Raw genomic sequence first — 56174 nt, forward strand, 5'->3', positions numbered from 1 at the left:
TGACCCTTGCCCGGCAAGAACTCCCACGGAAACCGACCCATCCACGTATTGGCCATCCGCCGCCCCCGCGGGGCGAACTCCGCACCCCACGGGAAGGTCGCCGCGTCCAATCCGCCACGAGCGGCGAACTCCCACTGGACCTCGCTCGGCAGCGTCTTGCCCGCCCACTCGGCATAGGCGACAGCGTCGGCGTAGGCGACATGAGTCACGGGGTGGTGCGTGCGCCCATCCAGAGTCGTGCCCGGCCCGCCCGGATGCCGCCAGTTCGCGCCCGGAACGTAGGACCACCACAGGTGCCAATCATCCAGTGGCACCGGTTTGCCCGGCGAACGGAACACCAATGCGCCCGGCACGAGGTCTGCGGCATCGGCACCGGGGAAGTCCGCGGGGTCGATTTCCCGCTCGGCCATCGTCACATATCCCGTCTCACGCACGAACCGGTGGAATGCCGCGTTCGTCACCGGGTGGATGTCGATCCAGAACGGCTCCACCACAACCTCACGCACCGGCTGTTCCTCAGGGAAGAAATCCAGCGAACCCATTGCGAACCTGCCGCCCGGGACCCACGTCATACCTTTAGGCGCACCCGCTGCCGCATTACCTGACATCGCTCGAGCCTCCCGCTGAGCCACAACACGGCCCGACAGGTCGGTTCTGAACGAGGAAGCGCGTGTGGGCATAGCCACGAAGCTAGGTGCGCCACGATGCGGAGCGCTCGTCGTCGAGAGCCAAGTTTGGCGCCACTCCATGTTGCGCCACCACAAACATAGGGGCAATCGCTAGGGTCGACGGCGGCAGCTCGAGCCGTTTGCTCACGGCCTACAGCGCAACCACATTCGTGGTCCTCGGCCTGTCTGAGGCGCTACGCATGGAATTTGGTCCGCACAGCATCGGCGTCACCGCGATCTGCCCGGGCATTATCACCACGGCCATTACCCAGACCAGCCCAATCCGCCGGCAGAACGCCGATCAACGGCGCGAAAACCTCGCCACCACCTACAAGAAGCGCGATTACACGCGACTAGGCCTGATCCGGACGCCTGCCGTGATTGCCCCAGGTCCGTTCCACCGTGACCCATTCGGCCTCCCAGAGCCGGGCTCGACGACGATCGAGGCCACGGCGCAGCAGAGCGTAGCCGCCGCCGAAGCAGATTCCGATCGCGAAGACCAGCCCCGAGGTGATCAGCAGCGCCTTGCTCAATGCCCGTGTGCTCGATGGCGGCTCGGTGACCTTCCCCGAGCTGTCGAGCCAGATCTTCACGGTGGCACCGGTTTTCACCACTCCGGTGGCCTGGTAGTCGCTGGTGTGCGCGACCCCGAGTGCATCCTTCCACTGCACCCGGGCCGGGGTGATCGGCGCGTACAGCGGCGCCTTGCCGACCTCGACCACGGTCGCCTCGACCGGGTGCAACTGCGCCGCCTGCGCCTTCGCGAGACGGTCTTCGGTCTGGTAGATCCGTCCGCCGACCGCCATCGACAGCACCGGAGCGATGATCAGGAACAACACCGTCAGAGCTGCCGCGACCGCCAACTGCACGCGGTCCTCGCGGCGGCGCATCGGATTTCGGTCCAACCCGACGCGGCGGCAGGTGCGGCGGACAACACTCGGCGATCCGGCTGCTGCGGTCATGACGATGACACCTCGCTCTGGAAGTCGGCTGTCAGCCCGTGAAGGGTGTCGAAGAATGTGTCGATGAGGTCGGGCAATCCGTTGGTGTCCGAGCCCGCGCCCCAGACCTGCAGGGCGGCGACGAGCAGGCCGGACCCGGCCGCGACGGCCACCTCGGGCCGCCGGTCCACCGCGGGGTCGACGCCGAGCCGGGCCGCGATGATCCGCACCGATTCGCGCTGGCCGTCGAGTCGGATGCGCTGATAGCCAGCGGCCAGCGTCGGCTCGTCCTCGAAGCGCTGGAACAGCGCCCAGCGTCGGGCCAACCCGGCCGCCTTCGGCCCGGCGTATTCGGCGGACAGCCAGTCGTGCAGCGCATTGTGGTAGGCGACCAACGGCGGCTCGCCGAGCGGGCGGCGGCACAGGGCCTCGTTGAACAGGTGCACGTCCTGATCGATTTCACCGAGTACCGCCTCCTCGATGGAGGAGAAATGACGGCTGAAGGTCCGCCGGGTGACCCCGGCTCGCTCCGCGATGTCCTCGACCGCCACCGAATCCAGTCCCCGCTCGTTGAGCAGGTCGAATGCGGCACGTGACATCGCCGCACGACTGCGAAGCGTGCGCAGCCTGCGGCCGTCGAGGTCGACCCCGTCGTCGATACTCATATCGGCAGTCTACGCGCTATTGTCCCAACGGGACATTAGTTCCGTGTGATCCGAATCAGGGTTTGCGGGCCAGCCCGGTGACGATGAGCTCCTCCCAGACCGTCAGTTTGCGGTCGACGGCGCCGACCGATGTGCCGCCGGCGGCGGGCGCGTCCGGGCGCCACCGGGCCGAGGGGACGATATCGGGCTCGAGGATCTCGAGATCGCCGAAGAGTTCGCGGATCTCCTCGGTATCGCGCCAGCGGCCGCGCCCGAAGGTGCTCTGCAACTTCTGCTCGGCGGCGGTGGTCTCCGGATTGTGGCCGGATCGGAAGTGCGTGATGAAAACGTAACTGCCGGAAGGAATCTGGTCGTTCCAGAACCGCATGACCTCCGCCGGTTCCTCATCATCGTTGAGGTGGTGCAGGATCGAGCTGAAGATGACGGCGACGGGCTGTGCGAAATTGATCAGCCGCGCGACCTCGGGGTGATCGCGGATCGACTTCGGGTCGCGAGCGTCGGCCTGGATCACCGTGGTGTTCGCATCGGTGGCCAGCAGGGCACGGCCGTGCGCGAGCACGATCGGATCACTGTCGACATAGACCACGCGCGCGTCGGGCGCGTGCCGCTGCGCGACCTGATGCACATTGTCCGCGGTCGGCAGGCCGCTGCCGAAGTCGATGAACTGCCGCATGCCCGCGACGGCCATATCCCGGACGCCACGGATCAGCGCCTGCCTGCTGGTGAAGGCGATCGCCACCGAACCGGGCAGGTTCAGTTTGAAGTGATCACCGATCTCCTGGTCGACGAGGTAGTTGTCCTTCCCACCGAGCAGGTAGTCGTAGACCCGAGCGATACTCGGCTTACTCTGATCGATCTCCCGGTCGAGCCGATATGGTGGCGCAACATCGTCGGTCATTATCGATACATTACCGAGTTCAGTTGGCGCACTTGCAGCTTTCGTTCCTCAGTGCGGGTGGGCCGGGTGGTCGAGCGTCGCCGGATGTCGTTCGCACAGCGCGCGCAGGAGTCCCGGGGTGTATTCCGGGGGCGCGGCATGGACCGACAGCTGGTTCACCACCGCGCGGTAGGCGTCCAGGTCAGCGGCCTTGTCCAGATAGAGCGCGCTGGTCAATTGCTGTAGGTAGACGATATCGGGCAGATCGGCTTCGGTGAAGCGCAGCATGGTGAACGCGCCGTCGGCCAATGCCGGTCCACCGACATGGTCGGGCAGCACCTGCACGGTGATATGCGGTTCCTCCGCGATGCGCAGCACCTGTTCCAGTTGATCCCGCCACACCGTGGACCCGCCGATGGGCCGACGCAACGCTGCCTCTTCGACGATCAGCCACAGCTGCGGCGGGTTCGGGCGGCGCAGGATCTCCTGACGTCGCATGCGCAGCACGACCCGCCGCTCGATCCCCTCCGCCGATTCCGCCGGATGTGCGAGTGCAAGCAAAGCCCGCGCATAGTCGGCGGTCTGCAACAGCTCCGGCACCGCTCTCGGCTCGTAGCAGCGAATCAGCTTGGCGGCCTGTTCGAGTCCGAGATAGGTGTCGAACCACTTGGGCAGCCAGTCGCTGTCGCGATGCCACCAGCCGGAGGCATTCGCCTGGCGCGCGAGCTCCTTGAACTCCTCGCGCTCGACGGGATCGGTGACCCCGTAGAGCGTGAGCAGATCGACCAGATCGCGTTCCCGGAATCCGGTGCGGCCCAACTCGAGTCGGCTGATCTTGGAATGTGAACCGCGGATCGCCTCCCCCGCGTCCTCGCGGGAGATGTCACAGGCCTCGCGCAGCCGTCGCATCCGACTGCCGAGCATCATCCGCAGGACGGTGGGTCCGCCGTCGGTGGCTGGGTTGTTACCGGAGAATGAATATCGCACTTCCGAAGCACGCATGATGCGAGTCTGCCATGAATTCGCCATGACTCTCTAGAACCAAAATGCCCCATTTCCACAAACATTCGCACATCGGCAAGTACATCCGGCGACACTCAGCGCAGCAGCACCTCGGCCATGGCCCGCCCGAACAGCTTGCGCCCATCGCAGGTCGCGGTCAGCGCGATGGTCGCCGCGCGCCGCACCGGATCCAGCGCCTTGATCCGGCCGCGGAACTCGATCTCGCTGTTGTGCGTGGCCGATACCGGCGCGAAGCCGGAGAACCGCACCCCGTAGTCGATGATCGCGGCCGGATCGCCGAGCCAGTCCGTCAGATAGCTGGCGCCGAGGCCCATGGTGAGCAAGCCGTGCGATACCACATCGGGCAGCCCTGCCGCGTCCGCGACGCGGTCGCTGTAGTGAATCGGATTCGAATCACCCGATACCCCAGCGTAATTCACCAGATCACCGCGCGAGAGCGGGACGACTCGGGCAGGCAGTTCGGCGCCGACGGTGAGCTCGTCGAATTCCGGCTTCGTGCACGGCACCCGAACCTGCGTTTCGTCCACCGCGAACCCGGACGGCTCCTCGTCGAAGCATTCGATCATGCCGCCCTCCACGGCCTGCGACTGCGAGTGCCCTGGCGCATTCCGCTCGGTCAGCGCCTGACCGGTCATGATGACACCGTCGACCGCCGTCACCAGCTCGGTTGCCATCTGTGTGCCGGTCTGCGCGACCACGGTGGCGTGCGCGGTCTGCAGCAGTTCCCGGTGCTGGTTGGTGAGGACAGTCCTGATGACCAGGAAGTCCATCTCGCCGAACTGCCGGAACGATTCCAGATAGGAGTCGCAGCGCAGGCGGTCACCGGACATCAGCGGCCGGTGCACCCTGATGCTCTGCTCGGTATGCAGCATCTGGCTGATGTCGTAACCGGTCAGCACCGAATCGAACATCTTGCGCTGGAGCAGCAGCCACACGATCGCGGAGAAGGTCGGCGGCGCGATCAACGCGTCGTAGCCGAGGTCCCACGCCGCGTCCTCGTTCCAATGCGCAGGGTGAAAATCCCGCACCGAGCGGGCGAATTCCCGAATTTTCTCGCGGCCGACCTCATAGTGATCGACCATTCGGTAGTGGCGCCCCACCAACGCACTTGCCTGTTCGGATCCGGTCAAAACCATCATGTGTGATAAATCGCTGACACGGCGGCCGGTGTAACGCGGGGCACCCCTTCGCCAGCAGATCCTTAGTTTTGACCGTTGGCTCCGCATTCATCGGGCGCCGGCTGACCCCGCAGACGCTCGTCCAGCCAGAGCATGGCCTCCGGATACCCAATACCACCTGCGATGATGTGCTCACCGAGCACACTGCGGTACACCGCAGCCACGCCAAGGCCGCACTGTTCCAGGTACAGGTTGCGGGCGCCCTCGGCGGGGATCCAGAATTCCTGTTCACCGTTGTAGATATAGAGCGGTGTAGCCGACTTGATGCCCGCCATCCGCGTCACCGCATAGATATCCGCGGCGACCTCGGAGTGCAATGGATCGGGAATGTTCGCGGCGATATCGATGGGCAGCATGAGCACACCGACCGCGCCGAAGCTGCTCCCACACAGGTCTTTGAGCGGTGAGGTGGCGGCCCACCGCGCCAGATTGTTCATCCGGGCCAGGATCTCTGGGCGTTCGCGGCCCACACCGAAGGTCGCCGCCATGAAGACCCCGGAAGCCAGGTTGCCGTTCATACTGCGGGCGAGAATCTCGTAATCGGCGGGCACGCCACCCAGCGCCGCGCCGACGATCGATTCGGATAACTCCGGCGCGTAGCTATCGATCAGCTTCACCGCCCCGTGTGTGGCGATGGCGCCGCCGGAGTATCCGGTCATGGCGAAGCGACTGTCGCCGAATTCGTCCGGACGCAGTTCGCGCACCGCCCGAATGGCGTCCAGCACGGCGTGTCCGGCGACATAGGGCTCGGCATAGGCCATCCAGGGCCCCTCATGATCCGGGATCAGCACGGCGTACCCGCGCAGTACCGCCAATTGTGTCGTCGGCGGGATGAAGTCGGTCATGTTGGTATTGCGCGACCAGCCGTGGGCCAGGGTGTAGCCGGGCGTGCAGTCCCGGCCGAGGCCGTCGATCGGCAGATTGTTCACCACGACCGGTCTGGGACCGGGACCGGACCAGGTGCTGGCCGGAATGATCAAAGTCGCTGTCGCATAGGATGGCGCGCCACGCGAATCGGACGTGCGGTACTTCAGCAGCAGCGCCTGCCGGATCGGCACCAGCACCAGCGGTGCGGCCGTCGCGCTGATATCGCGGACCTCCACCACCTGCCCCGCGGCGTAGCTGTCCAGATCCACTGGCCAGGCGTCGAAGATCGGATCACCGATGGCGCTGGGCAGCGCGGCCTGACGCAATGCCGCCAGCGCCGGGGAGACCGTCGTGGTCTCGACCATCGGGCCGGAAGGCAGCGGTGCCGCGGCGATCGGCGGTGGCGGGATGATGGCATCGATCCACTGCTGCAGATCGGGCAGGATCTGACCGGCATCCGCCGGGATCGGCAGCGCGGGCAGTTCCGGAAGTATGGGCAGTCCGGGTACGGCCGGTGGTTCGGCAGCTGCCTCCCCTGTCGCAGTCGAACACACCAGCAATAGCGCGAAGAGGATGACACGCAAACAACTCATTGACACACGTCCCAGGGTGCAACGTCGGGTTCCCTGGCACCCGGCTATATGGGTGCCTCCGACGCCGAAAGCCCCTGGCCCCGAGACCAGACCGTCAGGCTAACCGACCATATTCGGCCGGAGACCCCACTGTGCCCGAGTTGTGTGTGACACGTCTCCGAATCGCAACAATCCGAGCCGAATCCGCTTGTCCAGCAAGACAGATCCGACTCTGTGGTGATCCGGCCGTCCGCCGGAGCACCAATTCATATGTGCATCAACAGTTGCTCGGTGCCGCCTCCCCTCGGAATCGCGCATCAAGCCATGTCAGCGCCGCGGGGATACCGAGCACCGCGGCGGTCAGATGATCGGGGACCGGAATCTGTTCGGACTGCACCCGCGCACCGGCCGCGCACCAGCGCTTATCGGTATGCACCACCGCATCGACCGGAATGAGTCCATCGATCGGCGAGTGCCATTCGAAGACGGGCGTTTTCGGCACACCGTCGTAGAGCTCGAGGCTGTTCTCCTCCACCACCGCACGTGCGGTGGCATCGCTGATCATCGAGGTGGACTTCGCGAAGTCCAGGGCACCGCGGCCCGCGCCCGCGGCCAGAATGTCATTGGTGCAGCTGTTGGCGATCTGGGCACGTGCGGCCAGGCCGCGGTCGTTGAGTTGATCGCTGATCGGGAAGCGGTCCGGATACTCCCGTTCCAGGCCGAGTCCGGCCGCCAAGGCGAGCCCGAAGACCGGATGCGAGTTCAGGCCGAGGGTCTCCAGCATCGTCACCAGATTCATTGGCACACCGCCCATCGCGGCTCCGGCGATATCCAGTTCCGGCGCGTACTTCGGCGCCAGCGCGGCCGCCCATGCGGTGGCCATGCCGCCGCCCGAGTAGCCGACCATGGCGACCGGACTCTTGCGCACCTGCAATTCGTTGACCTGTTTCACCGCCCGGATACCGTCGAGGGTGATCATGCCGCCCAATTTGGCTGCGCCATAGGCGAAATTCGGACCGAGATGGTCCGGCAGCGCGACGCTCCAGCCGCGGGAGAGCAGCACATTCCAGCCCGGCGCCTCCCGGACGATGAGATTCGGATCGCCGGTGTAGAGCACCCGCGATACCGAACACTCGGCCCCGAGGCCGTTGATGATGTGCTGGTAGGAGAGCAGGGGTCCGTCGGCGGCATGCGCTTTCGGGGTGAGCACCGTGGTGGTTGCCGCGATCGGCTGCCCCTCGGAGCTGGTGGACCGGAACCGCACCACGGTCACGGTGGTGTCCGGGAAGATCGCCAGCGGCGGCATCACCCGCGTCGCGAGCACGTCACCGGGCTTCTTATCGGCCAGATCCGGCGGCGTCGCATAGAAGGGGTCGGGATCCGGGGTGGGATACAGGGGTGTGGCGTGGGCGGTCCCGGCCACCGCGATCACCATCAGCAGACCGGTCGCCAGCGCGGTGAACGCGCGCAACGGTCTACGTAGGGCCTGTCTCATCGACACGTGCCTCCAGAGTGGGTCCAACGTTGCGAATATCCTCGACGGCCACGGCCGGGAAGGGCAGAGGCCGCGCCAATCCTATTGGTAAGTCACAAGTTCCGGGGGTGTGCGTTGTGATCGATGTGCAGTCGCATTCGTGACTGTCTCCCATAACTAGGTGTCGTGTCTGTGACATGTCCAGCTGATCGTCGGGCTGCCGTGCCGATCACTGTGGCACTGAAGGTATTACGCCAGCACACGGTGTAGGAAGGCGAGTGCGTCCGGTAGCGCTTCGGCCGCCGCGCTCAGATGATCACCTGGATAGACGCCGACCTGGAGATCGGCACCGGAGGATCGCAGATCGGCGATCAGCGCGAGGCTCAATGGAGCCGGGACCTCCAGATCGGTCAGCCCCTGACCGAGGAACAGGGGCACGGTCTGCCCCTCGGTCGGAATCCGCAGCATCGAGCGCACCGCCGATTCCAATGCCGGCCCCGCCAACTGCCTGCTCAGCATCTGTCCGATCGCGATATCGCGCACCAGCGCATCGGCGTCGTCGACACATTCGGACTCCACGATCCGCAGCACCTGCTCGCCGATCGGCGTCAGATAGCTGTCGATATCGAGTTCCGGTGCGGTAGCGCGCAATCCGGCCAGGAACAGCCCGAAATACGTGGTGGTCTTGCGCAATGGCAGCCGCGGTACCCACGGCCCGGCCGCGGTCAGCCCGTACTCCAGATTCGACGGTGCGCCGGTGGCCACCGCGCCGCGCAACGCCAACTCGGGTGCGTCGGCGGGTGCGAGCGCCGCGGTGAACAGCGCGGTCTGGCCGCCCTGCGACTGCCCGAAGACCGCCCAGCGGGCGCCGAGTTCCGGTGTCACCGCGCGCGCCGCCCGCACGCCGTCGATCACGCTGCGCGCCTGCGAGGGACCGTCCAGGTACGGATGTGTGCCGGGCGTGCCGAGTCCGACGTAGTCGGAGATCACCACGGCGAATCCGGCGGCCAGCAGTGCCGGATAGACCGTCGCCAGATAGAACTCGCGCGGCCGCAGCGTGAACGCGCACTGGTCGGCAATGCCGACGCTGCCGTGCGCATAGGCCACGATCGGCCAGCCGCCCGGGGGCGGTGGACCGGGCGGCAGGTAGATCGCGGCGGTACTTTGCATTGGTCCGCGCGGCCCGCGTGACCAATACGTGATCCGCTGCGCCAGTGCCGCACCACGCACCCACAGCGCGCCGGATAACTCCGCGGTCTCGGTGACCACGCCGGGAGCGTCACGCCCCTGCGCCATCGCGGACCCGGCCGAAGCCACCGTCATCGCGACCAATGCCGCACCGACCACCCTGCGAGCCCGCACCATCGACCGACTATCGCCAGCCCCGCCATCGCCGACAAGACACCACAATCGATGGCCCCGATCGCGGTACGGCTGTTGCGCCGCCGCGCTATGACTACGCTCGGTTGGCATACCACCATGCGGAAGGACCGACAGTGACCCAGCGCAAGGCCGATCGGATGCCAGCGGTGCGATCGGTCGCCGTGCTGCTGTGCTGCGGCACGCTCGCCAGCACCCTTGGCGCATGTGGTTCCGATGAATCACCGCCGGTCAGCGCAGCGGCCACACCGACAACGGTCACCACCGCGGCGGCGACGACCACTACCCTCGCCGCAGTGCCGAGTGTGGATCCCTACGCCGATATGCCGCTCATCGACCACACCACCTGGACCGAGGGCATGGACGGACCACGCCTGCTGGTCTTCCCGACCCAGGCCGGGCGGCACGAAACCTTCCCCGATACCGAGGAACGGGCGTGGCAGGAGGTGCTCACGCTGGCCCCCGACGCCGATACTCCCGGCATGCGCGATCAGTTCGTCTGCCATTGGGTCTGGGCCCGCATGGTGCAGCCGAACAAGGAGAGCTGGAATCTGGAACCCTGGCGTCCAGCGGTGGGCTATCAGGCCACCGTCCAGGCCTCGTGTAATCCCGGTGGACCCGAACGATGAGAAAGGAACCAGCCATGCGCGTCGTCATCGCGGGCGGACACGGCAAGATCGCACTGCTGCTCGGTGAACTCCTCGCCGGGCGCGGCGACGAGGTCGACAGCCTGATCCGCAATCCCGAGCACGCGGCCGAGGTCGCCGCCACCGGCGCCCGACCGGTCGTCTTCGATCTCGAGCACAGCACCGTCTCCGAACTCGCCGCCGTCGTAAAGGATTCCGACGCTGTGGTTTTCGCGGCCGGTGCGGGCGCCGGCAGCGGTGTCGCTCGCAAATACACGGTGGACAAGGGCGGTTCGGTCCTGTTGGCCGATGCCGCCGAAGCGGCCGGTATCCGCCGGTTCGTGCAGATCTCCAGCATGGGCGCCGGACAGCCGCCCGCGCCCGGCACCGATGAGGTCTGGGCCGCCTACATCGACGCCAAGACCCAGGCGGAGGACGATCTGCGCGCCCGCGATCTGGATTGGACAATTCTGCGGCCGGGCCGCCTGCTCGATACGGCGGCGACCGATCGGGTCACGCTGGGCCCGCCGCCACTGCCCTACGGCAGCATCGCACGCGCCGATGTCGCCGCCGTACTCGCCGAGATTCTGCACGCGCCGCGGACCGCGCACGCCACGCTGGAGCTCATCGCGGGCGACACACCGGTGTCGTCAGCGATCTCCGTGACCGGTAGCCAGTCGGTCGCCGAAGGCGGTGCCGCAGTTACCGATTGACATTTTTCGCCGCTGGATTGGAGAACATTACCGTGTTCAGCCGCATCACTTCCCTGAAGCTTCGACCCGGATCTCGTGGTGAATTCCTCGCCGCAGTGAACCGCAGTGCCACCGCATCCGTGCGTGAGGAACCCGGTTGCCTGCGATTCGATGTATGCGCTGACCGCGTCGATCCGCACCGGTTTTTCCTCTACCAGGTCTATATCGATGAGGAGGCGGCCGAAGCGCACCGTTTCACCGAACATTTCCTGGCCTGGCGCTGCGCGGTGGAGCGATATGTGGAGCCTGGCACTCAGGTGCACTACAGCACCGATGTGGTGATCAATGCGAAATGATCGCGCGAAATTCGCCACCGTCCGCATCGGTTCGCGGATGATTAGCAGATGCGAAAACCCAACTGCGAATGCACAATCGATCGTGCAGATGTGCTTGCATCTGAAAGGCACACCGACCTAAACTCAGTCCCGCAAGGCATTACAAGGGGACAACCAGGGGAGGCCGCGTGGGTGAACCAAGGGCCAATGTCGCCAGGGGTTTGCTGTCGCCAGACGTCAGGGGCGTTCTAATGGACCAACCACTTCCCGGCGGCCGGCTCGGAATCGCCGAAGCCGCACTGGCCGACCAGCCAGCGAACGGTATAACAACTATGAGCACACCGTCGACCCGAAGCGGACAGCGCAGTACCGCATACTCGCGCGAAACCGCAGTCGCTTTCGTCATCGATGCCGTCGAGTCCACCGGTGCGGCCACTCGACACGATTTCGATATCGACCGGATCGTCACCACCGCGCACGCGATGGCCGACGACTGGGATCTCGAGGCCCTGCAGCCCGCCACCTTCTGGCGCATCGCCTCCAGCTTCATCAAGCAGTGACCACACGGCATTCGAAGTTCTAGCGGCCCAATCGAATTACGTCACGGTTCGGGTGGCGATGCCCACTGCGAAGCATAGGCCCGCAGCGCAATCTTCGCCTCTCGCAACAGATTCGGGTCACCATCGGGATCGCATCGGAATGCTTCTTGCATGACCGCATCGCCCATCAGATGTGCGGCGCGGCACGCGATATCGAGTCCCTCGGTATCGGCGACGGCGCCCTGCGCGAGCATAACCTCGCGCAGAGTCACCGCCATTCGGCGTTTGTGCTCACGATCAGCGGCCCGTGCCGCCTCGTTGAAGTCCTTGCCGAACCACAGCGCACGGAAGCCGGGCTCGTCCCGGTACACCTGTGCGAACGCGTCCACCAGGACGCCGATCGGATCGTCCCACCGTTCGCGGCGCGCGGTCTCGAGCAGTAGCGCCGCCTTGGCCTCCAACTGCTCGAGATACACCGCGGCGAGGGTTTCGATCACGGCCTCGCGATCCGGCAGGTACTGATACAGCGATCCGACCGAAATCCGTGCCTCCGCAGCCACTCTGATCATTGTCAACGCCCCGACGCCCTCGGTGGCGATCAGCCGATCGGCCACCTCCAGCACGCGTGCCAGTCGCTCCCGGCTGCGCGCCTGAATCGGTACGCGGCGCAAGCCTGCTTCGGGTAGTGCCCGGACCGGCACTGTCACCTCCGAGATAATGTGAATCCAATTCAGGTTTCGGTAGGGTATCCGGATGACCACCATTGCGCCAAAAGAACGCGCCCAGGTCACCGCGGCCTGTCTGCGCCTGGCCGAGCACGGACTGCTGATCGGCACCGCGGGCAATGTGAGCCTGCGCTTCGGCGATCTGGTCGCCATTACCGCGACCGGCGCTGTACTCGCCCGGGCAACCGTCGACGATGTGACTGTGGTCGACCTGACGGGCACCGTGGTTGCGGGTCGCTATGCGCCGACCTCCGAATTGGGTTTGCACCTCGACATTTATCGCACCTATACGACGCAAGCGATCGTGCACACACATGCGCCGAAGGCCACCGCCATCGCCTGTGTGCTGGACGAACTGCCGGTCATCCACTACCAGCAGCTGCTGCTCGGCGGTTCGACGCGAGTGGCGCCATTTCACCCCTTCGGCACCCCGGAACTCGCCGATGCGGTGCGAGAGGCGTTGCGGGGCAAGCAATCCGCATTGATGGCCAATCATGGCGCGGTCACCCTCGGCGGATCGCTGGACCAGGCGGTCGAATCCGCGCTGCTGCTGGAGTGGGCCTGTGCGCTGTATCTGGACGCCATGGCGATCGGCAAGCCGCGCGAGCTCTCCGAGCAGCAGCAGGCCGCGATCGTCGAGATAGCACTTCGCACCGGATACGGCACCCGCAAGCCACTGAATAAGGATATCGAATGAAGGTAATCGCCTTGGGCGCACAGGTTTTGGATATTCTCGTGCGCCCCGTCGCGGCCATACCGGAGGGACAGCAGACCGCATTGGTCGAGGATATTCGCATCACCGCGGCGGGCACGGCCGCAGGTACCGCGCTGACATTGGCCAAACTCGGCGCAAGCGTGCGGACCGCGGGTGCGATCGGCACCGACACCTCCGGCGATATCCTGCTCGCACTGCTCGCCAAGGCGGGTATCGACACGGAACTGTTGGTGCGCAAGGAAAGTCAGCGCACCTCCTCGTCGGTGCTGCCGATCCGGCCCGACGGCGCACGTCCGAGTCTGCATCTGCTCGGCGCCAACCTGCTGTTCACCCTCGACGACGTCGACTGGGACGCCCTCACCGCCACCGACCATCTGCACCTGGGCGGTCCGGAGCTGATCGGCGCGACCAACGCCGCACGAATCCTGCAGTACGCCAAGGAGAACGGCGTGACCACGTCGGTCGATCTCATCGCGCCCGGTGCACTCGGCAGCCTCGAAGCCATTGCCGCCGCACTCCCCTACACCGACTATCTGCTACCGAATGACGAACAGGTACTCGGCTTCACCGGCAGTACCGATCTCCGGGCGGGCGCGGCGGCGCTGCAGGACGCGGGCGCAACGGTTCTCGCGATCACTCGGGGCGCCGAGGGGACCCTGCTCGTCGATCCCGACGGGCATCAGGACATTCCCGCCTTCGCCATCGATGTCGTCGACACCACCGGTTGCGGCGACGCCTTCTCCGCCGGATTCATCCGGGCCGTCGCATTGGGCCGCTCATTGCGAGATGCCGCGGTCCTCGGCAATGCGGTCGCCGCACTGGTAGCTCAGGGACTGGGCAGTGACCACGGCGATTTCGATCTCGCGGCCGCGGACGCGTTCGCAGCAGCGAACCCTACCCGCGCTACCGACCCGAGCCAGTCGGGTCGGTAGGCGAGGGTTCGTTCCGAATCACCAGTGCCGCAAGGGCAGTCAAGCCTTCTTGGCGTACTCGGCGAGGATTTTCAGCGACTCACCGGGCGACTCGGCCTGGACGCTCAAGCGGTCCATGACCGAGAGGTACAGCGCGAGATCCTGCCGTCGATCCAGGTACAGCGCGCTGGTCAGGTGCTCGAGGTAGACGATATCGGGCAGCTCGGATTCGGCGAAACGCAAGATGCTGAACGAACTTCCCGCAGCGGCATGCTCGCCCGCCGAATACGGCAGCACCTGCACAGTGACATTCGGCAATTGCGCGAGCTCGATGAGGTGCTCCATCTGCTCGCGGTGCACCCGCGAACCACCGACCGGCCGATGCAGCGCGGCCTCATCGATGATCGCCCAGACCGTCGGCGGATCGACGCGTCGCAGCACCTCTTGCCGCTTGATGCGGACCTGGACTCGCCGATCCATATCGGCGTCCTCGTACCCGAGTGACATTACCGCCCTGGCATATTCGGGCGTCTGCAAGAGTCCGGGCACCAGATGCGCCTCATAGGTACGAATCTTGGTGGCCGCCTGCTCCAGGCCCAGGTAGGTGCCGAACCAGGACGGCAGCAGATCGCTGTAGCGATGCCACCAGCCTGGCTCGTTCGCCTGCCTGGCCAGATCGAGGAATCGCTCCCGTTCCTCGGGGTCGGACACGCCGTAGAGGGTCAGCAGGTCGCGGATATCGCGTTCCTTGAAACCGGTGCGGCCCAACTCGAGACGACTGATCTTGGCGTGTGATCCGCGGATGGCGTCACCTGCGGCCTCTCGGGTGATGCCCTTCTTCACCCGGAGGTCACGCAACTGCCCGCCCAGCGCGATCCGCAATACGGTCGGACCACGTTCCACTACAACCGATTGCACACGACCGTCGTCATCGGGTTCTGCGATCATGAAGTCATCTCCGATACTCGGGTTTGACCACAGTGTGTCACAAACACCACGTTTAGAAACACACCGCACCGATCGCCAATGTTACCGCTCAGCTAGTCAGGTCGTCGAACTCCCCGGCCTTCGCGCCGCGCACGAATGCGTCGATCTCCGGTCGGGTATAGAACAGGATGCCACCTTCCGGGTCGCGTGAATTGCGAACGGCGATAGAACCATCGGATGCCTCCGCTACCTCGACGCAATTACCGCCGGACGGACCGCTGAAGGAGCTCTTGCGCCAAGCGCTCGTGATCTTGCGTGAACCGGTGTCCAACATCTTCCCCACTCCTCGGGCTACTTCCAGTGTGAGATGTGCGCTCGAGCGGCCTTACAGATGTGCGCTCAAACGTTCTTGCATTTGCACCTACATCTGCAAGATAGCACGGCCCTCCCGGTGGCGGGATGGCAGAATTCAGACCTGCCGGTCCGCTACGTGACCACTGTTCGGCGGGTTACGCGAGTGCCGTATGCGCCATTCAGCGAAGCGCCATCCGTCTACCCCCGTGCCACGCCACGCGGATGGCAGGGACTCCTTGGTACGTAATGGATTCCGCGTGGCACCGGACGCGGACCCCGTCGGCGAACACTCGAACCACCCGGTCGAGCAGACACGAATCTTGTACTGTCGCAGTGCACATCGGATGTGCCAGCCATGCGCGACACCCGCCCGCCGGAGCAATCCGGTCAACGCTTATCCGCTCGCCGAGGAGTCCACCCCATGCCCGAAGTTCACAATCCGCTCATCCGAACCGACATCCCGCATTCCGCGCGCATATGGAACTACTGGATGGGCGGCAAGGATTACTACGAAATCGATCGGATCGCCGGTGACGCGGGCATCGAGGTGGATCCCGACATCACCACCATGGCGGTGCAGTCGCGCCAGTTCCTCATTCGCGCGGTCCGCTATCTGGCGAGCGAACAGGGCATCCGTCAGTTCCTCGATATCGGCACCGGGCTGCCGACCATGCAGAACACCCATGAGGTCGCCCAGAGCGTCGCGCCGGAATCGAAAGTCGTTTACGTCGATAACGATCCGCTGGTGCTGGCCACCGCGCGGGCGCTGCTCACCAGCACCACCCCGGAGGGCGTAACCACCTACGTCGACGCCGACTTCCACGATCCGGAGCTGATCGTCTCCGACGCCAGGAACGTGCTCAATTTCAATGAGCCGATCGCGGTGATGTTCATGGGCGTGCTCGGTCACGCCAAGACCTACGAGGACCTGCTGCGCATCGTGCACACCGTGCTCGCCGCGGTACCGTCGGGCAGTTTCCTGGTCATGTGGGACGGCACCGACGACAGCAAGGACTACGTCACACTGTGTGAGAACTACACCGGCACCGGCGGCGTTCCCTATGTTCCCCGCCCCCAGGCCGAAATCCGTGCCGTATTCGACGGTTTGGAACTGGTGGAGCCCGGATTCGCCTCCATCACCCAGTGGCGCGCCGATGCCACCGAGGTCGGCGAGATCCGGCCGATCTCGGCCTATGGCGCGGTCGCCCGCAAGCCCTGAAGCACAAGCGGCACAACGGCGGTCGTCGGACATCCAGCTGTCGACCGCCGTTCATATTTCTGTCGGTCGTTCGTACAAATGTACTTGCATCTGCAAGTGCTGACGGCCTAAACTCGGAGCCAGCATCGGGGAGGTACGCAGGGAGTTCGCGCCAGCGTCACCACATTCAACCTCCCCACCAGCAGACGCGAGGGGCGGTCGAGATGAGTACGCCATTCCGAACTCCCCGCGGGGCTACGATCTCCGGCGGTGGGATCGACACCCTGCGGCAGTGCTCGGCGCCCGATTACGCGCCACTCGATTGTGCGGTCGAACCGCGCGGCCTCACCTATCGACAGGCCCGCGAGATCCTGCATTTGCACGAGGTCCACGGGCCGCAATGCCGCCAGTGGCTGGCCGCCGCCGCCTACCTCTCGGCCGGGCTCGACGACGAATAGCCCTCGGCGCCCACAGCTCCGCAAACGGCCAGCCCCAAATCGCTTCACCCACAGCGATGTTCGTGCAGATGTACTTGCATCTGCACAACACATGACTCTAAACTCGTGCGCGACAAGGGAGTTTCGCACCCGGGAGCCCGTGCCATAGTCGCCACCGGGACCTCCCGGCGTCAGAGGCACAGGGGCGTTCGCATGAATCCACCACACGCTGCCGGTCGACTCGGGATCGCCGATGTCGCCGCCGCCTATGGCACCGAAGCGCTGCAACGGCGCATCGCCGAGCTACGCGCGAGCGGCAAGCACTATGCCGCCAGAGCGATCGAACGCGAAATCCGGAGCGGCGCAGTGGTAGACGAGCTGGCTCTGCACAAGCACCAAGGCGCCGCTTAGATTTCGCGGGCCCCGCCCTACAATCCGCCGCCCCCGCCGATGAACCAGGGGTTGAACGTGCACACCAGATCCGGATGCGCATCCGGATCGAGCGCTCGCAGCGCAATGGATGCCGCGCGCGGCGAGTACATCATCGTCAGATGATCCGACATGTCCTGCGCACAGCCGTCCTGCAGCGTGATGTTGTGCACCGTGGCGTCGGGGCCCGCCGTCAGGAAGGTCAGCTCATAGGGATTGGTGACCTCGTCGTGCCGCGAGCCGACAACCGTGTACTCGACACCGGGCACGGTATCCCCCGCCTGATTCAGCTTGGCGTAGAACGGTGACCCGATCGCCTGCTCGATATTCGCGTGGCCGACGAACAGCTCGTTGAACCCCAGGATATCGACACCCAAATTATTGATCGCCCGTCCCAGGGTGGCCATTCCGAGCAGGGTGGTGCCGTGGTGGGTGGAGCCGAAGGTGACCATCCGTGCCACCTTGCCGGCTCCCCCTTCGAATTTCAGATACTGATCGGCCACCGGGCCGCCCTGGGAGTGCGCGACGATATCGACCTGGTCGACCCCGGTCGCGGCCCGCACCCGATCGATGAACTCGCCGAGCTGCTTTGCCGAATCCTCCATGTAGCCAACGCCATTGCGCCCGGGCAGGATCGCACCGAACCCGCCGCCCTCGAGCAGATTCGCCTGTCCATAGTTGAGTGCGAAGACACAGAAGCCCGCACGCACCAGCTGTGGCGCCAGGTACGCGAAGCTGTCATAGGCGTTGAGCCAGGTGCCGTGCGCGAGCACCACCGGACGCGGATGTTGTTGTGTGGGACGGCAGCTCCAGTCGTTCGCACCAGGCGGCGAGGCATCCGGATGCAGGATCCCATAGCCGAATGCAGCGAGATAGACCGCGACCTCCGGCCCCGCGCTCACCGGAACCGACGCCCGACTCCCCGCCGAACCCGAGCTGCTGCCGGTGCCAGCGAAAGCCACCGGGGTACGCCCATCCGCCGATGCGCCGGGCGCCGCACTGATGAAATCGGCGAGGGCCTGTTCGGTCGGCGCGATATCCGGATCGGCGCCAGCAGGGCCGGGGCCGAACCCGACCGCGAGGAGCGCGGCACTCCCGATCACCGCGCACGACAGCGCCTTACGTCGCAATCTCCGATGGTTACGTCGTGTCATTGTTCGCACCTTCCATGGCTACCCGACACTGGGCACAGCGGCGCAGGCGAACCGTTCGCAAACACCGAGCCATGGGCAAACGTTAAGACGGCTGGTCACGGGATTTCAGCGACTCGGTGCGGTGCTGGAGCTTCCCACCACGGCACATGCTCCGCTTATGAGCAATGCACAACTAGGCGGGCCCACAAGAGATCTCGCATATCCTTTCCCGGGTTCATAACCTTTTCGTATAGTGATGCAACGATTCGGGCGCAGATCTATCACGCCCGATGTGGCACTGGAGCGACGCCTATGACCTTCTCCGCGCTGGATCTGTCCGTCGAAGATGCGGACCCCGTCCTAGAGATCGGCGGGCAGCCCGCGTCGATTCCCCTGATGAATACCGACCGTGTTGCCTCGCGGATGGTCGGGTACTTCGCGACCTGCATGGCACCGTGTCGCACCCTGCCCGGCGAGCAGTTGCGCGGCGACGTCACCAAGCTGACCCGCAGCTGTCTGGCGCTGGCCGCCGAAATGTTCGACAAACGCATGGTTCCCGGCAACGAGCAGCTCGGGGAGGTGCGCGAGGCGGCGGCGCAGTGGGCCCGTGAGGCGGTGCCGCTCGGCACCATTTTGCGCGCCTATCACGAGGGACTGCGGATCGCATTCGGGCTGGTGACCGCGCGCGCCAAGGCCGACGATATCGCGGAACTGCTCGTCGCCACCGACCTCATGCTCGAACTGCTCGAGGCGATCACCGTGGCGGTCTCGGACGCCTATGTCGAGGAACAGCATCTGGTCGCCAGGGAGCACCAGACCGCGACCCAGACCCTGGCCTCGGCACTGTTGAGTGGGCGCGGCAGTTCCGCGCTCGCCCGCCAGGCGGGTATCCCGATCGCCGACGCGTATCAAGTGGTGGCGCTATCGATTCCCGAACATCCCGACGAACGCGATCCACGGGTCGACAGCCAGGTCGCCGCCCGCAGGAAGCTGCGCAGGCTGCAATCGGAACTGGCCGTCGGGTTCGATTCCCGCGTACTCGCCCTGCTGAGCACCAGGGGCGGCACGCTCCTCGTCCCGGTCGAGGACGACGCGACGATCCTGACCGCCGAAACACTGGATCGACTGGCCGAATCTGCCGAGGTTCCGCTCACCGCCACCGTGGTCACCGGCCAGACCGATGAGATCCCGGAGGCCGCGGACCAGGCCCATGAGCTACTCAATCTGGTGCGGGTCGGCGGACGCAATCCGGGCCTGTATCAGATGACCGACCTGGCCGTGGAGTACCAACTCACCCGTGGCGGCCCCGCCACCCGGCGCATCGCCACCATTCTGGACCCGCTCGACGCCCATCCCGAACTCTTCGACACTATGCGCGCATACCTCGGTAACGATATGAACCGCCAGCTCACCGCGCGCCAGCTGTATGTCCACCCGAATACCGTCGATTACCGGCTGCGCCGCATCGCCCAGCTGACCTCCGTTGACCTGGCCACCTCCGCCGGGATCTCCCAGGCGGCCATCGCCCTGCTGGCCCGTGATCTCGACCGGAGCGTGGCCCGGCGGCTGTAAATCCCCGCCTGATGCGGATTCGTGCTGGTCACGAGGTCACGAACGAGTCATCCTGATAGGTGCCACGACATCTGGATGGTGGATTATGCAAATAGCGGAGATCTTGCGCAGGAAGGGCAGCGACGTAGCCACCGTCGCGCCCGAGACCACCGTGCGAACCCTGCTCGGCACGCTCGCCGAACACAATATCGGGGCGGTGGTGGTATCGCCGGACGGCAGCCGGATCACCGGCATTGTCTCCGAGCGCGATGTGGTGCGTAGCTTGCACGCGCGTGGCGCCGCTCTGCTCGACACCCCGGTCTCGGAAATCATGACCGTCGATGTGCGCACCTGCGCGCCCGACGATCTGGTCGACGGGTTGCGCAGCACCATGACCGAGCACCGCGTCCGGCATCTGCCGGTGGTCCACGACGGCCGTCTCGTTGGCATCGTCAGCATCGGCGATGTCGTCAAGAGCGCGATCTCCGAACTGGCCACCGAACGCCAGCATCTGGTGGAGTACGTGCAGGGACAATACTGAAGGGCCGTGCGTACCTGCGACTTCCGAAAGGCGTTGGCTACGAGAAGCGTTCGAAGTCATCAACGAAAGTGCGTATCGTTGGTGGCGTCCAGCGCGGTTCTCGGAAGGGAGGGGCACGTTGCGGTCACCTGTATCCGGGACGGACCTAACCCGACCATCCACCACCCGAGCGGTCTCCACCCCACCGATATCGGCACCACCGCCTCCCACTACCGCCGCCGTGCGCGGACTCTTTCCGGCACTGGCCGAATCCACCGAGGTCTATCTCGACAGCGCGGCCACCACACAGAAGCCGCTGCCGGTCATCGAGACCATCCACCGCTACCACACCTCTCGCACGGCCAATGCCGGTCGCGGTACCTACCCGTGGGCCACCAACCTGACCACCCGCCTGGCCCGCGTCCGAGACCACACGGCGGCCTTCCTCGGTGCGGCGACGCCCGATGAGGTGGTTTTCACCGGGGGCGCGACCGCCGCACTCAATGCGGTCGCGCTGTCCTGGGGCCTGGCCGAACTCGATGACGGCGACGAAATCCTCTACAACCCACGCGATCACGCCTCGAACGTCCATCCGTGGCACCATCTGCGGCAGGTGCTCGCCCGCTTCGGGCGTCGCATCGAACTGGTCCCCTATCGGGTGACCGAACTGGGCGAAGCCGATACCGCCGACATCCTGGCCAAGATCACCCCGCGCACTCGGCTGATCACCACCAGCCATCTGCATCATGTCTTCGGCGGGCTCACCACGCTGGAGGAATTGCGCGGTCTGATCGACCCCGAAATCCTGCTGTGCTTCGACTGCAGTCAGAGCGGCGGGCATCTGCCGGTGAACGTCGCCGATCTCGGCGCGGACTTCGCGGTCTTCGCGGCGCACAAGATGTTCGGTGCGCCGGGTACCGGAATCCTGTACTGCCACCGCAGAGTTCACGATCGGCTATTGCCGTTCCTACCGGGCGGCAATTCCGGGGTCGACCTCACCGACACCGGATTGGCCTCGGCCGGAATGCCGGAACTGCTCGAGGGCGGTACGCAGAACATTCCGGGTATCCTGGCCCTCGGCAGCGCATTGGAGGTGCTGGAGTCGCTGGATGTCGGCGTCATCGCCGCGCACAATCGCACACTGACATTGCGGCTGATCGACAATCTCCGTCCGGTGCGGGGGCTGGAATTCCTGCCGGGGCCCGCGCACGCACCGTGCGCGATCGGCTACGGCATCGTGTCCTTCACACTCGCGGGCATTTCCGCGACGGATCTCGGATTCGTGTTGAGCGAGTTGGGTTTTCTGGTTCGCACCGGCCTACACTGCACGCCCGGGGTTGACGCCGACAGCACGGACTCGGTCCGAGTCAGCACGCACATCTACAACACCCTCGACGAGATCGACCGCTTCACGACATGCGTCACGACGATTGCCGAGGAGGTCATGTGAAAATGGACGACACCCCGCACTATGACAGGCGGGCCGCGTCCCGGGTGCTGGCGGGACTCACCGAACCCGGGTTGTTCACTACCCCCATCTCGATTCCTTCCGTTCGACATATCGAATACACCTGCGCCGCACTGCGTCCCGAGCCCAATAGCCACCTGACCTACTCACAGCGGCTGTACTTGCAGAACTTCATGCGCCCATGTCAGCCGCATCAGGTCACCAGTGCGACACACCGCATCGCCTGGACCGATAGCGACGGCATCCCCAATACCGGGCATTTCCGTGCCGACGCCCTCGGCCCGCTGGTACCGATCGCAATGCGCGAAGCGGTCCTGCTGCTCTGGCATGCCCTGGCCGCGAATTCCGCACTGGCACAACGCGTCGACCGCCTGGGCCCGCGCGAGCACGCGGTGCTCGACGGCACCACCACCGATCACGATCCGATCGAGATCCTGCGGGTGGGCATCGAGGCCGCCGGGCGCGCGCTGGCCCAGCACGCACTGCTCGCCCGTCAGACGCCGTATCGCAGTGCGAGCGAATTCGCCAGGGGCATACACGATTCCGGCATTTTTGCCGCGGTCGCCACGCGCTGGTATTGGGAGTTGCAGGCCTCCACCTACCGGCGCGGGATGATTCCGGTGACCCTGGCGGCCCAGCCCGACGGCACCGTGCGCTACACCGCCGATACCGCGGCCACGCTGCGCGCGATGAAGGACGCCACCATCGAGGATGCGCACACCGTCATGCGGCGCGCCACCCGGGTGGAGGGACTGAGCGTGTCGGCGGCCATCGCCAAGTACCACGACGACCTCGATCTGATTTCCCGGCAGTACGCGCTGCTGCCACCGAATACCCGGCCCGCGTGTCTGGCCGCCATGCCCCACCATCTCGGTAGCGGGCACTACACCCTGCTTCCGGTCGTGGTCGACCAATTCGTCGCGATCTTCACACAGCTCGTCGATCGGATCCGGATCACCGAGGCGAGCGCCGATCTCGACGAACGCACCGCCGATGCTCCCGCGACCGCCGAGGATCAGATCTTTTATGTCCCGGATATGAGCTGCCAGCACTGTGTCCGCACCATCACCGGTGTGCTGGAGACGATGGGCGTCAAGGTGCTCGAGATCGATCTGCCCAGCAAACGGGTGGTCGCCGAATTCCGGAGTCCGCGCAATCGCGCCCGCGCGTTCGAATCGATCCGCGACGGCGGCTACAACCCGGTGGCCGAGAAGCCGGCGCATGCCGCGTTGGATTCGTCGCGGTCGCAGCCCACGGAAACCGCAGTATGACGGCACCGCTACCGGCGCTACCCGCGAAGATCCATCCGCTGGTGCGCGCCTTTCTCGATACCCGCGAGGCCGTCGAAGAGACGCTGATTCGCTTCGGATCCCCGATCCACCTGCTATTTCCGCAGGTCTATGCGGAGAACCTGAAACGGTTGCGCGCCGTACTCGACCGCAGGGGTGCACGCTATCGAATCTGCTACGCGCACAAGGTGAATCAGTCCCGCGCCTTCGTGCGCACCGCCGAACACGCTGGCATCGCGATCGACGTCGCCTCCCCGCACGAACTCACCAGTGCCATCGGCGCCGGATTCGGGCCGATGCGCATTGAGGTGACCGGGCCGAAAGGTGAAGCGTTCCTGCGTGATCTGATCGATTGCGGGGTCACCATCAATGTCGACAACCTATGGGAGCTGCGCCGAATCACCGAGTTGGCCGGTGACCGCGCGCGAGTTCCCGTGCTGCTGCGGGTTTCCGGCTTCGACGAATCATCACTGAGCCGGTTCGGTGTGCCGCTGGCGCATATGGATCGCGCATTCGATCTACTGTCGGCCAACCGCCGACAAATCGCGTTCCTGGGCTTCGCCTTTCATATCGATTCCGGCGAGCCCGCGGAACGTATCCGTGCTATCGACGCCTGCCTGGCCCTGGTCGAACGCGCATACGAGCACGGGCTCGCCCCCTCGGTATTGAATATCGGCGGCGGCTTCCGGCAGGTGTTCACCGCCGACGCGGATCGGTTCGACGAGTATGTGCGCGCGCTGCGCGAATCGCTGCTCGGCCGTGGGGAACCGATGAGCTGGTCGAACAATACCTTCGGCTATCACGTCGATGACGGTGCGGTGCACGGGATTCCGGTCTTCCACAAGTACGCGAACACGGTACCCGCGACGCGGATGCTCGATGATCTGCTCGGCGCGCCGTTGGAGCGACACGGCGGCCGCACCGTCGCCCAGGTGGCCGGGGACAATATGCTCGATATCTGGCTGGAGCCGGGTAAGGCACTGGTGGACCACGCCGGGGTGACGGTGGCGCGGGTGGAGTTCGTCAAGGAACTCGCCGACGGCACGGTGCTGGTCAACCTCGATCTCAGCCGCGATCAGGTGACCCCGGCCGATCAGGAGGTCATGATCGATCCGCTGGTCCTGCCCAGCATCGCGCATATGCCGAGCAGTGCACCCGGTCCGGCCGCACCCGGTCGTGACGGCACCGTGGCGGGCGATGGTGTGACACCATTGCGCAGTGCCGCCGACACCATGCCCGCGCTGCGTCCCGCGGCCGAATCCGGCCCTGTCGGTGTGTATTTCGCCGGACGCCTCTGTCTGGAGCGCGATCTGATCACCAACCACAAGGTGTGGCTGCCCGAGCGCCCGCGCCAAGGCGACCTGGTGGTGTTTCCGAATACCGCCGCCTACCACATGGATCTGTCCGCGGCATCGGCCTCGATGCATCCGCTGCCCGCGAAACTCGCTGTCGTACACCGCTCCGGCAGTTTCCAGGTGTACCGCGATGCCGACTACGAACCGCTGATCCCGGTCGGCCTACCACCGCCGCGCCGCACACCCCCGCGCGGTCCACGCCGTCCACCGCTGCCGCGCCGACCCTCCGGAGCGCCGTAATGCGCTATGACCACATCACCGATTTGATCGGCAATACGCCGCTGCTGCGCTTGGATCCGGCCGTGCACGGACTCGACAATGTCGAGCTGTACGCGAAACTGGAGTCGCACAATCCCTTCGGCTCGGTCAAGGACCGGGTGGCCTGGGGGATGATCCGCGACGATCTCGACGAGATCCGCGCGAGCGGACAGACACTCATCGAGGCGTCCAGCGGCAATACTGCCAAGGCACTGCGGATACTCGGCGCGGTACACGGCATCGGACTGCGCGCGGTGACCAACCGGATCAAGGTCGCCGAGGTGCGCGATCTCCTGCAGCTGTTCGGCACCGAGATCGTCGAATTGCCAGGCCTGTCCGAATGCCCGGATCCGACCACGCCCAATGACGTGTACTCGGCGATCGAGGCGACCATGGCCAGGAATCCGGACGCCTACTATCACCCCTCGCAGTACACCAACGAGAAGAATATCGAGGCACATCACCACGGCACCGGCCGCGAGATCCACGAGGACCTCGCCGCCGATGGCATCACCCGGGTCGACTATCTCATCGGCGGACTCGGCACCACCGGCTCCACCCGCGGCGCGGCCACCTACCTGCGCAAGCACAATCCCGAACTGCGCACCATCGCGGTCGTTTCCGATCGCTCGGACTTCATACCAGGCATCCGCTCCGAGAGCGAGATGTGGGATGTCGGGCTGTTTCAACCCGATTTCTACGACCGCATCGTCACCATCGACTCGGCCCGCGCGGTGGACGCCACCCTCACACTCGCCACCGGCCACGGCATCCTCGCCGGTCCGACCAGTGGCGCGAGCTATGCGGCCGCCCTGGAAACCCTTGCTGAGCAAACCATTTCGGCGCGGGAGCCGGTGGTCGCGGTATTCATCGTCTGCGATCGGCTGGAACCGTACCTGTCCTACCTCAAGAAGCGCAGACCGGAACTGTTCGACCGCGCCGACCGCCGCCACGCACCCAGCGCCGCCGACCTCGCCGCCACCCCGGCCCTGACCCCACACGAGCTGGCCGAACTGGATCGGACCGACCGTCCCACCATCGTGGATACGCGTGGCGCGATGGCCTACCGTATCGGCCACGTGCCGGGCGCGATCAATATCCGCGACGATCAACTCGACGATATGTTCGCCCACGGCATACCGTTCCCCCGCTCGCGGCCGCTGGTCTTCGTCTGTCCGGTCGGCGAACTATCGCTGCGCTTCGCGGCGATCGCCCGGCAGGCCGGATTCGACGCCAGCAGTCTCGGCGGCGGCATCGTCGCATGGCGCGATGCCGGATTCGCCCTGGAACGCGGCGGCTGAACCCGGTCATGACGGTCAGGCATTAATGTGGGCGGGTGCAGACAGGCCAGGAATCAGACGACGATGCCGGTCCCCGGATCTGGGGTGGAACCACGCTCACCGAGCGCAGGGAGACCCGCCGCGCCGCACTGCTCGAGGCCGCGCTCGATCTGATCGGCGAATCCGGTGCGAGCGGGGTCACCATGCGCGCGGTATGTCGGCGCGCCAATCTCACCGACCGGTACTTCTACGAGAGCTTCGCCAGCCGCGACGAACTGCTGGACGTGCTCTATCGCCAGGTCGCCGACGAATTCCTGGAGCCGATGACCGCGTTCGCGGCCGCAGATCCCTCCCGCGACCGAGAACTGTCCGAGATCCTGGTCGACAAGGTGCTCGCCGATCCGCGCAAGTCGCGGTTGTTCCTGGTCGAGCCGTATTCGAGCACCGGCCTCGGCCAGACCACCATCGCGGTAATGCCGGTCTTCACCCGGCTCATGCAGGATCATCTCTTCGCCCATATCGAGGATCCGGTGCGGCGCAGATTGGCCGCCCTCACCATGGCCAGCGGTAATGCGGGCATGTTCTCGGCCTGGTTGAACGGCTCGCTGCGCGCCACGCGGGAACAGGTGATCGACCACTGCGTGGCAACCATCGCCGCATACCGCAGCATCTATTGACGGCGGCTCGGCGAAAGGCTGGCCTCCTCTCGCCCCGCTGCCAGGATGCGGGCCAGATCCTCGGGAGTCGGCATCCGGGTCGTGATGCCGACGGCGGTGCGGCCGGTGTTGCCGAGTGGGGCGCGGTCGAGCATGCTGCCGAGCCCGGCGAGCAGCAGCCGCACCATCTGGCCCAGGGCCTCGGTCCGGTCACGACAGCGCACGGCGAGCCGCAGCATATGCCAGTGCGCGCGAGTATGCGGCCAGGCCCACGCCTGCGACAGGATGTGGGCACGTTCCAGGGCATGCCACATGGCATCGACGTCGGTGGTGGTGTGCGCACGGTCGAGTTCGGCCTCGAAGGCAGCGCGGACGCTGGGCGGCATCGGTGACACGGTTGTCCTCCATGAGTGATGTGTTCGCTGCCAGATTCCCGCACCCGGGTGCCGGTCGGCTTGTACAAACCTGCTGCGGATATGTTCAGGCGGGAAATTCGGTGATCCAGTGCAGGCGAGCGAATTCCGAGGGAGCACCGCCGAACATGCGCCGGCACACCCGATTCAGATGCGAGCTGTCGGTGAATCCGGCACCGTGCGCGGCCTCGGTCACCGTGCGGCCGGCCGCGATCAGTTCCACGGCACGCTGCATCCGCAGCCAGCGAACGTAGGACCGGAACGGAAGTCCGACCTCGGCCGAGAACAGGTGCAGCAGACGGCTTTCGGACAGTTGGACCGCACGTGCCAACTCCGCCATCCGCACGGACCCGCCATCGAGTCGCTCCGGAAGGACGGCGAGGACCCGGGTGACCGCGGGATGGCGAATCGAATCCTTTTGCGGTAGGCCCGGATCGGGTATTTCCCGAAACCAGCCTGTGGACAATTCGAAGACCGCTCGCGACCAACCGGTCACGCTGTCGGCGGGGTCGACGAGCCGGGCCAACTGCACGCCCATCGCCGATTCCGGATCCAGATGAAGCACACATCCCGCTGCCGCGCCCCGCACGACCGCGTGCGGAACATCGGGTGGGACCACGGCCGCACGGCATGCCGAACGCTGCCCTGTCGCGTCTGCAAGCACGATGTCCGTCGACGACATGATCACCTGGACCGTATGGTGCGCGTGTAGATCGGCCGTGCCGAGTTCACCGGTGACCGCCATCATCCCGGGCCGTAGCAGCGCCGTCCCCGCCCAGCAACGATCGTCGTCACGCATGCTCGACAGTGTCCACCATCGCCGCAACAACCCGGTGGGCTCGGTCGTTCCATTTGCCAGATGAGCCGGGCGGGTGTTTACTAGCGGACGCAAGGTGCCGATCGTTCGCTGAGGCTCCTTCACGGATATAGGCCAGCGACCCCGAACGTCGAGAGACGCCCCGGGTCAGGACAGGTCTCCCCGGCTTAAGGGGTGACCCCGATTGGCTCCCGACGTGCTCGGGTTCACGCCGTGAAGTGCCAAAGGTCTTACGAGGAGGGGTACTCACCGGCATATTCGCCGGGTTCCCTGCAGGCTCCGTGACGATGACGTACCGCGCTCGGCTCTGCCGTGCGCCGGATCGGTGGAAGGAGGTGGGCCGGATGACCGGCAGTGATAGTCCCGAACCCCGATTAGCCAAATATTCACTCGGCGACACCTCCACGGCGGAATCCACCACGGGATGAGCCCGTAGCCTGCTGTTCGATGGTGCGCTCGACCTGATCAGGGAGTGCGTGATGTCAACGGTAGAGATGATCCTGCGATTGCTGGCCGGCGTCGGTTTCGGCGCGGTGATCGGATTCGAACGGCAGTACCGGGCCAGGATGGCGGGGCTGCGCACCAATGCGCTCGTCGCCGCGGGCGCGACGCTATTCGTGCTGCTGTCGGCGCACGGCTTTCACGGCGGTGACGCCGACCCGACCCGGGTAGCCGCGCAGATCGTCTCCGGCATCGGTTTCCTCGGCGCCGGTGTGATCATCCGCGACGGTTTGAATGTGCGCGGGCTCAATACCGCTGCGACACTGTGGTGTTCGGCCGCGGTCGGCGCGCTGGCCGGTGCGGGTATGTTCACCACCGCGGCCGCGGGCACGATCGCGGTCATGCTTGTCAACATCGCGCTGCGGGCCGCCGGACGTGCGGTGGACCGTCAGCCCGATGCCGTCGCCGAACAACTCGCGTCCTATGTCTTCGTCGCGGTGACCAACGACGAGCAGGAGGCCCATGTGCGGGCACTGCTCGTACAGGCCCTGACCCGCACCGACTTCCGGCTCGTCTCGGTGGCCAGCGCGAATACCGATACGTCCGGCCGGGTGGAGGTCCGCGCCGAACTGACCGGCGATCAGCGCGATGACCGCCAGATGGAATCGGCGGTGAGCAGGCTCAGCCTGGAACCGTCGGTCACCAGCGTCGGCTGGCATATCTCGGTCGACGCCTCGGCGGAGGAGGCGCGGGCATGACCATATTGCGCGCCTACCCCTCGCGGGATGCTCTCGATCGGCCACGCAGTCGGGCGGCCGATGTGCTGGTGTTCGTCGGTGCGGCGGTGTTGATCTGGGCAGTCGTGCGGATCTCGACGACTATTGCGGTACCGTTCGACGAAACAACCGCTCCGGCAACGGTATCCACCGATGCACACGAGCTGCCGTACTACGCGTCCCGATCACTGCTTCGGATGTTCGCCGCGCTCGCGCTGTCCATTGTCTTCACCTTCGGGTATGCAACCGCCGCGGCGCGGCTACGGCGGACCCGTGCGGTATTGCTGCCCGCGCTCGACATACTCCAGTCGGTGCCGATTCTCGGATTCCTGTCCATCACCGTCTCCGGGTTCATCGCCCTGTTCCCGGGATCGGAAGTGGGTCTGGAAGCCGCCGCCATTTTCGCGATCTTCACCTCGCAGGCGTGGAATATGACCTTCGCGTTCTACCACAGCCTGGTATCGCAGCCGCGCGAGCTGGATGAGGCGTCGCGGAATCTGAGATTGTCACGCTGGCAACGGTTCTGGCGCGTCGATGTGCCCAGCGGCATGATCCCGCTGGTCTGGAACGGCATGATGAGTTTCGGCGGCGGATGGTTCTTCCTGGTCGCCGCCGAGGCGATCAGCGTGAACAACCGCCAGTACGCCCTGCCCGGCATCGGCTCATATGTGGCGACCGCGACCGCGGACAGCCAGGTCGGAAAGGTGTTCACCGCCATCGGCGCCATGATCGCCATGGTCGTCGGGGTGAACTTCTTCTTCTGGCGGCCATTGGTGGCCTGGACCGAGCGCTTCCGGGTCGAAGACTCCGAGGCCGCCGAGGCGCCGCGCAGCATCGTGTTGAATCTGCTGCGGCGTTCGCGGATTCCAGGGCTGCTCGGCCGGGTCTTCGGACCGCTTGTCGCACCGCTGGATCGGGCGATGAGCGGCTTCGGGCTGGCCGAATATCCGTTGCACACTTCGGTTTCCCGACGCCGGGCCGGTGATGTGGTATTCGCGGCGGTGGTGCTGGCCGCGATCGCCTACGGCGGGTATCGGGTGGTCGATTACATCGAATCCACCGCGGGTTTCGGCGAGGTGGCGCACGCGTTCGGCTTGGGCTTGCTCACCCTGTTGCGCGTCATCGTGCTGCTCGTCATCGCGACCGCGGTCTGGGTGCCGATCGGTGTCTGGATCGGCCTCAACCCCAAGGTGTCCCGGAGCGCCCAGCCGATCGTGCAGGTGCTCGCCAGCTTCCCGGCGAACTTCCTGTTCCCGCTCTTCACGGCGGTGCTCGTGTGGAGCGGTGCGAGCCTGAACTGGGCGGGCACCATTCTGATGGCGCTCGGCGCTCAGTGGTACATCCTGTTCAATGTCATCGCCGGAGCCAGTGCGGTCCCTAACGACCTGCGCGAGGCGGCCGCGAATCTGCAACTGCCACGGGCACTCTGGTGGCGCAGGCTGATCCTGCCCGCCATCTTCCCGAGCTATGTGACCGGCGCGATCACCGCGGCGGGCGGGGCATGGAACGCGTCGATCGTCGCCGAGATGGTGCAGTACGGATCGACCACACTGGTCGCGGCCGGGCTCGGTTCGTATATCAAACAGGCGACCGAAGTCGGCGATTCACCGCGCATCCTGATCGGTGTGCTGGTCATGAGCAGCTACGTCGTCGGCATCAACCGGCTGTTCTGGCGGCGACTGTACGCCCTTGCCGAACGGCGGTATTCGCCGTGACCTCTCGCCCGCTCGACCCGACAGGAGCTCGATCATGACCACGTCGACCAGCACCGGCGAAGCGCTGCTGGATATCTCGGGTGTCAGCAAGTACTTCACCGGTGCCGCAGGTGATGAGCTGCGCGTGCTGGACGGCATCGATCTGCGGCTGTGCAGCGGTGAGATCGTCGCACTGCTCGGCCGTTCCGGTTCGGGCAAGTCGACGCTGCTGCGTATCATCGCCGGACTCATCGCACCGACCAGCGGCCACGTTCGGTACCAGGGGCACGAACTCAATGGCGCCAATCCCGGTGCGGCACTGGTCTTCCAGTCCTTCGCGCTGATGCCATGGCTCACGGTGCAGGACAATGTGGAACTCGGGCTCGCCGCCCGCAATGTGGCTCCGCCCGAGCGCCACCGGCGGGCGCTGGCCGCCATCGATATGATCGGTCTGGACGGGTTCGAAACCGCCTATCCCAAGGAACTTTCCGGCGGTATGCGCCAACGCGTCGGCTTCGCCAGAGCCCTGGTCCTCGAACCCGACCTGCTGCTGATGGACGAACCCTTTTCCGCCCTGGACGTGCTGACCGCGGAAAACCTGCGCACTGAACTTGTAAATCTGTGGGCCACTGACGATTTCCCCACCAAATCGGTCTGCATCGTCACCCACAATATCGAAGAGGCGGTGCTGCTCGCCGACCGCGTCGTCGTGCTCGGCGCCAATCCGGGGCGCATCATCGCCGAAATCTCGGTGCCCCAGCCGCGTCCCCGCGATCGGCGCACCGCGGGTTTCGAGACGCTGGTCGAGGAGATCTACGGCCTGCTCACCGGACGCGAGACCGAACCCGCCGTGCCAGCACCGGATATCGCAACACCCACCGCGCGCCCATTGCCCGATGCCTCGGTCGGCGGTCTCGCCGGTCTGGTGGAACTCGTCTACGCCAATAACGGTCGCGCGGACCTGCCCGCTGTCGCCGATGAGCTCAACTTCGAAATCGATGACCTGCTCCCCCTCGTCGACGCCGCGACCATGCTCGGTTTCAGCACGGTCGAGTCCGGTGATGTCCTGCTCACCGATATCGGCAGCCGGTTCACCACCGCCGATATCCAGGAGAGCAAGCGGATCTTCGCCGATCAGGCCCGGCACCGCGCGCCGCTGGTGCGCACCATCTGCAAGGGGCTGGCGGGCAGTCGCGACGGCACCCTGCGCGCCGGATTCATTCTGGATCTGCTGCGCCGCGGCTTCGGTCCAGAAGACGCACGCCGCCAATTGGATATCGCCATCGACTGGGGTCGCTACGCCGAGTTGTACGACTACGACACCGATTCCGATCGGATCACCGCCGACCCGGCCGCACAAATCTTCACATCGCGGTCGGCATGATGCGTCGAATACGCTGCGGCGCTGGGTCTTTCACTGCCGTACCAGGGTGAAGACCAATTCGAACCCGCCGATGCGCAGCACCGCACCGTCGGTAATCACCACGCCCGCTCGCTCTACCGCCCGCACCGACTGGTCGCTGCACCTGCAATGCGCCTGCACCATGCTGGTAGCACTGGCCAGCCCGCCAAGACTACAACGATGAATAACGATGGTCGTTTACCACCGATGTGCAGGCCCAGCGCTGGTGAGCAAGATCCGCGCCGACAACAGCAACGTTGACCGCCCGAGCAACCTTTGGGCTCCCTGGACACCCTCCGCTCTCGCCCGCGCTACCTCGCAGTTAATTACTGTTAGCCATGTTTCGGGACGAATTTACATGTAGCTCCGTAATCGATTTATGATAAGTTAATTGATATTAGCCAGTCATTGCGATCGAGTTGGTGAACGCGCTTCCAGCGTCCGCAGCCGCGAAGATCCGCAAGCGCGATCTGTGCACCGCCTATCGGGAAGGAGCCGATCGTGGTGTCAGCTGAGACGCCGGCCACCGCGACCGCTGGCGGTCGTGTCGATTCGGGGTATGAGACCGTCCAGCGAGTCTTCACTGACAGCCTCCCAGAGTTGGGTGGTGGAGGCGGTGCGTTCGCCGCCTACGTGGACGGCCGACCAGTGGTGGACGTGTGGGGCGGCTGCGCCGGTCCCGATACACCATGGGCCGAGGACACGCTCGTGGTGGTCGTGTCGCCGACGAAAGGTCTCGTGACCGTCTGCGCCCACTGTGGGTCGATGGAGGGATGAGATGGGGTTTGGCCATTGGGGTGTTGTCGAGTCACTGCCGGCGTTCGAGTACACGGTCGACCAGGATCGCTATGCCCCCGCGAGATGGGATCCGGTGCTGGCGCCGTCGACGACGCGGCATTGGACGCATGTTGGTAATCGCCGGATCACGTTGGTCGCGGATAACGAGGGGTTATGCGGTCTGTGGGACGCTTTCGAGGGCTATCTGTGGATCACCGAGCCGCAGCCAAGCGGCACTGGTGTGAGCCGGGTCGTTGTGGCCGATGACGTCGTGGTATCGACGTCGTACCACGAGCGCGGTGCGCGTCCTGCGCCGCGACGCTGGACCGGTCCGGTCTTCTCGCGGGTCAGCGCCGAGGACAGTGGCGTCCACTTGGAGCGCACCGTGCTGTGCCCGGCAGGGGAAGTACCGTGGGTGCTCGTCAGGGTGGTGGTGGGTAACACGTTGCCCAGGCGGCAACGGCTCACGGTGATCGAGGAGTGGCTGGTGCGGCCGGCGACGGTGGACGTTCGTACTCCTGGCCGTTCGCCGGTGAAGCTCGACCCGGCAACGGCCTCGCCTACCGACCAAGGCGTCCGGGTCGGGCCGTTGCCCGTGGGTGTGCCGTGTTCCGGCTCGTTCATCGCGCTCGATCGGCTGGGCTCGGGGCCCGTGCGGGTTGAGCATCCTGGCGCGGCAGGGGTTCCCCGGCTGGCCTTGGCGGTCGATGTAGAGCTCGCCGCCGGTGCGGAGCAGACGTTGTTCTTCCGGTTCGGGCTGGCCGACGGCGAGCCAGTTTCGGAGCCTGCCGACCTGTATGCCCGCTCCCTGCAAGCAGTCGGTGACCAGATGCCCGAGGCGTCTGCGGCGGATCGGACCGAGGTGGCCCGTGAGATCGCGTGGCATGCGGCGCTGCTTGCCGGTGGTGTGTGCGCGGACGGCGTGCTCGGCGGGCATACCCTGGATCAGGGATCGGTTTACGCATTCGGGGTCGGAGTCAATGCCGCCGCAAGGGATCCCCTGCAGCATGCCCTGCCGCTGGTCTATGTCCAACCCGACCTCGCCCTGTCGGTGCTGCGCAACACGTGCTCATGGGGTAGCCCGAACGGTGACCTCCCTTATGCGCTGGATGGGCGAAAGCGGCCGTGGACCGACCTGTTCCGTCCATCTGACCAGAACCTGTGGGCGTTGTGGTTGGCGGCCGAGTACGCCGCCGCAACCGGTGATCTCGCCTGCTTCGACGAGTCCCTTGGATACCACCCCGAACACAATGCCGAGCCGGTCCCGCTCGGCGAGCATCTGCGTCGGCAATTCGACTACTTCGCGCATGAGGTCGGGCGGGGGCCGCGCGGCCACATCCGGATACTCAACGCAGATTGGAACGACGGGGCGTTGGACGAGAGCTCCGTCGACCGGGAGGTAATGGCCGAGCAGGGCGAGTCGGTGCTCAACTCGGCGATGGCGGCGTGGGTGCTGCCTGTGTACGCGAGCCTGGCCGACCGGCTCGGCCAGGGGAGTACGGCCTCGGCCGCCCGCGCGCTCGCCGAGCAGCTACGCGCCGCGGTGGCCCAGGAGTGGAACGGCCGCTGGTTCCGCCGTGCGCATGCCCCGGGGGCCGAGCCGATCGGCGAGCATGATCTGTGGCTGGAGGTCCAGCCGTGGGCGATCCTGTGCGGCGCCGCGAGCGCCGAGCAGACCGAGCAACTGCTGGCCACGATCGACGCGACGCGCGAGGGCTCGCCGCTCGGGGCCCGGATTAGATGGCCAGCGCTGCCCCAGGGCTCCGCTGACGATCTCTTCATGCGTGGCTCGATCTGGTACTCGGTCAACATGACCTTGGTCTGGGCCGCCGCCCGCCACGCCCCAGAACTCGCCTGGGACGAGTGGCACCGGATGACGCTGTCCGCGCACACGGCGGCGTACCCGGACATCTGGGAGGGCACCTTGTCGGGTCCAGACAGCTACCTGGTGCCAGAACTCCCCCGCGCGGGCCGGACCTGGGTGGCGCGGTCCCTCGGAGTAGCGATGCAGGCGTACCCGATAGCGAACATGCACTGCCACTCTCAGCCACTGCTGGCGTACCTTCGGTTGCTCGGTGTAGAGCCGACCAGCAGTGGAGCGCTCAACATCGGCGGCGGAGCCTACTTCAGCAGCCGTGTGCTGACGGTGCGCCCAGACGGGTCCGGGCAATTGGCCACGCGGGGAGAAGTCACTGTCCATAAGGCGGGGGGCGGCACGATCACAGGCGCAGGGACGGTGCGGTGGTGACGACGGCCATGTCTGAACGGATCGCGCCGGGGTCAGTTGCATGAAGTGAATGCATGTTAGCCAACGGAGACAGGAGCCATCGGATGCACCTTACGCAGACCCTGCACCGGGCGGTGCAGCAGAACCCGGAGCGCGTGCTGACCGTCGACGGCGAGCGGACTCGCACGGTGGCCGAGTCCGCGGCCCGGATCGCGCGGCTGGCCGGCGGGCTGCATTCGCTGGGCGTCACGGCCGGCGGCCGGGTGCCGCGAATTCCGACCGGTATCTGGAGTGCCTGCTCGCGGTGCCCTGGGCGGACGGCGTCGTCGTGCCGCTGAACACCCGACTGTTCGTCGTAGACCGGATCAAGGACATGATCATCAGTGGCGGTGAGAATGTGTACTCTGCCGAGGTGGAGAATGCGCTTGCCCAGCACCCTGCTGTGGCCGCCTGCGCGGTGATCGGGGTGCCCGACCCGACCTGGGGCGAGCGAGTGCATGCGGGCGTGGTGCCCGCCGCCGGCCAAGAGGTGGCCGAGCAGGAGCTGACCGAGTTCTGCCGGGGACGGATCGCCGGTTACAAGGTGCCCCGCAGCGGCGCGTTCGTCGACAAGCTGCCGTTGTCGGCTGCCGGCAAGGTGCTCGAGCGTGAGCTGCGCGAACGGTACCGGGCGACCGGGGACGCCGGACCTGATGAGAGGAGTGGTCGGTGCCAGCCGGGCGGACACGGCCAGGCAACCGGCGGGAGCTGATCGTTACCGCCGCCGCCGAGTTGTTCGCGCGCAACGGATTCCACGAAGTCAGCATGGGCCAGGTCGCCGGCGCGGTGGGGATCTCCGCTCCGGCGCTGTACCGGCATTTCCGTGACAAGCGTGATCTGCTGACGCAAGTGGTCGCGGACGCCTTCGCGGCGTTGGAGGCAGCGGTGCCGGCTGACGTGGACACCGACGGCGCGCTGCGAAGCTTGGCGGAGTTGGTGGCGCAGCGGCGCGACATCGGCGCGTTGTGGCAGCGGGAAGCCAGGCATCTGCCCGAGGCGGCTCGGGCGCAGACCCGCGATCGGCTGCGCCGGCTGAATGCCCGGATGACCGGCATACTGCGGATCGAGCGTCCGACGCTGGATCAGGCCACCGCCGACCTGCTGGTCTGGTCGGTGTCCGGGGTGCTGGCCAGCCCCGCCAGCCACCGGGTCGCCATGCCGGCCAACCGGATGGCTGACCTGCTGCATGCGATGGGGCACGCGGTACTTTCCGCGACTGTCACTGCCGGAGAGCCGGCCGATGTCGGCGGTGGCGCGCGGGTCTCCCGGGCATCGCGCCGGGAGCACCTGGTCAGCGCGGCCACTGAGTTGTTCAACCGGCGCGGGTACCTGGAGGTTGGTATCGACGACATCGGCCTGGCGGCAGGGATCGCCGGGCCCAGCGTGTACAAGCACTTCGCCAGCAAGCATGAGCTGCTCTACACCGCGCTGAACCGGGGGGCCGAGGTACTGCAGTTCGGCTTGGGTCGCGCCGTCGCCAACTCCAGTTCGCCAGCGGCGGCGCTGGTCAATGTGCTGCGCTCCTATGTGGACCTGTCCGTGCAGCACCCCGACCTGGTAGGGGCGCTGGTTACCGAAGTGGACCACCTGCCGGCAGAGCAGCGGCACGCCATCCGCCAGGCGCAGCACGACTATGTCGCCGAGTGGGTGCACCTGCTGGCCTCAGTGCGGCCAGAACTCAGTCGCCCAACCGCGGCAATAGCGGTGCACGGCGTGTTCGGCCTGGTCAACAGCGTGGTGCGGGTTGGCCACCTGCGCGCCCGTCCGTCGCTGGGCGGCGACCTTATCCAACTGGGCCAGCGGCTGCTGGCCGCCCCGCGGTAGCCGGACAACATACCGGAGCCCGGATGTTGACAAACGGCGTCCGCTGCGAGAAGTTAATTCTCGTTAGCCATAACCGTGGAGGTCTAATGAAGGCGCGAGTCAGCTCGGGTGCGCTGCGGGGCGAGGTCGTGGATGGGGTGGCTGTCTTCCGCGGAATCCCGTTCGCAGCGGCGCCGTTCGGGGAACTCCGGTTCCGCCCCCCGCAGCCGGCGCCGCGATGGCACGGCATGCGGGACGCCACTGCGCATGGCCCCGGCTGCCCCCAGCCTGTGGACCCGCGCGACCCGATGCACCGGTACTTCAGCCCGGACACCCAAGGAGAGGACTGCCTCAGCCTGCAGGTCTGGACGCCCGACGTGGGCGGTTCCGGGTTGCCGGTCATGGTGTGGATCCACGGTGGCGGCTACCTCACCGGCGCTGGATCGGCGCTCGCTCACGACGGCGCCACCTTCGCCCGCAGCGGTGTGGTGCACGTGTCGGTCAACTACCGGCTGAATGTCGAGGGCTTCCTCTACCTTCAGGGGGAGCCGGCCAATCTCGGTCTGCTGGACCAAGTGGCGGCGTTGCGCTGGGTACAGGACAACATCGCCGCCTTTGGCGGTGACCCTGCCAACGTAACCGTTTTCGGCCAGTCCGCTGGGGCGGTCAGCGTGCAAACCCTGCTTGCTATGCCCGCCGCCAGTGGCCTGTTCCGCCGGGCCATCGCCCAGAGCGGCTGTCCGATGGCGGCGGTGGCCCCGGCTGACGCGCTGGAGGTAACCCGGCGATTAGCGGCGATCCTTGGCGTGCCACCCACCCGCGACGGGTTCGCCGGCCTGAGCCCGGCCCAGACTCTCCCCGCGTTGACGCCATTAGTGCTGGACTTCAACAACCCGGTCCGCTGGGGCGCGCGGTCTTTCATGGTCAGCCCGTTCCGGCCGGTGATCGACGGCGACACGATGCCGGAGGCGGTGCTGTCCTCGGTCGCCGCCGGCGGTAGCTCCGAAGTCGACCTGCTGACCGGTACCAACCGCGATGAGACAGCGGACTTCCTGCGGGCGCTCGGCATGCTCGACCGCGTCGACGAGCGATGGGCGGCCATGGCGGTGACCGAGTTCGGCGTCACCTACAGTGCGCTGGAGGTGTACCGCGCCACGTCGCGACCGGGTGCCGGGTTCGGTGAACTGGTGCAGGCGGCCTGGACCGACTGGGCCTTCCGGATCTCCACCCTGCGGTTGCTCGAAGCCCATCGCGGCCGGCGTTTCTGCTACCAGTTCGACTGGGCCAGCCCGGCCCTGCCGGATGGCTTCGGCGCGACTCACGCGTTGGAAATTCCCTTCGTCCGGGACGCCCTGGACGTATTCGTCGCGGTCGCCCCGGAAGCCCGGCGGACTCTCGGGGAGGATCCGCCGAGGCAGCTGGCCACCGCGATGCACCGCGCCTGGGTTTCCTTTGCCACGCACGGGAATCCGGGCTGGCCCGAGTACGACACAGCGCGCCGCGCCACGATGCGGTTCGACACCGTGAGCGAGCCGGTCGACGACCTCGCCGGAGCCGAGCGTGAGCTCTGGGACGGCGTCCGGTGACCCGCGTGGTCCAAGACACGGCGGCGGTGCCGTCCAGCATGCCTCGCCTGGGCCGGCTGATGGCCGCGTACTCCGGCGCGCAGCTCGTGCTGGCGGTCTGCGTCACCGGGGCCATGCAGGTGATGCTGCCCAACCAGATCGCGGAGGTCGCCGGAGAACACAAGGTCGCCGTGTTCGGCCTGGTGACCGGCGTCGGCGCGGTGGCCAACATGATCGCTCAGCCCGTCTCCGGCGCACTGTCCGACCGGACGGCGACGCGATTCGGCCGCCGAATGCCGTGGCTGGTCGGCGGGGCGGCGGGCGGGCTGGTGGCCCTGGCCGTACTGGGCAGCGCAACCACCGTGCTGTGGATCGCGGTCTGCTGGGGCCTGATGCAGCTCTGCGTCGGCGCGATGACCGCGCCGTTGAGCGCGGTCGTCCCGGACGGCGCGCCGGTCGAGAAGCGGGGCTTGGTCTCCGCATTGGGCGGCATCGGGATGTTCGTCGGCGCGCTGGCCGGCGTGGCGGTCGCCGCGGCCTTCGGCGAGCGGCTGCCGACCGGCTACCTCACGCTCGGCGGACTGCTAGCGGTCGGCTGCGCGTTATGCGCCGCGCTGGCTGGTGAGCGGCCCGGCACGCGGTCGGCAGGCGCGGGGCTGCAATGGAGACTGCCTCATGTGGCGGACCACCCCGACTTCGCGTGGGCGTTCCTGGCACGGTTTCTCATCGTGCTGGGCTACCAGGCGCTGCTGTCCTACCTGCGCTACATCCTGAGCGACTACATCGGACTGTCCGTGTCGGAGGCGAACGCGGCCATGCCCACACTGGCGGCGGTGGTGACGATCGCGGTACTGGCCGGCCTGCTCCCGGTTGCGATCCTCTCCGACAGGATGGGCCGACGGAAGGTTTTTGTCGTGGTGGCCTCGCTGGTCATCGCCGGCAGCGCGGCTATCCCTCTGGTTTGGCCGACCCTCAACGGGCTGTACGTGTCGCTGGCCATCGCGGGGTTGGGAATCGGCGGCTACGCCGGGGTCGACCAGGCGCTGATGACCCAGGTACTGCCGAGGGCCGAGGACTCCGGCCGGGATCTCGGCCTGCTCAATATCGCGAACAACGGCGCGCAGGTGCTGGCCCCGCTGGCCGCTTCGCTGGTCATTGCCTTCTGCGGCGGCTACCCAGTGCTGTACGCCTCCGCCATCGTGCTGGCCGTCCTCGGCGCTGTGGCGATCGTCCCCATCAAGAGTGTGCGCTGATCTCGAGGGAGACCCTATGCCCGACAAACGCAGAATCCGCCGGATGGCAACCGTTCTGCTCGCGGCCATGCTCGCTGGGACACTGGCCACCGCGCCGGCCGTCGCAGCCCCAGCCGGGATCCCAACCCCAGAGCAGGATCCCTTCTACGCCCCGCCCGCAGCACTGCCTGCGGAACCGGGCGCGGTCATCCGCTCGCGGATGGTCACCGACCTGGATTTCCTGACTCCGCTGCTGGCACGCGCTTGGCAGGTGCTGTATCGCTCCACCTCGGCGCTGGGGCAGCCCATCGCGGTGTCGGGGACGGTGCTGGTGCCCACGACCCCGTGGACGGCGGGGCCGCGCCCCCTGGTGACCTTCGCCTTCGGTGGGCACGGCTTCGCCCCGCACTGCGCGCCCTCGTACAAGATGCGCACCGGCACCGACGACCAGCTGGACATCATCAAGCTGGCGCTGGCCAAGGGGTGGGCGGTGGTGGCGACCGACTATGAGCGGCTTGGCACCCCTGGGCCACACACACTCGGCGTGGGGCCTTCCGAGGCGCACGCGGTGCTGGACGCCGCCAGGGCCGCACAGCGGCTCAGCGACGCCGGGCTGCGCCCGGACGCGCCGCTGGGGATCGCTGGCTACTCTCAGGGCGGGCAGGCCAGCGCGTGGGCGGCCGAGCTCCAGCCCTCCTACGCCCCCGAGCTGGATGTGCGCGGCGCGAGCAGCGGTGGGGTGATGGCCGATGTCGGCGGAATGGCCAAGACATTGGACGGTGGGCTGGCCTCCGGCATTGAACTGGCCATCCTGGTCGGGCACGGCAGCGCCTACCCCGACCTGGACCTCGACGGAGTCCTCAACAACGCGGGCAGAAGTATGGCCGCCGGGCTGAGTTCCTTATGCCTGCTGGATTTGGAGCTGGGGTACTCGTTCCGCCGGCTCGACGACTTCACCACCGTCGGCGACCTGCTGGACACCCCACGCTGGCGGGCCCGGCTGGACCAGGACGTGCTCGGACGGAACACACCAGGCGCGCCGATCATGATCTACATCGGCACGCTGGACGAGGTCGTCCCTGTCCAGCGCACCGAGCAGCTTTACCACGACTACTGTGCCCGCGGCATTCCCGTCACGTGGCGGCCGATGCCGCTGCTGAACCACGGGTTCGCCGACCGGATCGGCGCGCGCGGCGCAGTGGACTGGCTGGCCGACCGATTCGCCGGTGCACCGGTGGACGACTCATGTGGCAGGTAGCTGAAGGTCGGATGGGGCAACGAGTGGTGGTCACGGTCTCGACATGGTGCCGTTCGCGGCACCGAGCAGGAGCGACAAATAGATCGCCAGCGCCGGATTTCTCAAAGATGTTCCTCCACACCCGTTTTGGACTCGCCCGGGTGTGTGCAGCAGTGCACTCGGTGTCAGATGGGGTGGGAGGCGGTATGGGTCATTGCGTCCGGTCACTCGAAAGGTTCGGCGGCGCGTGGTAGGAAAGTATCCGAACACCACATCGTGGCGAGCGACACGGGGGCGCGAAGATGGCAGCGATAGTGTTGGTGCACGGGATCGCACAAGAGCAGTACGGCGCGGATCTCTTGGAGGCGCAGTGGCTTCCGGCGCTGGCAGCGGGTGTCCGCGCGGCCGGATACGGCGAACTGGCGGACCAGCTGTGGCGGGCATCGCGGCCGGGCGCACTCGAGGTTCGAATGGCGTTCTACGGTAATGCTTTTCTGGCTCCCGGCGCACAAGGCGGTAGCGGGCCGGTCGACGATGAGGACGGCGAATTCACCGAGCGGATCGCCGAGGCCTGGTTGGCGACGGCGGCCGGACAGGCGGCCGATCAGCGTGATCGGCTCGAAGCGCAGCGCTACCTGGACAATTCGGCGCTCGGCGCCGAGGGTGCGCAGGGCATCGGCCGCAAGGCCAGGCCCGCGGCGAATGCGCTGACCAAGCTGAAGTGGTTCGCGCCCTTCGGTTTCGGCATGGCGGGCAAATTCGTCAATCGGTCGTTGGCCCAAGTCAGCCGGTATCTGTCCGAAGAGGTGGCGCGTGAGCACGCGCAGCGGCAGGTACTCGATCTGATCGGTCCGCAGACCCGATTGGTCATCGGGCATTCGCTCGGTTCGGTCGTCGCCTACGAGGCGCTGCATCGCACCCAGCAGCCCGTCGCGCTGATCACCCTCGGCTCGCCACTGGCGCTGCAGTCCATCATCTATCCGCTATTGCGACCACAGCCGCCCACCGTCCCCGCCGCGCTCACCCGCTGGGAGAATTTGGCCGATCGCGACGATATCGTCGCGGCGCATCTGGACCTCGCACCGTATTTTCCACCCGCTCCCGGTCGGGACGTGGTGCCGACAACACATCCCGAACTCGACAATGGTGCGAGTCCGCACGATGCCGCGCACTATCTGACCAAGAAATCGGTCGGGCGCATCGTCGCCGAGTCCCTCTCGTAACCAAGGGAATCCCCGATCGCGCGTACGCTGACAACTCTGGCACCGAGTGCGAGGAGTTCACCGCGATGACCGACCCCGTGCAAGGTTTGACGGGTACGCTCATCTCGCCGATCCGGGACACCGGAATGCTCGGCGAAGTATTGGTTGCGATTCGTGGGGGCACGGAGATATATATCGCGCGGGCGGCCGAGCCCATCTCGGCAGGGGAATCTGTCCTGATCATCGCGGTACATCCGGGCCGCATCGTCGACGTGGTGCCCTGGATTCCGCTGGAGCCCGTGCAGACCGAGCAAATGTGACATCGCGACCGCGATCTACGAAGTACGAAACTGGGAGGCGCAGTGCTGGGTTATCACGTTCCGGATCCTGACGAGGCAATGCTGGTCAGCGGCGGCACGAGCAAGGACAACGCGCCATTCGGCGTGGTCATCGGGCGCGGCAAATGGGTGATGCCGTTCTTCCGCAAGGTGAGCTATCTGTCGCTGGCGATGTTCGAGGCCGAGATCAAGGAGCGGTGCGTCACCAAACAGGCCATCCAGCTCGAGGTGCGCGCGGTGATCGCATTCAAGGTGGCCAATGACACCCAGTCGATTGTCAATGCGGCCCAACGCTTCCTGTCCGAACAGGAGCGGGAGATGTCGGTGCTGACCGGACGCATCTTCTCCGGACATCTGCGCTCGATCGTCGGCTCGATGACGGTCGAGGAGATCATCCGCGAGCGCCAGCGGCTGGCCGATGAGGTGCTGGTCGCCTCCAAGGTGGAGATGAGCAATATCGGCCTGTGGGTTGATTCGTTCCAAATCCAGTCCATCGATGACGGCAATCTCGGGTACATCACCGCACTCGCCGCACCGCACAACGCGGCGGTGCAGCGCGATGCGCAGATCGCGCAATCGCAGGCCGCGCAGCACGCCGCGGAGGCCGAACAGGAATCGCTGCGCCGACAGGCCGAATATCAGCGCGAGACCGCCATTCTGCGGGCCCAATATCAGCAGGATATCGACAAGGCCAATGCCGAGGCGGCGCAGGCCGGGCCGCTCGCCGAGGCCATGGCGTTGCAAGAAGTGCTCACCGCACAGGCCGAACAGGCCCGCAAGGAAGCCGAACTGCGCGAGCAGCAACTGCAGGCCGAAGTCGTGAAACCCGCACTGGCCGAAGCGGAACGGGTGCGCATCCTGGCCGAGGCCGAGGCGGCCCGGACCCGGATCCAGGCCGAGGCGGCGGCCTCCAACAACCGGATCGCCTTGGACCAGTTGTTGATCGAGCAGCTGCCCGAAATCGTCAAGCAGGCATCCAACGGGCTGGCAAACGCCAACTTGACGGTGCTGAACGGACCGGACGGTGTCGGCGAATTGGTCAACGGAATGGTGGGTCAGGGCCTCACTGTATTCAACTCGTTACAAAAAGCGCTTTCATCCAACGACGAGGATAATGCGCGTTAAAGTGGCCGGGTAGAGACGGCGCGAGGAGCGGGTGTTGGTGTCCATCGGGAAATTGGTGTCGTTCGACAGTTCGCGGGGATTCGGGTTCATTCGGCCCGATGATGGTGGCCCGGATGTGTTCGTACACGTGAACGACATCGGACTGGACGAGGACGAGCTGCGCCAGGGGCGGGTGTTCGAATTCGATGTGACCGAGGGCGATCGTGGGCCCAAGGCGATCAATCTCGCCGTGGTCGGGGGCCAGCCGATCGCACCCGCTACTCGGCACAAAAAAGACAGATCCGGATCCAGCCAGCTCACCGCCACCGAACACAAACGCCTGATCACCGAACTGCTACTGGATGCGAGCCCCGCCCTCACCGCCGGTGAGATCCTCACCATCCGCGACCGTCTCACCGCCTTCGCCGATCAGCACGGTTGGCTCGACTGAGCTCCACTCCTCCGCCTCCCACCTGCGGTGAGCGCGGCGAACATCCCGGCCGCCCGTGGGTCGCCCACCGCCTCGATGACTGGGACGAACTCGGACGCGCCGTCGGCCACCTCCGCGAGGAAGCCGACGGCGCCGAGGAACATCGAGCCGAGTTCTTCCGCCTCCACCGGATCGGCGATCTGGTCTTTGCCCCGACGGCGCAGTTCCACAGCGAGATCGGTCCGGGGACTCGATCCGTTCCCAATACCATTGCGGCAGATAGGGAAGCACGACGTGCACCCCGGCGGCCGTAGGTCCAGCCCGCTTACGGCTCTGCGCTTACGAAGGTGTCGACGGTGCGGCTGTCGAGCCGGGGGATGATCTGTCCCAGCCCGATGCGCTGGAAATGCTCCTGGTCGCGATGCGCCGCGAATCCGGCGGCGTCGGTGTACCGCTCGAGGATCACGATGTGTGCGGGGTCGTCTACCTCCTGGAAGAATTCGTAGGAGAGGTTGGCCGCCTCGTTGCGGGTGGCTGCGGCCAGCTCGTGCAAGTGCTGGATCACGGCGTCGACGGACTCCGGCTGCGCCCGGTAGTGCGCGATCACCTGGAAGTACTTCGCGGTCATGCTGCTCCTTGATGAAATGTGGTGGTTGTGCCGGGCCGGCGGCGCCGCCCCGGCGTCAGCATCAGCGGCCCGCCGCATCCCACAACGACGCCGCACTGGTCGAGACGGCGCGCGCACCCTCGCGCAGCGCAGCCGACACATCGGCGGCGCTGCGCACGAACCCGGCGGCGACGAACGGGCTGAGTCCTTCGATCTCCGGCGGCCTGAGATGGGAGAGCACCGGCCAGGGCATCGCCTGCACCAGGTGCGGTCGGTTCTGCCGCACGGAGTTGATGGCGCGCGGCAGGTTGGACCGATCCGTGACGAAGACCTTCTGCATGGTCACCATCCCCGCTGCCGTCGTGCGCTGGATCAGCGCGCCCTTGGTACTGACGACGCCGGGCGCACCGATCGACTGCAGATACTCCACGGCACCGCGGTCCTGCCCGAGCCCGGAGCAGGCATCGGCGTTGACGAAGGTGAACCGACCAGCCTCCGATAGCGCCCGGACCAGGCCCGCCAACTCGTGCAGAGCCACGTGCGCGAGGATGTTCACCCGGCACTCGGACCGCAGGAACGCCGGGACCGACTCGGCGCCGAACACCGCGGCGATCACAGGATTCCGGGTCAGCCACAGGTCGAGTTCGCCGGGTAGTGGGGGCATCGGCTTCGACATCCTTTCCTGCGAACCATTCGGCTCAACTGACGGTACCTAGAGACCCAGTTTGCCCGGGTTGAGCAAATTCTCGGGGTCGAGCGCGGACTTGACCGCCCGGAGCACCTCGAACCCGGCGCCCAGCGACCGCTCCAGGTACGGCGAGCGCAGCAGTCCGACGCCGTGGTGATGACTGAGCGTGGCTCCATGCCGGAGGATCACCTCGTTGGCCGCATCCCATGCAGATCGGTACCAGGCCGCTCGATCCGCGACCTCTACGCTGCCGCGCAGCGAGAAATAGAGGCACGCGCCGTCGACGTAGGCGTGGGACTGGTGCGCCGAGCCGGCCAGCGTGCCGGGCACGGCGGCAATCGCGGCGACGACCTCGTCGTAGATCGCCGGCAGGTCCTTCCACTTGCCGATCATCTCCAGGGTGTCGGCGACGAACCCGGCGCTGCGGGTGAAGCCCTCGGCGCTCTTGCCGGTCAGATACCTGGTGTCGAGCCAACGCTCGTAGATCGCGTCTCCGTCGAGTTCGGTCCCGGTCTCGGCGCAGACCCGACGGCTGATCTGCATTGTGGCGTCGACCAACTCCCGGCTGCCCTCGTCAGCGATCAGCAGCACATTGGTGTCGGGCAGGCCGAACTGCACCCCGCTCTCGAGGGTGTCGTAAAGGCGCAGCGCGGCCGGGGTCGCACCCTGCTGGACGATCTGGCGACAGGCCTCGAGCCCCTCGGCGAAACTCTGGAAACCGTAGGCGTGCGCCGACGCGTAGTCCGGCAGCCGGTGCACCTCGAGTCGGATCTTGGTGATCACACCGAGGGTTCCCTCAGAGCCGATGAACAGCTGCAACAGGTCTGGACCGACCGCGGCACGGGCGCTGTCGCCGACGCTGACGAGCTCCCCGTTCGGCAGGACCACATCCAGCCCGTAGACCATGTCCTCGATCTTCCCGTACCGGGTCGAGAGCTGGCCGGCGCCGCGACAGGCCACCCATCCGCCAACGGTGCTGATCGCGTACGAGGAGGGCCAGTGCCCCATCGTCATCCCGTATTCGGATTGGATCTTCTCCTCGAAGAGATCGCCGAACATGCCGGGCTCGACCTCGACGATCTGGCTCTGCTCGTCGAAGCCGAGGAACCGGTTCAGTCCGCACACATCCAATACGATGCCGCCGCGGACAGGGAGGGCCGCGCCGGTGACATTGCTGCGGCCGGCCGAGACCGTCACGGGAATCGTTGCGGCAGCGGCTATCCGGATCACCCGCTGCACCTGTTCGGCGCTCGACACATGCGCTATTACCGCCGGCGGTGTGGCTGGGCGGCCGCCGGTCTCGGCGATCATTGTGCCGGCCCACCAGTCCCGGGTGCCCTCCCGCACCGCCGCCGGCTCGGTATCGACTCGGTCGGCGACTTCGGTAAGGGCCTCGATGACGGTCGCTGGAACCGACACCGGGTCATCGGCGAAGCAGGGTTCCCCGTCGACCGGGCCAACGTGCTGCGCGAAGTGCGGCTGAGAAGGTGCGCCCACCGTGTAATTGCCCCGGTTGTATCCGCGCTTCAGCGCTTCCTTGCTGATCATGTCTACTTGTCTCCCATCAGAATTGCGCGTTCGTGTGCGGTTTGCAGTCGGTAATGGGCGACCTGGTCGGCCACCTCCGAGCGTGGGAGGTCGAGCTCCTTCATCAGCAGCTCGCCGACCCGCTCAGCCGAGGCGGCCGAGGCATCGCGGGCCATGATCCGCGCCCGCGTCCGACGCGAGAGGATGTCGTCGACGCTGCGGGCCAGCTCATGCCGTGCCGCGTAGACGACCTCGGCCTCCAGATACGGGAGGCCGTCGACAATCGGGCGGCCGAGGCCGGGGTCCTCGGCAAGAATGTCGGTGACGAAACGGGCCTCGGTGCCATAGCGTTCCCCCAGGTGGGAGGCGATCCCCCCGGACGCGACGATCGCCTCCGGATCGTAACCGGCGGCGCCGAGCAGGTACGCCGACTTGGTGCGGCAGCGGCTGTTTCGCCCGAGTACGGCCTGTGCCGCGTCGACGGCCTGCTCCGCCATGTGGCGAGCGGTGGTCAGCTTCCCGCCCACCACCGTGACCAGGCCGTCGGAATCGGTGCGGATCTCGTGGTTTCGCTTGAGTTCCACCGTCTTTCCGCCCGGCGGCGCCACCAGCGGCCGGCACCCGGCGATACTGCCCAGCACGTCCTCCGGCTCGATGTCGATATTGAGGGCGGTCCGCGCGCCGTCGAGCAGGAAGTCGCGTTCCTCGCGGGTGCAGTTGACGTCGTCGAGGTCACCGCGGTAGTCCTCGTCCGTGGTCCCGAGGTAAGCCGTGTTGCCCCAACGGGTGATGGTGGCGCGACGGCTGCGGCCCGGGACCGGGATGGTCACGGTGCAGTCGTTGCGGATCTTCGACCAGGGCACCGCGATGTGCACCCCCTTGGCCGGGCGAATGTTGGGGACCTCGACGTCCGCGCCCGCCCCGCTCCAATCACGCAGCCACACGCCGGTCGCGAGCACGACGACGCCGGCGCGGGCCCGGACCTGTCTGCTGCCCACCTCGGCCACGACGCCGCCGACCTTGCCGCCGCGGCGGGTCACCTCGGCGACCCGGGCTCCATTGAGCACGGTGGCGCCATGGAACGCCGCGGTGCGGGCCAGGGCCAGCGTCAGCCGCGCGTCATCGGCGCGCGCGTCGTAGTACAGAAAGCCGCTGTCGAGGTGCTCGGCCTTGAAAGTTGGGCAGTGCGACAGCACTTCGTTCTTGGTCAGTTTCTGGTGCAAGATCCCCTCGCGCCAGCCACCGGCCAGGTCGTAGGTCCACAACAGGCTCTCGAAACCCGCTGCGAGGCGGCGGTCGAACACCCCGTTGTGCGAGAGCACCGGGAACAGGAACGGCAGTCGCTGCACCAAGTGTCGCGCGTTCTTCCGCAGGCGCTGCCGCTCGAGCAGTGAATGCCGCACCAACGACAGGTTGCCCTGCTCGATGTAGCGCAGTCCGCCGTGGATCATCTTGGAGGACTTCGATGACGTGCCCGAGGCGAAGTCGTCCTTCTCCAGCAGCGCCACCCGAAATCCACGCAACGCCGCATCCATCGCCGTGTAGGCGCCGGTGACCCCGCCACCGACGACGATGATGTCGAAGTCCCCGCCATCGAGGCGGGCAAGCTGTTCGGCGCGATCGAGCCGCAACGGCGAATCCGAGACCATCCGCGCTCGCGCCGACGCCGGCCGGCGCGCGGGCATAGCTACCGAGCGTAGCGAAACCATGGTGTTCATCCCTCCGAAAGTTGTTTGTGAACAGGGTCGTTGGCAGATTGCGGCGGTGCGCCCCCGGATTCGACGAGCTCGAGTTCTGCGGCTATCCGCGCCTTCCATGCGGCCCGTCGGCTGCGTCGACAGTCGTCGGCGACCCTCGGTTCGAAGACCTCCGCGACACCGAGCGTGGACGCCGCCTCGGCCAGCGAATTCCACAGCAGTCCGTCGGCACCGGCCATGAACGCGGCCCCCCGAAGACTGGCCACGCCGGAGTCCGGCAGCCGTCGCATCGCAATCCCGGTCAGGTCGGCCTGCATCTGGATGAGCGGATCGCTCGACGACAAGCCGCCGCCGACCACGATGTGCGTCACGTCGAGCCCCGCGACCTCCGCGTTGGCCTCCGCGGAGTCAGCCACGGATTGCGCGATACCTTCCAGAACCGCGTACGCCACCTCCGCGCGCGTGCTCGACATGGAGAACCCGGTCAGCGACGCCTTGACCCGTGATTCCACCATCGGTGTCCGAATCCCCGCCAACGCCGGAACAAACACGATCCCATTCGACGTGGTGGTCGAGGCCGCGAGCTTGCTGATCGACTGCGCGGAATCGAACCAGCCCAGCGTGTTGCACACCCAGTCGAGGGCGGAACCCGAGGTGGCGGTGAACGTCTCGACCGCATAGACGGTCTCCTGTTTTCTGCGCCACCCGGTCACCGTGAGCGTCCCGGGACGGAGCACGGACCGGACGGGCGGCTCGGTTCCGGTGATCAGGTCCACGAAGCTGCCCGTGCCGTGCACGCACATCGCCTGCCCCTGCTCCAGACAGCCGAGGCCGACCGCACCGGCGTGCTGGTCGCCCATGGCCGCGAGGATCGGGGCCGAGACCCCGATTTTCGCCGGGTCGGTGTGCCCCAGGAAGTCCGCGTCTTGCCGCAGCTCCGGCAAGAGCTCGAGCGGGAATCCGAGCGCGGCGATCCAGTCCCGGTGGTAGGCGTGCTCGGCCAGCACGTATCCCCCGGCCGAGGTGACGTTGGTGGCGGTGGCCGCGTAGGTGCGCTCGACCGCGAGATTCCACAGCAGCCAGGTCTCGATGGTTCCGAATCCGAGCCGACCCGCCCGATGGGCTTGTGCCACCCCGGGGTCTTCGCGCACCTTGTGCGCGGCCCACAGGTAGGGCGACCGCACGCCGGTCGGGCGGCCCACCTCGGCCATCAACGCGCGGTCCCACTCCGGGCCAAGGGCCGCGAGTTCGTCCGCGTGTCGGCAGTCCTGCCAGACCATCGCGGGAGCCAGAGCCCGCCCGGTAGCGGTGTCCCACAGCACAGCCGTCGCGCGCTGGGTGGCCAGCGCGACCGCTGCGATACGCACACCGGCCGCCGCTGCGCGGGCGGCAGCAGCTCTGCATACCTCGAATGTCTTTTCCAGAATCTCGCCGGCGTCTTGTTCGACCACACCGAATCGCGGTGTCGATACTGCGAGCCGACGGTATTCCAGATCGTGCACGATACCGTCGGCGGTGACCCAGGCCGCGCGGGTTCCCGTTGTCCCCTCGTCGATTGCGAGAATGGCGGTCGAACTCATACTCGAACCCCGTTCTGCACGGCCGTACCGTCGGCGCCCGGCTCGTAGTCCTCGGATCGGGCGAACCTGGGTGCGTCCTGCTCTTCGTCAGGGCTGACTGCGGCTCGGGTCGGATCCCACGTGATCACGCAGCACACGATGCACGCGAGCAGCGGAGCCACGGAGAGGATCAGGAACGTCGGTCCGAGCCCCAGGTGTGAGCGCAGGATCGGGAAGATCAGCAGTCCGAGTGCGGCGCTGGCACTTCCGATCGCGCCGATCACTCCGTTGGCACCGGCGCGCAGTTCGGAGCGGAACGAGAGTGAGGACAGTGTCTTGCCATTGGCCCCGGGGCCGGCTGAGTGGAACAGGATGAACAACGACGGGATGAGGAAGCCGAGCACCAGCGGTAGATGCGCATGCCAGATACCCAAGACCACCAGCATGACGAATACTGCGCCGAACCCGAGCGCGGACGCTCGACGCAACCCGAGCCGCTCGCCGATCTTCGGGGACAGGAAACCGCCGACAATTCCGAACACATTGAAGACGAGCGCACCGATGGTCGCCACGGTAAAGCTCTGCCCGAAGAGCGCAAGGCCGATAATCGGCAAGTACCATCCGACGGCAAAATACTGAATGGACTGCCCCATCTGCACGGTGCCCGCCAAGATCGTGCGGCGCAGGTAGATCCCCCGGAATATCAGGGCCACGTTCGCCAATCCCCGATCGGCCCGGTTGCGAATCGGGGTCCGATCGTGCGCCGGCGCCGCCGTGAATTCCTCGCCGTAGATCTTGGTCATCGACTCGGCCGCCTGCTCCAGGCGTCCCTTGCGGGCAGCCCACATGGGGCTCTCGACCATGTACCGCGCCTGCGCTACCAGCAGCGCCAGCGCCACCACACCCGCCGAGCCGACCGCGTACCGCCAGATCGCGTCACCGACACCGAGATTGTAGAACCCGATCGTCAGAATCAGGTTGCTGCAGACCGCGGTGTACCAGATGCCCTGCCACGTGTTCAACCGACTCTTGAAGCGTGCCGGGGTGAATTCGGCCAGCAGCGCCATCGCAATCGCGAAGTCGATCCCATAGGCGGCGCCGACGAAGAACCGCCCTATGAGCACAACCTCGAAGCTGGGTGCAAAGGCGCAACAGGCCGCGCCGACGACCGACAGGAACTTCGCCAGGATCAGCGGCCGCACTCGGCCCGACCGATCCGCCATCCAGCCACCGAGCGGATTGAAGGCGACAGCAACCCACGATGCGAATGACGTCAGAACCGCTACCTGGGTGGCGCCGAGGTGCATGTCCCGCGTCATGGGGCCGAGTCCCGCGCTCAGCGCCGAGTTGGCGAACGCGTCGAGGAACAGCCCGCCGAGGGCCAGCCACCAGATGACGCCTGCGCGGCCCGCGATCCGAGGTTGTTCGTCGATATAGGACACGACGTCGTGAACGCCACGAAGTACTTTGTTGGACACGATGCCCGGCCTCTCTGCCGGGAGACCGTTCTGTCGCAGGCTATACCGCAAAAAGGGCAGACTGAAGCCTCCAACAGGAGGTCTCCATTCTTACCCTGGTTCTGGGATGCTAATCACACGAGGGCAGAGATTGCAAGGGGTCGGTGATCGCTATGCCTACGCGCCGACAGCGGCTCCCCGCACAGCGGACACGGCGGCCGCCCCGCCGTATGCTCGCCCGGCTCGGCGGTCCGCAGGGGCTGGTAGCCCGCATCGGACGCCACCTTCCTCGGCGCACCGCGAAGTTCACGACCTTGTCGGACCGGCGACTTACGATCGAGCTCGACCCGCACCGATGAATCCGCGTCGCCCGCGACGTCGATAGGGGTGGGGACCGAACCGAGGAGGATCGCGTGGACCTACCGGTCATGCCACCTGTGCGGCCGATGCTGGCGAAAACGGCGCCGTCGGTGCCACGAGAGCCGGGCCTGAGTTATGAACCGAAATGGGATGGTTTTCGCTGCGTCGTGTTCCGTGACGGCGATGAGGTGGAACTCGGTTCACGCAATGACCGGCCACTGACCCGCTATTTTCCGGAGGTCGCCGAACTCCTGAAGGCGGCGCTGCCGGATAAATGCGTGGTGGACGGGGAAATCGTGGTGGTCACCGACCAGGGACTCGATTTCGATACCCTGCAGAACCGGCTGCATCCGGCGGCCTCGCGCGTCAACAAGCTGGCCAAGGAAACACCGGCCAGCTTTGTCGCCTTCGATCTGCTCGCCCTCGGCGATAAGGATCTGACCGGCGAACCGTTCGTCGAACGCCGGCGGTTGCTCGAGACCATTCTCGACACCGAACTCGCCCGGGTGCATCTGACCCCGATCACCCAGGATCCCGATATCGCTGAGGACTGGTTCACCCGCTTCGAGGGCGCCGGATTCGACGGCGTCATGGTCAAGGCCGACGATCTGGCGTATCTGCAGGACAAGCGGGTGATGCTCAAGGTCAAGCACGAGCGCACCGCGGACTGTGTGGTGGCCGGTTTCCGCTGGCACAAGGATGGCGAAGGCATCGGATCGCTGCTGCTGGGACTGTTCGACGATGAGGGCAATCTGCACCACGTCGGGGTGGCGAGCAGTTTCACGGCGGCCAAGCGCAAGTCACTGGTGGACGAGCTGAAACCGTTGCGGGACAACGCATTGGCGAACCACCCGTGGCGCGAATGGGCGGATGCGGCGGCGCAGGCCAAGGCCGACGGCAAGATGCCCGGCGGGGTGAGCCGGTGGACCGGCGGCAAGGATCTGTCCTGGGAAGCACTGCGCCCGGAACTGGTCGCCGAGGTTCGCTACGAACATGTGCAGTCGGGCCGATTGCGCCACGGCGGCAGGCTCGTTCGCTTCCGCGCCGACCGCACCCCTGAATCGTGTACCTACGCCCAGCTCGACGAGGTCGCACCGGCCGAGTTGAGTGCCATTTTCAGCGCAGCCCGGGGGCAGTGATGGGTGAATCGATCGATATCGAGGTGGATGGCAGATCCGTCGCCATCAGCAATCCCGGCAAGGTCTATTTCACCAAACGCGGTGAGACGAAACTCGATCTCGTCCGGTACTACCAGGCCGTCGCCGAGCCGTTTCTGAAAGTGGTCCGCGATCGGCCGTTACTGCTCGAGCGGTATCCCGACGGGGCCTCGGGTAAGTCGTGGTTTCAGAAGCGCGTGCCGAAATCCGCGCCGGATTGGCTGCACACGGTCGAAGTCGCCACGCCCAATGGCACCACCAGCGATGCCCTGGTGGCACACGATCTCGCACATATTCTGTGGGCGGTCAATCAGGGTTGCCTCGGTTTCCACGTCTGGCCCAATCACATCGGCGATCTGAATATCGCCGACGAACTGCGCATCGATCTGGATCCCTCCCCCGGCATCACCTTCGACGATCTCAAATACGCCGCGGTGCTGACCCGTGAGCTGTTCACCGAACTCGGCATCGATTCCCGGATCAAAACCTCCGGCTCGCGTGGACTGCATATTTACGTTGCGCTGGAACCGAAATGGGACGGCTATCAGGTGCGCGCCGCGGCGGTCGCGCTGGCCAGGGAACTGGAGCGGCGGCATCCGGACCGGATCACCGCGCAGTGGTGGAAGGAGGAGCGCGGCACCCGCGTCTTCATCGACTTCAACCAGAATGCCCCGCACAAAACGGTTTTCGGGGCCTGGTGTGTGCGGCCGAAGGTCGGTGCGCAGGTGTCCACCCCGATCTCCTGGTCCGATCTGGATACCGTCGTCCCCGAGGAATTGACCATCGCCACGGTGCCTGCGCGGCTGGCCGAATTCGGTGACCCGTGGGCGGACCGCCCGGCGCAATCCATCGAGCCGCTGCTGAAAATGTCGGAGCGGGATATGGCCTCAGGGCTCATGGACGCGCCATGGCCGCCGCAATATCCGAAGATGCCCAACGAGCCGCCGCGGGTGCAGCCCAGCCGGGCCAAGAAGGTCGACCCGGAAGGCTAGTTACCGAAGGGCTATTCGGTCCAGAGCACCCACACCTTGCTCTCACAGGTGAGTGCGCGCCCGTCCGCCGTGCGGGCACTCTTCGTTGATCCATCGCATTTCGTTCCGGCCTCCGCGACGGTGCCCCCGATGGTGTACGGACCGTTCCACTGGTAGACACCGCCGCTGGCCAGGCATAGCAGGGTGGAGCCGTCCGCGCCGGTGCCGATGCGGCCCGGCTCGGTGCACACCGTGCCCTTCTTCGGAGTCGCCGTCGACGGGGCGGTCGTCGTGACCGGGGGCGCGACCACGGTCGGCGCCACCGTGGGCTGCGGGACGGCGGTCTGGGCGATGGTCGAGGGCAGCGCGACACTCGACACGGTAGGCGTACGGTTCGCCCCGGACAGCGCATCGGAGAAGTTGCCGCCGGACAGCACGACATATCCCGCGATGCCGACCACCTCGATCACACCCAGCAGCAGCGCGCACACCGCCATGGTCTTGCCGCGCGGATGGCTGAAGGCGATGAATCCGAAGACGATCGCGACCGGGAACAGGCCGAGCAGGGCGGCAACCAACGCGACGACCGCGTACGGATTGACGATGGGCGGAACCTCGACCCGTAGCCGACCGGCCCGGCGGCTCCGGTTCGCCGGCTCGGTCTCGGGCCAGCGCTCGGTGGGGTCCGGGTCCGGCCACCGGCCGCCCGGTCCCATCTCCTGCTCGTACTCCTCCGGCTGTGCCTCCGGCCAGCGCTCGCGCTCACGGTTATCCGTCCGTGCCATCCAGGTCCCTCTTCCACACCACCAAACCGCGCAGGAACCACGAACTGCCCGGACCCGCCCCGATACCGACAAAGGATAGGGGCCATTGGCCGCAGCATCATCCGAAACGGCCCATCAATCGTCATCAAACCGTAATCGCGAATGCCGCCATGTCAAACCGGACCGTACTCCCATCCGGGAGGTCGGATTCGACATGGCCCGCCCGTCAGCCGGAGTAACAAACCGGCAAACACCACTCGCGAATAGCGAAATGAGGTGGATCCTGGTTACACGGCGAGCGACATGCTGTGAATTCCACTTCAGGAGGATCCATGCGCGGTGAAACGGATTCGACCGGAGACCGAACCCGGCCGTGGCATTCCCACGCGGGCGATCTACTCGGTGACGACTACAACGTTCCCGGCATCATTCTTTGTGCCCTGGGCGTCGTCGCCATGGCGTGCACCCTCACCGCGGCCGGTTACGGCTTCACCGGATGGACGCAGATCGGCGCGATAGCGACGGCGAGTTTGTGGATCACGGGCATCGGCGCGTTACTGGTGGAACATCACCGGGAGCAAGTCATCGAGTTGAAGTACGGACGGCGCGGGCACGCGCCGGGACATGTGCGGCCGCTGCGCTACAGCGGCACCGAGCGCAGGATCTCGGCGGGTGAAACCAAGTCCGAGTTGACGAGTCGGCAGTAGCGACCGCTCGCGGGGTCATTCGAGACCACACCCGATGCCGAAGGCTGATCGCGGCTCAGCGCCCGCCGTCCACCTTCGGCATTGTTTCGGTCATCAGCGTCATCAGCATGTCCGCCAGTAAGACGTGTACCTGTTCGCGG

56 protein-coding genes, 3 pseudogenes and 1 riboswitch (1 of these 60 running past the window's edge) are annotated in these 56174 nt (G+C 66.2%); of the genes and pseudogenes, 35 read left to right on the forward strand and 24 right to left on the reverse strand.

The annotated features are described in order from the left end of the window. On the reverse strand, positions 1-572 hold a 572-nt coding region (locus ABZ293_RS29850; protein WP_355186037.1), incomplete at its 3' end, for an SUMF1/EgtB/PvdO family nonheme iron enzyme. A gap of 122 nt (positions 573-694) precedes the next feature. On the opposite strand from ABZ293_RS29850, the pseudogene ABZ293_RS29855 reads away from it, so the two are divergent. After that, positions 695-934, forward strand: a pseudogene (locus ABZ293_RS29855) (SDR family NAD(P)-dependent oxidoreductase); the annotation flags it as partial. 87 nt (positions 935-1021) lie between these two features. Here ABZ293_RS29855 and ABZ293_RS29860 read toward each other — a convergent pair. From ABZ293_RS29860 to ABZ293_RS29895, 8 genes are all read right to left on the reverse strand, one after another. Beyond that, a complete protein-coding gene (locus tag ABZ293_RS29860; protein WP_355186220.1) occupies positions 1022-1630 on the reverse strand; it encodes a hypothetical protein in 609 nt (202 codons plus the stop codon). Beyond that, the gene (locus ABZ293_RS29865; RefSeq protein WP_354956977.1) at positions 1627-2274 is read right to left on the reverse strand and encodes a helix-turn-helix domain-containing protein; all 648 of its coding nucleotides are present in this window, start codon (positions 2272-2274) and stop codon (positions 1627-1629) included. The genes ABZ293_RS29860 and ABZ293_RS29865 overlap by 4 nt, the downstream gene beginning before the upstream one ends. Before the next feature lie 55 nt (positions 2275-2329). Beyond that, a complete protein-coding gene (locus tag ABZ293_RS29870; protein ID WP_355186038.1) occupies positions 2330-3172 on the reverse strand; it encodes an SAM-dependent methyltransferase in 843 nt (280 codons plus the stop codon). A 48-nt stretch (positions 3173-3220) separates the two neighbouring features. Next, positions 3221-4153, reverse strand: coding sequence for a helix-turn-helix transcriptional regulator (locus ABZ293_RS29875; RefSeq protein WP_355186040.1), 933 nt, complete (start codon positions 4151-4153; stop codon positions 3221-3223). 95 nt (positions 4154-4248) lie between these two features. Next, positions 4249-5313 (reverse strand): fused (3R)-hydroxyacyl-ACP dehydratase subunits HadA/HadB, encoded by a 1065-nt coding sequence (locus tag ABZ293_RS29880; protein WP_355186042.1) that lies wholly within the window; start codon positions 5311-5313, stop codon positions 4249-4251. Positions 5314-5375: 62 nt separating this feature from the next. Continuing rightward, complete coding sequence (locus tag ABZ293_RS29885) at positions 5376-6812, reverse strand: lipase family protein (RefSeq protein ID WP_355186044.1); 1437 nt, start codon at positions 6810-6812, stop codon at positions 5376-5378. A gap of 256 nt (positions 6813-7068) precedes the next feature. Beyond that, positions 7069-8226 (reverse strand): lipase family protein, encoded by a 1158-nt coding sequence (locus ABZ293_RS29890; RefSeq protein ID WP_355186214.1) that lies wholly within the window; start codon positions 8224-8226, stop codon positions 7069-7071. Between the two features lie 288 nt (positions 8227-8514). Further along, the gene (locus tag ABZ293_RS29895; RefSeq protein WP_355186046.1) at positions 8515-9630 is read right to left on the reverse strand and encodes a lipase family protein; all 1116 of its coding nucleotides are present in this window, start codon (positions 9628-9630) and stop codon (positions 8515-8517) included. 131 nt (positions 9631-9761) lie between these two features. Here ABZ293_RS29895 and ABZ293_RS29900 point away from each other — a divergent pair, with 131 nt between their 5' ends. The 4 genes from ABZ293_RS29900 (at position 9762) to ABZ293_RS29915 (ending at position 11858) form a co-directional block, all read left to right on the forward strand. Next, entirely contained in the window at positions 9762-10274 is a 513-nt protein-coding gene (locus tag ABZ293_RS29900) for a DUF2599 domain-containing protein (protein ID WP_355186049.1), read from the forward strand. A 14-nt stretch (positions 10275-10288) separates the two neighbouring features. Continuing rightward, the gene (locus tag ABZ293_RS29905; protein WP_355186051.1) at positions 10289-10984 is read left to right on the forward strand and encodes an NAD(P)H-binding protein; all 696 of its coding nucleotides are present in this window, start codon (positions 10289-10291) and stop codon (positions 10982-10984) included. Next, complete coding sequence (locus ABZ293_RS29910) at positions 10981-11319, forward strand: putative quinol monooxygenase (RefSeq protein ID WP_355186053.1); 339 nt, start codon at positions 10981-10983, stop codon at positions 11317-11319. The genes ABZ293_RS29905 and ABZ293_RS29910 overlap by 4 nt, the downstream gene beginning before the upstream one ends. Before the next feature lie 311 nt (positions 11320-11630). After that, positions 11631-11858 (forward strand): hypothetical protein, encoded by a 228-nt coding sequence (locus tag ABZ293_RS29915; protein WP_354956967.1) that lies wholly within the window; start codon positions 11631-11633, stop codon positions 11856-11858. 41 nt (positions 11859-11899) lie between these two features. On the opposite strand, the gene ABZ293_RS29920 is transcribed toward ABZ293_RS29915, so the two are convergent. Further along, a complete protein-coding gene (locus ABZ293_RS29920; RefSeq protein ID WP_355186055.1) occupies positions 11900-12544 on the reverse strand; it encodes a TetR family transcriptional regulator in 645 nt (214 codons plus the stop codon). Positions 12545-12590: 46 nt separating this feature from the next. Between ABZ293_RS29920 and ABZ293_RS29925 the strand changes: the two genes are divergently transcribed. Together ABZ293_RS29925 and ABZ293_RS29930 are read left to right on the forward strand one after the other, a co-directional pair. Then, a complete protein-coding gene (locus ABZ293_RS29925) occupies positions 12591-13259 on the forward strand; it encodes a class II aldolase/adducin family protein (RefSeq protein ID WP_355186057.1) in 669 nt (222 codons plus the stop codon). Continuing rightward, positions 13256-14209, forward strand: a complete 954-nt coding sequence (locus ABZ293_RS29930) for a carbohydrate kinase family protein (protein ID WP_355186059.1) — start codon at positions 13256-13258, stop codon at positions 14207-14209. The genes ABZ293_RS29925 and ABZ293_RS29930 overlap by 4 nt, the downstream gene beginning before the upstream one ends. Before the next feature lie 39 nt (positions 14210-14248). Here ABZ293_RS29930 and ABZ293_RS29935 read toward each other — a convergent pair whose 3' ends face one another. Further along, on the reverse strand, positions 14249-15136 hold the full coding sequence (locus ABZ293_RS29935; RefSeq protein ID WP_354956963.1) for a helix-turn-helix transcriptional regulator: 888 nt from the start codon (positions 15134-15136) through the stop codon (positions 14249-14251). A gap of 88 nt (positions 15137-15224) precedes the next feature. After that, on the reverse strand, positions 15225-15449 hold the full coding sequence (locus ABZ293_RS29940) for a DUF397 domain-containing protein (protein ID WP_354956962.1): 225 nt from the start codon (positions 15447-15449) through the stop codon (positions 15225-15227). 441 nt (positions 15450-15890) lie between these two features. Between ABZ293_RS29940 and ABZ293_RS29945 the strand changes: the two genes are divergently transcribed. The 3 genes from ABZ293_RS29945 (at position 15891) to ABZ293_RS29955 (ending at position 17515) form a co-directional block, all read left to right on the forward strand. Continuing rightward, positions 15891-16688: an SAM-dependent methyltransferase gene (locus ABZ293_RS29945; RefSeq protein WP_355186061.1), complete on the forward strand. Its 798-nt coding sequence runs from the start codon at positions 15891-15893 to the stop codon at positions 16686-16688. A 203-nt stretch (positions 16689-16891) separates the two neighbouring features. Further along, the gene (locus tag ABZ293_RS29950) at positions 16892-17125 is read left to right on the forward strand and encodes a hypothetical protein (RefSeq protein WP_355186063.1); all 234 of its coding nucleotides are present in this window, start codon (positions 16892-16894) and stop codon (positions 17123-17125) included. A gap of 192 nt (positions 17126-17317) precedes the next feature. Next, positions 17318-17515, forward strand: coding sequence for a hypothetical protein (locus ABZ293_RS29955; RefSeq protein WP_355186065.1), 198 nt, complete (start codon positions 17318-17320; stop codon positions 17513-17515). Between the two features lie 17 nt (positions 17516-17532). On the opposite strand, the gene ABZ293_RS29960 is transcribed toward ABZ293_RS29955, so the two are convergent. After that, on the reverse strand, positions 17533-18687 hold the full coding sequence (locus ABZ293_RS29960; RefSeq protein ID WP_355186067.1) for an alpha/beta fold hydrolase: 1155 nt from the start codon (positions 18685-18687) through the stop codon (positions 17533-17535). 291 nt (positions 18688-18978) lie between these two features. On the opposite strand from ABZ293_RS29960, the gene ABZ293_RS29965 reads away from it, so the two are divergent. From ABZ293_RS29965 to ABZ293_RS29995, 7 genes are all read left to right on the forward strand, one after another. Continuing rightward, on the forward strand, positions 18979-20238 hold the full coding sequence (locus ABZ293_RS29965) for a helix-turn-helix domain-containing protein (protein WP_355186069.1): 1260 nt from the start codon (positions 18979-18981) through the stop codon (positions 20236-20238). 85 nt (positions 20239-20323) lie between these two features. Beyond that, positions 20324-20758, forward strand: coding sequence for a CBS domain-containing protein (locus ABZ293_RS29970; RefSeq protein WP_354956956.1), 435 nt, complete (start codon positions 20324-20326; stop codon positions 20756-20758). A 220-nt stretch (positions 20759-20978) separates the two neighbouring features. Continuing rightward, positions 20979-22187 (forward strand): aminotransferase class V-fold PLP-dependent enzyme, encoded by a 1209-nt coding sequence (locus ABZ293_RS29975; protein ID WP_355186071.1) that lies wholly within the window; start codon positions 20979-20981, stop codon positions 22185-22187. A 2-nt stretch (positions 22188-22189) separates the two neighbouring features. After that, positions 22190-23476 (forward strand): heavy-metal-associated domain-containing protein, encoded by a 1287-nt coding sequence (locus ABZ293_RS29980; protein WP_355186216.1) that lies wholly within the window; start codon positions 22190-22192, stop codon positions 23474-23476. Further along, entirely contained in the window at positions 23473-25089 is a 1617-nt protein-coding gene (locus ABZ293_RS29985; protein ID WP_355186073.1) for a decarboxylase, read from the forward strand. The genes ABZ293_RS29980 and ABZ293_RS29985 overlap by 4 nt, the downstream gene beginning before the upstream one ends. Beyond that, positions 25089-26408 (forward strand): pyridoxal-phosphate dependent enzyme, encoded by a 1320-nt coding sequence (locus tag ABZ293_RS29990; protein ID WP_355186075.1) that lies wholly within the window; start codon positions 25089-25091, stop codon positions 26406-26408. Before ABZ293_RS29985 ends, ABZ293_RS29990 begins: the two co-directional genes overlap by 1 nt. A 35-nt stretch (positions 26409-26443) precedes the next feature. Further along, complete coding sequence (locus tag ABZ293_RS29995; protein WP_354956952.1) at positions 26444-27064, forward strand: TetR/AcrR family transcriptional regulator; 621 nt, start codon at positions 26444-26446, stop codon at positions 27062-27064. Here ABZ293_RS29995 and ABZ293_RS30000 read toward each other — a convergent pair. Both ABZ293_RS30000 and ABZ293_RS30005 read right to left on the reverse strand, forming a co-directional pair. After that, a complete protein-coding gene (locus tag ABZ293_RS30000) occupies positions 27058-27429 on the reverse strand; it encodes a DUF3703 domain-containing protein (RefSeq protein ID WP_355186077.1) in 372 nt (123 codons plus the stop codon). The genes ABZ293_RS29995 and ABZ293_RS30000 overlap by 7 nt on opposite strands. 94 nt (positions 27430-27523) lie before the next feature. Further along, positions 27524-28255, reverse strand: coding sequence for an AraC family transcriptional regulator (locus ABZ293_RS30005; protein ID WP_355186079.1), 732 nt, complete (start codon positions 28253-28255; stop codon positions 27524-27526). A gap of 93 nt (positions 28256-28348) precedes the next feature. Then, positions 28349-28520, forward strand: a riboswitch (M-box (ykoK) riboswitch). A 232-nt stretch (positions 28521-28752) separates the two neighbouring features. On the opposite strand from ABZ293_RS30005, the gene ABZ293_RS30010 reads away from it, so the two are divergent. The 15 genes and pseudogenes from ABZ293_RS30010 (at position 28753) to ABZ293_RS30080 (ending at position 44561) form a co-directional block, all read left to right on the forward strand. After that, positions 28753-29472 (forward strand): MgtC/SapB family protein, encoded by a 720-nt coding sequence (locus tag ABZ293_RS30010; RefSeq protein ID WP_355186081.1) that lies wholly within the window; start codon positions 28753-28755, stop codon positions 29470-29472. Further along, on the forward strand, positions 29469-31205 hold the full coding sequence (locus tag ABZ293_RS30015) for an ABC transporter permease subunit (protein WP_355186083.1): 1737 nt from the start codon (positions 29469-29471) through the stop codon (positions 31203-31205). The genes ABZ293_RS30010 and ABZ293_RS30015 overlap by 4 nt, the downstream gene beginning before the upstream one ends. A gap of 34 nt (positions 31206-31239) precedes the next feature. Beyond that, positions 31240-32568, forward strand: coding sequence for a nitrate/sulfonate/bicarbonate ABC transporter ATP-binding protein (locus tag ABZ293_RS30020; protein WP_355186085.1), 1329 nt, complete (start codon positions 31240-31242; stop codon positions 32566-32568). Positions 32569-33195: 627 nt separating this feature from the next. Then, positions 33196-33324: pseudogene (locus ABZ293_RS30025) on the forward strand (esterase); the annotation flags it as partial. Positions 33325-33364: 40 nt separating this feature from the next. After that, complete coding sequence (locus ABZ293_RS30030; RefSeq protein WP_355186087.1) at positions 33365-35611, forward strand: hypothetical protein; 2247 nt, start codon at positions 33365-33367, stop codon at positions 35609-35611. Between the two features lie 83 nt (positions 35612-35694). After that, positions 35695-35928, forward strand: coding sequence for a hypothetical protein (locus ABZ293_RS30035; protein WP_355186089.1), 234 nt, complete (start codon positions 35695-35697; stop codon positions 35926-35928). Positions 35929-35936: 8 nt separating this feature from the next. Continuing rightward, positions 35937-36341: pseudogene (locus ABZ293_RS30040) on the forward strand (hypothetical protein); the annotation flags it as partial. After that, a complete protein-coding gene (locus tag ABZ293_RS30045) occupies positions 36299-37453 on the forward strand; it encodes a TetR family transcriptional regulator (RefSeq protein WP_355186091.1) in 1155 nt (384 codons plus the stop codon). The pseudogene ABZ293_RS30040 and the gene ABZ293_RS30045, both read left to right, overlap by 43 nt. Before the next feature lie 23 nt (positions 37454-37476). Further along, positions 37477-39018 (forward strand): carboxylesterase/lipase family protein, encoded by a 1542-nt coding sequence (locus ABZ293_RS30050; RefSeq protein WP_355186093.1) that lies wholly within the window; start codon positions 37477-37479, stop codon positions 39016-39018. Beyond that, positions 39015-40250 (forward strand): MFS transporter, encoded by a 1236-nt coding sequence (locus ABZ293_RS30055; RefSeq protein ID WP_355186095.1) that lies wholly within the window; start codon positions 39015-39017, stop codon positions 40248-40250. The genes ABZ293_RS30050 and ABZ293_RS30055 overlap by 4 nt, the downstream gene beginning before the upstream one ends. Positions 40251-40293: 43 nt before the next feature. After that, positions 40294-41487 carry a lipase family protein gene (locus ABZ293_RS30060; protein WP_355186097.1) on the forward strand — a complete coding sequence of 398 codons (1194 nt, stop codon included), beginning with the start codon at positions 40294-40296 and terminating at the stop codon, positions 41485-41487. A 281-nt stretch (positions 41488-41768) separates the two neighbouring features. After that, a complete protein-coding gene (locus tag ABZ293_RS30065; RefSeq protein WP_355186099.1) occupies positions 41769-42689 on the forward strand; it encodes a hypothetical protein in 921 nt (306 codons plus the stop codon). A 65-nt stretch (positions 42690-42754) separates the two neighbouring features. Then, positions 42755-42988 carry a hypothetical protein gene (locus tag ABZ293_RS30070; protein ID WP_354956943.1) on the forward strand — a complete coding sequence of 78 codons (234 nt, stop codon included), beginning with the start codon at positions 42755-42757 and terminating at the stop codon, positions 42986-42988. A gap of 42 nt (positions 42989-43030) precedes the next feature. After that, entirely contained in the window at positions 43031-44131 is a 1101-nt protein-coding gene (locus tag ABZ293_RS30075; RefSeq protein ID WP_354956942.1) for an SPFH domain-containing protein, read from the forward strand. A 31-nt stretch (positions 44132-44162) separates the two neighbouring features. After that, positions 44163-44561, forward strand: a complete 399-nt coding sequence (locus ABZ293_RS30080) for a cold shock domain-containing protein (protein ID WP_355186100.1) — start codon at positions 44163-44165, stop codon at positions 44559-44561. Here the strand turns inward: ABZ293_RS30080 and ABZ293_RS30085 are convergent. The 7 genes from ABZ293_RS30085 to ABZ293_RS30115 all read right to left on the reverse strand — a co-directional run bounded on the left by ABZ293_RS30085 (position 44540) and on the right by ABZ293_RS30115 (position 52096). Further along, the gene (locus ABZ293_RS30085) at positions 44540-44770 is read right to left on the reverse strand and encodes a hypothetical protein (RefSeq protein WP_355186102.1); all 231 of its coding nucleotides are present in this window, start codon (positions 44768-44770) and stop codon (positions 44540-44542) included. The two genes, ABZ293_RS30080 and ABZ293_RS30085, sit on opposite strands and share 22 nt — an antisense overlap. 95 nt (positions 44771-44865) lie before the next feature. Next, positions 44866-45168, reverse strand: coding sequence for a putative quinol monooxygenase (locus ABZ293_RS30090; protein WP_355186104.1), 303 nt, complete (start codon positions 45166-45168; stop codon positions 44866-44868). A gap of 61 nt (positions 45169-45229) precedes the next feature. After that, positions 45230-45811 (reverse strand): glycerol-3-phosphate responsive antiterminator, encoded by a 582-nt coding sequence (locus ABZ293_RS30095; RefSeq protein WP_354956939.1) that lies wholly within the window; start codon positions 45809-45811, stop codon positions 45230-45232. A gap of 48 nt (positions 45812-45859) precedes the next feature. Continuing rightward, a complete protein-coding gene (locus ABZ293_RS30100) occupies positions 45860-47383 on the reverse strand; it encodes an FAD-binding oxidoreductase (protein ID WP_355186106.1) in 1524 nt (507 codons plus the stop codon). Between the two features lie 2 nt (positions 47384-47385). Then, complete coding sequence (locus tag ABZ293_RS30105) at positions 47386-49047, reverse strand: glycerol-3-phosphate dehydrogenase/oxidase (protein ID WP_355186108.1); 1662 nt, start codon at positions 49045-49047, stop codon at positions 47386-47388. 29 nt (positions 49048-49076) lie between these two features. Continuing rightward, positions 49077-50639, reverse strand: coding sequence for an FGGY-family carbohydrate kinase (locus tag ABZ293_RS30110; RefSeq protein ID WP_355186110.1), 1563 nt, complete (start codon positions 50637-50639; stop codon positions 49077-49079). Next, positions 50636-52096 (reverse strand): MFS transporter, encoded by a 1461-nt coding sequence (locus ABZ293_RS30115; RefSeq protein WP_355186112.1) that lies wholly within the window; start codon positions 52094-52096, stop codon positions 50636-50638. The genes ABZ293_RS30110 and ABZ293_RS30115 overlap by 4 nt, the downstream gene beginning before the upstream one ends. 392 nt (positions 52097-52488) lie before the next feature. On the opposite strand from ABZ293_RS30115, the gene ABZ293_RS30120 reads away from it, so the two are divergent. Beyond that, on the forward strand, positions 52489-53574 hold the full coding sequence (locus tag ABZ293_RS30120) for an ATP-dependent DNA ligase (RefSeq protein ID WP_355186114.1): 1086 nt from the start codon (positions 52489-52491) through the stop codon (positions 53572-53574). After that, a complete protein-coding gene (gene ligD / locus ABZ293_RS30125) occupies positions 53574-54584 on the forward strand; it encodes a non-homologous end-joining DNA ligase (RefSeq protein ID WP_355186116.1) in 1011 nt (336 codons plus the stop codon). Before ABZ293_RS30120 ends, ligD begins: the two co-directional genes overlap by 1 nt. Before the next feature lie 11 nt (positions 54585-54595). On the opposite strand, the gene ABZ293_RS30130 is transcribed toward ligD, so the two are convergent. Continuing rightward, on the reverse strand, positions 54596-55348 hold the full coding sequence (locus ABZ293_RS30130; RefSeq protein WP_355186118.1) for a hypothetical protein: 753 nt from the start codon (positions 55346-55348) through the stop codon (positions 54596-54598). Positions 55349-55659: 311 nt separating this feature from the next. Between ABZ293_RS30130 and ABZ293_RS30135 the strand changes: the two genes are divergently transcribed. After that, entirely contained in the window at positions 55660-56034 is a 375-nt protein-coding gene (locus ABZ293_RS30135; RefSeq protein WP_355186120.1) for a hypothetical protein, read from the forward strand. 55 nt (positions 56035-56089) lie between these two features. Here the strand turns inward: ABZ293_RS30135 and ABZ293_RS30140 are convergent, their stop codons facing one another. Beyond that, on the reverse strand, positions 56090-56174 hold the 3' end of the coding sequence (locus ABZ293_RS30140) for a helix-turn-helix domain-containing protein (RefSeq protein WP_355186122.1). 551 nt of this gene lie beyond the right edge of the window; only the last 85 of its 636 coding nucleotides appear in the window; its start codon lies off the right edge, out of view — the gene reads right to left on this strand; it ends in the stop codon at positions 56090-56092.

Source organism: Nocardia sp. NPDC005998 (genome assembly GCF_040614395.1).
Lineage (GTDB): Bacteria > Actinomycetota > Actinomycetes > Mycobacteriales > Mycobacteriaceae > Nocardia.

What these genes read in the sequence shown, in the direction of transcription:
- ABZ293_RS29960 (WP_355186067.1), bottom strand. Translation starts at nt 18,687, where the DNA reads ATGACACGACGTAACCATCGGAGATTGCGACGTAAGGCGCTGTCGTGC.
- ABZ293_RS30070 (WP_354956943.1), top strand. Translation starts at nt 42,755, where the DNA reads ATGACCGACCCCGTGCAAGGTTTGACGGGTACGCTCATCTCGCCGATC.
- ABZ293_RS29860 (WP_355186220.1), bottom strand. Translation starts at nt 1,630, where the DNA reads ATGACCGCAGCAGCCGGATCGCCGAGTGTTGTCCGCCGCACCTGCCGC.
- ABZ293_RS29965 (WP_355186069.1), top strand. Translation starts at nt 18,979, where the DNA reads ATGACCTTCTCCGCGCTGGATCTGTCCGTCGAAGATGCGGACCCCGTC.
- ABZ293_RS29950 (WP_355186063.1), top strand. Translation starts at nt 16,892, where the DNA reads ATGAGTACGCCATTCCGAACTCCCCGCGGGGCTACGATCTCCGGCGGT.
- ABZ293_RS29945 (WP_355186061.1), top strand. Translation starts at nt 15,891, where the DNA reads ATGCCCGAAGTTCACAATCCGCTCATCCGAACCGACATCCCGCATTCC.
- ABZ293_RS30030 (WP_355186087.1), top strand. Translation starts at nt 33,365, where the DNA reads ATGGGGTTTGGCCATTGGGGTGTTGTCGAGTCACTGCCGGCGTTCGAG.
- ABZ293_RS30015 (WP_355186083.1), top strand. Translation starts at nt 29,469, where the DNA reads ATGACCATATTGCGCGCCTACCCCTCGCGGGATGCTCTCGATCGGCCA.
- ABZ293_RS29955 (WP_355186065.1), top strand. Translation starts at nt 17,318, where the DNA reads ATGAATCCACCACACGCTGCCGGTCGACTCGGGATCGCCGATGTCGCC.
- ABZ293_RS30020 (WP_355186085.1), top strand. Translation starts at nt 31,240, where the DNA reads ATGACCACGTCGACCAGCACCGGCGAAGCGCTGCTGGATATCTCGGGT.
- ABZ293_RS29985 (WP_355186073.1), top strand. Translation starts at nt 23,473, where the DNA reads ATGACGGCACCGCTACCGGCGCTACCCGCGAAGATCCATCCGCTGGTG.
- ABZ293_RS29980 (WP_355186216.1), top strand. Translation starts at nt 22,190, where the DNA reads ATGGACGACACCCCGCACTATGACAGGCGGGCCGCGTCCCGGGTGCTG.
- ABZ293_RS30110 (WP_355186110.1), bottom strand. Translation starts at nt 50,639, where the DNA reads ATGAGTTCGACCGCCATTCTCGCAATCGACGAGGGGACAACGGGAACC.
- ABZ293_RS30095 (WP_354956939.1), bottom strand. Translation starts at nt 45,811, where the DNA reads ATGCCCCCACTACCCGGCGAACTCGACCTGTGGCTGACCCGGAATCCT.
- ABZ293_RS29940 (WP_354956962.1), bottom strand. Translation starts at nt 15,449, where the DNA reads ATGTTGGACACCGGTTCACGCAAGATCACGAGCGCTTGGCGCAAGAGC.
- ABZ293_RS29890 (WP_355186214.1), bottom strand. Translation starts at nt 8,226, where the DNA reads ATGGTGATCGCGGTGGCCGGGACCGCCCACGCCACACCCCTGTATCCC.
- ABZ293_RS29895 (WP_355186046.1), bottom strand. Translation starts at nt 9,630, where the DNA reads ATGGTGCGGGCTCGCAGGGTGGTCGGTGCGGCATTGGTCGCGATGACG.
- ABZ293_RS29925 (WP_355186057.1), top strand. Translation starts at nt 12,591, where the DNA reads ATGACCACCATTGCGCCAAAAGAACGCGCCCAGGTCACCGCGGCCTGT.
- ABZ293_RS30005 (WP_355186079.1), bottom strand. Translation starts at nt 28,255, where the DNA reads ATGCGTGACGACGATCGTTGCTGGGCGGGGACGGCGCTGCTACGGCCC.
- ABZ293_RS30130 (WP_355186118.1), bottom strand. Translation starts at nt 55,348, where the DNA reads ATGGCACGGACGGATAACCGTGAGCGCGAGCGCTGGCCGGAGGCACAG.
- ABZ293_RS30065 (WP_355186099.1), top strand. Translation starts at nt 41,769, where the DNA reads ATGGCAGCGATAGTGTTGGTGCACGGGATCGCACAAGAGCAGTACGGC.
- ABZ293_RS29990 (WP_355186075.1), top strand. Translation starts at nt 25,089, where the DNA reads ATGCGCTATGACCACATCACCGATTTGATCGGCAATACGCCGCTGCTG.
- ABZ293_RS29935 (WP_354956963.1), bottom strand. Translation starts at nt 15,136, where the DNA reads ATGATCGCAGAACCCGATGACGACGGTCGTGTGCAATCGGTTGTAGTG.
- ABZ293_RS30135 (WP_355186120.1), top strand. Translation starts at nt 55,660, where the DNA reads ATGCGCGGTGAAACGGATTCGACCGGAGACCGAACCCGGCCGTGGCAT.
- ABZ293_RS29915 (WP_354956967.1), top strand. Translation starts at nt 11,631, where the DNA reads ATGAGCACACCGTCGACCCGAAGCGGACAGCGCAGTACCGCATACTCG.
- ABZ293_RS30090 (WP_355186104.1), bottom strand. Translation starts at nt 45,168, where the DNA reads ATGACCGCGAAGTACTTCCAGGTGATCGCGCACTACCGGGCGCAGCCG.
- ABZ293_RS29875 (WP_355186040.1), bottom strand. Translation starts at nt 4,153, where the DNA reads ATGCGTGCTTCGGAAGTGCGATATTCATTCTCCGGTAACAACCCAGCC.
- ABZ293_RS29885 (WP_355186044.1), bottom strand. Translation starts at nt 6,812, where the DNA reads ATGAGTTGTTTGCGTGTCATCCTCTTCGCGCTATTGCTGGTGTGTTCG.
- ABZ293_RS29930 (WP_355186059.1), top strand. Translation starts at nt 13,256, where the DNA reads ATGAAGGTAATCGCCTTGGGCGCACAGGTTTTGGATATTCTCGTGCGC.
- ABZ293_RS30100 (WP_355186106.1), bottom strand. Translation starts at nt 47,383, where the DNA reads ATGATCAGCAAGGAAGCGCTGAAGCGCGGATACAACCGGGGCAATTAC.
- ABZ293_RS30050 (WP_355186093.1), top strand. Translation starts at nt 37,477, where the DNA reads ATGTTGACAAACGGCGTCCGCTGCGAGAAGTTAATTCTCGTTAGCCAT.
- ABZ293_RS30010 (WP_355186081.1), top strand. Translation starts at nt 28,753, where the DNA reads ATGTCAACGGTAGAGATGATCCTGCGATTGCTGGCCGGCGTCGGTTTC.
- ABZ293_RS30000 (WP_355186077.1), bottom strand. Translation starts at nt 27,429, where the DNA reads ATGCCGCCCAGCGTCCGCGCTGCCTTCGAGGCCGAACTCGACCGTGCG.
- ABZ293_RS30060 (WP_355186097.1), top strand. Translation starts at nt 40,294, where the DNA reads ATGGCAACCGTTCTGCTCGCGGCCATGCTCGCTGGGACACTGGCCACC.
- ABZ293_RS29865 (WP_354956977.1), bottom strand. Translation starts at nt 2,274, where the DNA reads ATGAGTATCGACGACGGGGTCGACCTCGACGGCCGCAGGCTGCGCACG.
- ligD (WP_355186116.1), top strand. Translation starts at nt 53,574, where the DNA reads ATGGGTGAATCGATCGATATCGAGGTGGATGGCAGATCCGTCGCCATC.
- ABZ293_RS29880 (WP_355186042.1), bottom strand. Translation starts at nt 5,313, where the DNA reads ATGATGGTTTTGACCGGATCCGAACAGGCAAGTGCGTTGGTGGGGCGC.
- ABZ293_RS29905 (WP_355186051.1), top strand. Translation starts at nt 10,289, where the DNA reads ATGCGCGTCGTCATCGCGGGCGGACACGGCAAGATCGCACTGCTGCTC.
- ABZ293_RS30105 (WP_355186108.1), bottom strand. Translation starts at nt 49,047, where the DNA reads ATGCCCGCGCGCCGGCCGGCGTCGGCGCGAGCGCGGATGGTCTCGGAT.
- ABZ293_RS29870 (WP_355186038.1), bottom strand. Translation starts at nt 3,172, where the DNA reads ATGACCGACGATGTTGCGCCACCATATCGGCTCGACCGGGAGATCGAT.
- ABZ293_RS29970 (WP_354956956.1), top strand. Translation starts at nt 20,324, where the DNA reads ATGCAAATAGCGGAGATCTTGCGCAGGAAGGGCAGCGACGTAGCCACC.
- ABZ293_RS30035 (WP_355186089.1), top strand. Translation starts at nt 35,695, where the DNA reads ATGCACCTTACGCAGACCCTGCACCGGGCGGTGCAGCAGAACCCGGAG.